The sequence below is a fragment of the Curtobacterium sp. MCPF17_047 genome (assembly GCF_003234045.1).
Classification (GTDB): domain Bacteria; phylum Actinomycetota; class Actinomycetes; order Actinomycetales; family Microbacteriaceae; genus Curtobacterium.
Genome location: NZ_QKSF01000007.1, coordinates 115,344 through 172,849, shown reverse-complemented (window position 1 = coordinate 172,849; position 57,506 = coordinate 115,344). Strand labels below are relative to the sequence as shown.

The following is a 57,506-nucleotide window of genomic DNA, read 5'->3' as shown; positions in this document are numbered from 1 at the left end:
AAGTCCGCCGACAAGGCGTCGGTCGGCGGACGGAAGGAGGCCGGCCGCCGTCTGCGGAACGGCATCGCGACGGCGGAGGTCGTCCTGACCTCCGGCTCCGTCGGCCCGGACGAGCGGGACTTGCTCGTCCCCGTCGTCACGCACGGCGAGGTCGATCCGGCGTTCCTCGGGTCCGCCGGGGTCGAGGCCGCTCGCGCGCACCACAAGCGTGCGAAGGCGGAGCTGCCGGCTGATGCCGAGCGGATCGGTCGAGGCGACCCGGCCATCCCGACGCTGCTCGTCTGAGCGGCGTCGGCGGGGGTCACTCGGACTTCATCTTCTCGTAGATCGCCTTGCAGTCCGGGCAGACCGGGAACTTCTCGGGGTCCCGGCCCGGGATCCACTTCTTGCCGCACAGGGCCTTGACGGCCTTGCCGGTCAGTGCGGACTCGAGGATCTTGTCCTTCTTGACGTAGTGCGAGAAGCGCTCGTGGTCGCCGGGCTCGATCGCCTCCTCTTCCAGGAGCTTCTCGAGTTCGCGGTCCATCACGTCGAGGCCGCCACCACCGGGTTCCGTCGTGCTCATGTCACCAGGGTACGTCGTCACCGCCGGGTCCGTCGGCCGATCGGTCACGCTGTGGGTGGAGCGGCTGCAGTGCGTAGGCGGGCCGGCTCCAGCGCGCGGGCAGAGCGGGTGCAGCGCGTGGGCGGAGCGGCTGCGGTGGGTCAGTTCCGCTGCGCCGCGGCCAGGAGGTCCGGGCCACGTCGGTCGAACACCGCGCCTCCGACGACGACGCCGAGCACCAGGACGACCACGCCGATCCCGATCCCGACACCGAGGACGAGCGTGAGCGACGGGTCCTCCGCCCCGATGAGCGCGCGCACGCCGAACCACCCGGCCGGCACCATGCAGAGCACCGTGCCGATGACCATCAGGGTCTGCGCGACGGTCGCCGTCGCCCCCGCGGCCTGCGGCTGGTGGAACGGGTGGTCACCCGGTCGGACGGTCGGGTACGGCAGTGCGACCGAGACGATGCTCGACAGGCCGAGACCGCCGAGCAACCCGCTCGCCGACACCGCCACGAGCAACGGGAACGCGGCCATGTCGCCGTACAGCCAGGCGGACACCGCAGCCCCGGCGACCAGCAGGGGGACGCCGACGACGATGAGCGGCACCAGACGACCGAGGCGGTCGGTCCAGCCCGGAGCGCCCGAGGCGACGTGCAACCACACCGCCGTGTTGTCGTAGGAGACGTCGTTGTGCGGCAGGAACCCGGCGATCAGGGCCATCAGCGGCAGCGGCACGAGGGCCGTCCACGCCCAGGGCACCCCGGCGACACCGAGCGGCAGCACCACGATCGGCACGAACGCCAGGATCAGGTACGAGCTGCGGTACCGCGGGTCGCGGGTCCAGTACGTCAGCGCCCGGGCCGCGACGGCGCCGAACGGGGTCGAGCCGAGCCGGTCGAACCAGCCCAGCGCGCGGTGTCGGCGCGCACGGAGCGGACGTGGGACCGTGACGAGCACGTGACCGACCAGTGCCCACCAGGCCAGGCCGAGCAGCCCGACGACGACGAGCGCCACGAGAAGCCGGGCGACCGCCGTCCCGACGTGACCGGTCGCGGCGTCGGCGGGCACGGCCCACGCTGCACCCCACGGCGTCCACCCGGCGATGTCGGCGAGTCCCTGCAGTGCGGGTCCGGCCGGGTCGAGCCGGTCGGTCCGGAGCAGGAGCGACACGGACGGGACGAGCAGCACGAGTCCGACGAGCACCACGGGCCAGTTGGCCTCGCGGACGCGGTGGCCGGCGAACGCCAGCGCGCCGAGCGTGCTGCCGACGCGGATGAGCAGGGCCGTGGTGGCGAGCACGAGCACGGCGGCGACGACGGCCAGGAGGGCCGGGCCGGCACCGCGACTCCAGGTGACGACCTGCGCGACGGCGAGCACGGCGACCGCGACGACCGGGATGCCCAGGAGCCCGGCGACACCGAGTCCGACGGCCAGGTCGCGCTGCCCGATCCCGAACGCGGCGAAGCGCCGTGGGTCGAACTGGTCGGCGACACCGACGGCGAACGGCACGACGGTGCAGCCGATGGCCACCGCCGTGCCGACCAGGACCACGATCGTCCGTGCGGCGACCGGGTCGGCGGTGCGGAGCCCGCCGAGGACGGTCGCCGCCCAGAGGACGACGACCAGGGCGACCAGGCTGCCCACGACCACGGCGGCCGGACGGCGTGCCCCACCGCGGACCTGGCCCGCGAGCAGGTCGACCCTCAGCCGGAGAAGCTGTGCAACCATTCCATGCTCTCTGCGACGGGACGACCGCCGGCGAGTTCGACGAACTTGTCCTCGAGGCTGCGACGACCGCGGACCTGCGCCATGGTGCCGGCGGCCAGGACCTTGCCGCCGACGATGATCGCCACGGAGTCGCACGTGCGCTGGACGAGTTCCATCGAGTGGCTGGAGAGCACGACGGTGCCGCCCCCCGCGGTGTAGCGCCGCAGGATGTCCGTGATGGTCGTCGCGCTGACCGGGTCGACGGACTCGAACGGTTCGTCGAGCACCAGCACGCGCGGCGAGTGGATGAGCGTGGCGGCGAGGGCGATCTTCTTCGCCATGCCCATCGAGTAGTCCGCGACCGGTCGACCGAGGGCGTCGCCGAGGCCGAACGCCTCGGCCAGGTCGGCGCTGCGGCTCCGGGCGGTCTTGCCGTCGAGTCCGCGCAGCGTCGCGGAGTAGAAGAGCATCTGCGCGCCGGTCAGGCGGTCGAACAGGCGGAGCCGGTCCGGCAGGACGCCCATCGCCCGCTTGGCGGCGGTCGGGTCGGCCCAGACGTCGTGGTCGAGCACGGTCACGGTGCCGGCGTCCGGGCGCAGGAGGCCCGTGAGGACCGAGAGCGTCGTCGTCTTGCCGGCGCCGTTCGGGCCGACGACCCCGAAGATCGAGCCCTTCCGGATCTCCAGGTCGACGTCGTCCACGGCGAGCGTCTGGCCGTACCGCTTGACGAGGCCGTCGGCGCGGAGCACGACGGGCTGCTGCGGCACGTTCGGCCGACCGGTCGGGCGCTTCGTCGTGGTCGAGCCGGGCGCGCCGCCCGTGCCGGCCGAGCCGCCCGAGCCGTTCCGGGATGCCGACGTGCCGGAGCCGCCCCGGGCCTCCCGGCCGTCCGGCTCGTCGCCCGTGCGGGCCGAGCCCTGCGGCCGGGTCGCCCGGCCGGAACGCTTGTCCCGCTTCTTCCCCTGGCGAGGCTGTGGCGTCGTGCTCGACGGCGACCCGGCGGGCAGGACGTCCGCCCCCGCCGTCGTCTCCGAGTCGGTCCTGTCGTCCGTCATGTCGTCACCCGCGGGCGCGCCGTACGCACCCGTGTCCCCCGTGTCGTCGTGGTCGTCGTCGCCCGTCCCCAGGGCGACGGTCGTGCCGTCGTCGTCCGCGTCGGCCGTCCACGTCGCGTCCGACGTGCTGTAGACGTCGTCGTTTCCCGTTGTTCCTGCCGACACGAGGCCAACCGTACCAACGGTTCCGACCACTCGCTGAGCCGTGTCGGACCGGGTCACGAATTGAACACGATGCTGCCCGACCCGTACCCCGGCACCGGGTGGTTCCGTATCATTCACCGAGACACGACGGAGTGTTCACCACTCGGAAACCTGCCCGCAGCGCTCCCGGAGCGGTTGCTGGACCGGGCGTTCGTCGCTCCGGATCACGCGACTCCCGGCCAACTCGAACGCGGTGCGAGCAGTATCCAGGAAAGCCGTATCGAAGTGCCCGTCAGGACACGCTCGACGTGTCCCCCAGTGCGGACCGGAACCTCCACCCTCACGGGCGGACCGGACGCAGGCGGACACCGGAAGGGACAAGCATGACCACGCAGATCGTCATCCTCGCAGCGGGGATGGGCAGCCGCCTCGGGCGCAGCCTGCCGAAGCCGCTCACCGAGCTCAGCGACGGCCGCACCATCATGCAGCAGCAGTTCGACAACATCCGTGCCGCCTTCGGGTCCAGCGCGCGGGTCACGATCGTCGTCGGCTACAAGTCGGAGTACATCGTCGAGGCCTTCCCCGAGGCGAACTTCGTCTACAACGAGTCCTACGACTCCACGAACACCTCGAAGAGCCTGCTCCGGGCACTCAAGGCGACCGGCAAGAGCGGCGTCCTCTGGATGAACGGCGACGTGGTCTTCGACCCGATGGCACTCGTCCGTGCCGCCGACATGATCGACGAGGGTAGGTCGTTCGTCAGCGTCAACACCGAGAAGGTCTCCGACGAAGAGGTCAAGTACACGATCGACGCCGAGGGCTTCATCGCGAAGCTCTCGAAGAAGGTCGTCGGCGGCCTGGGTGAAGCCGTGGGCATCAACTACGTCTCCGCAGCTGACAAGCAGGCGCTGATCCGCCAGCTCGGCCGGGTCGACGACCAGGAGTACTTCGAGGGCGGCATCGAGGCTGCCATCGCCGAGGACGGGCTACGCTGGACGCCGATCGACATCTCCGACCTGTACGCGGTCGAGATCGACTTCGCCGAGGACCTGCAGCGCGCGAACGACCTGTTCGCCTGAGCCCGGTCAGGATCCCCCGATCCGGCCCACCGGCCCGGGTGGCCCGCCCCTCGGCGCGGTCCCGGCCGGAGGGAACCCATGACTGACGCGCAGACGCAGACCACCGTCGTCGCCGCGACGCCGGTGGCTCCGCGTGGTTCCGGTCGTCGGTACCGCCAGGCCCTCTGGCTGCTGACGGTGCGCGACCTGCGTGTGCGGTACTCGACGTCGGCGCTCGGGTACTTCTGGTCGATCCTCGACCCGCTGGTGATGTCGGCCATCTACTGGTTCGTCTTCACCCAGGTGTTCCACCGCGGCAAGGTGGGTGAGGAGCCGTACATCGTCTTCCTGCTCACCGCGCTGCTGCCCTGGATGTGGTTCACCGGGGCCGTGTCGGACTCGACGCGGGCCTTCATCAAGGAAGCCAAGCTGATCCGCTCGACGACGATCCCGCGGAGCATCTGGGTCGCCCGGATCGACGCGTCGAAGGGCATCGAGTTCCTGCTGAGCATCCCGGTGCTCGCGGTCTTCGTCATCGCCACCGGAGCCCACCTGCACTGGCAGGTCGTGCTGTGGCCGCTGGCGATCGTTCTGCAGGTCGCGCTGGTCTACGGCCTCGGGCTCATCGTGGCACCGCTCGTGGTCTTCTTCCGCGACCTCGAGCGAGCGGTCAAGCTCGTCCTGCGCTTCCTGTTCTACGCATCCCCGATCATCTACGGCACGCAGGCGTTGCCGGAGGCCCTGCACGACCTCGCCGCGATCAACCCGCTGAGCGGCATCTTCGGCATCTACCGCTCGGCGTTCTTCCCCGGGCAGCTGGACTGGAAGGAGGTGCTCGCGTCGGTCGTCGTCACGGGCATCGTCCTCGTCATCGGGCTCGTCGTGTTCCGTCGGAGCGAGCACCGCGTCCTCAAGGAGCTGTGATGGCCACGACCGAACCCGTGACGACCGCTCGCGCCACCGCGCCGGTGATCTCCGTGACCGACGCCGGGATCCGCTTCAAACGGAACCGCCGTGCCAGCCGGAGCTTCAAGGACCTCTTCGGCCGGGGACAGCGCCGGCGGAAGGCGGACGAGTTCTGGGCGCTCCGGAACGTGTCGTTCGACGTCCGTCCCGGCGAGGCCATCGGCGTCGTCGGACGGAACGGACAGGGCAAGTCGACGCTCCTCAAGCTCGTCGCCCAGGTGATGCTGCCGGACGAGGGCCGTGTGCACGTCGGCGCCGGTGTCGCGCCGCTGATCGAGATCACCGGCGGGTTCGTCGGCGACCTCACGGTGCGGGACAACGTCTACCTGACCGCGGGGCTGCACGGCATGTCGCGGGCCGAGATCCGTGCCGCCTTCGACGAGGTCATCGCGTTCGCCGAGATCGCGGACTTCGTCGACACCCCCTACAAGCACCTGTCGAGCGGCATGAAGGTGCGGATCGCCTTCGCCGTCATCTCGCGGTTGGACGAGCCGGTGATCCTGGTCGACGAGGTCCTGGCCGTGGGCGACAAGAAGTTCCGCGAGAAGTGCTACAAGCGGATCGAGGAGCTCCTGGCGGGCGGCCGGACGCTGTTCTTCGTCTCGCACAACGACAAGGACCTGCGCCGGTTCTGCGACCGGGGCCTGTACCTCGACGGTGGCCGACTGCAGTTCGACGGACCCATCGACGAGGCCCTCGAGCGGTACAACGCGGACCACGGCGTCTGACGCCCACTCCTCCACAACCGAGCACCTCCGCAGCACGCTCCACAGCCCCGGTTCCCCGAGGGCCCTCCGGGGGTCCCGACGTCGGACCCCACCCCTAGCGTGCTCCCCATGCACCACCCCACCACCGCCTACCCGGTTCCCTTCTCCATCGACCGATCAGCCGCTCCACGCCGCTACGAACTGGTCAACACCAGTACCGAGACCCTCGACGGGATCTCCCTCACCCACCTCGGCACCGGCTACTCGCCGCCGCTCGTCGTCCGACGCCTCGAGCCGGGGCGCGGCCTGTCCCTGGCCGTCTTCGGCGCCGGCGCGGACGAGACCGGTGTCGTCATCGTCCGGTGGCGCCGACCGGACCGCACGGAGTTCCTGTGGCGGATGTCGCTCGCCGGACCCGGGTTCGCCCCGTGACCGGGCACCCGGCCCGGGGCATCCGGACGCCCGTGCGACGGCGCCGACACCGGCGGCGCCCACACGGGCGACGCCGGCGCACGCCGGAGGTCAGTCGGCCGATCGGGAGCGCGCGACCTCATGCCAGCGTGCGACGAGCCGGTCGATCGCGTCGTGGAAGCGCGCCGTGGCGACGCCCGGCGTGGTGTCCCCGAAGTACCGCTCCACCCAGTGGCGGAGTCGGGCCAGTTCGTCCGCGTCCGTGGCGGCGCGGTCCACCCGCGCCACGACGTCCTCGGCGTCCTCCGCCCGCAGCCAGTTCGCGTCACCCAGGTAGCCGCGCTCGTCGACGTCGGCCTCGGGCGACACCGGTCGGGTGACGATCAGGGGCTTGCCCACGGCCAGGCGGTCGTAGATCATCGCGCTGATGTCGGTGATCGCCACGTCGGCCCCGGCGAGCTGCCAGCCCAGCGTCGGCCCGTCGTCGTACACGTGGTGCGCCGACGGGTCGGCGGCGTTCGCGGCCGTGATGGCGGCGACGATCCGCTGGTGGGCCGACCGGTAGTCCGCGTCGAGCACCCCACTGCGAGGGTGCGGCCGGTACACCAGCCGGTGTCGTGCCGACGCCAGGACCTGCTCCGCGATCGTCGTGCCGTGGCTGGCGATCGACCCGTAGGCGGCCGCGGGACGGTCGCCCTCCCAGGTCGGCGCGTACAGCACGACGGTGCGGTCGTCCGCCGGGTACGGCGGCTCGCCGGCGAAGTGGTCCGCCTGGGGCCGACCGATCGCGATCGTGCGCGCGTCCAGGTCGTAGTCCCAGAGCGCGTCGGCGAGCCGGTCCCGGGCCGCGTCGCCGGCGATCAGCGCGGCGTCGTAGGCCTTGAACTGGTTCGTCGTCATGTACATCTTGTCGCTCTCGCCGTGGTTGACGAAGACGTGCCACATCCGCCCGTACCGCATCATCTGGAAGTTGCGGGCGTTCTGGTTGACGTAGAGCACCACCTTCGGCGCCTGCTCGGTGACGAAGCGCTCGAGGTCGACCACCTGCCGGGCGTAGACGACGGGGACGGGTGACTCGTCCGCCAACACCAGCATCGCTCCGGGGCTGCGGGACAGGATCGCCACCCCGCGGTGCCGGGCCAGTTCGGCGAGCGGGCCGTACCACTGGCGGATCTGGTACATGTTCACCGGACCGTCGGCGAAGTAGACGGCGATCTCGACGGTCCCCGGTGCCGGCATCGGCATCGAGGGCAACCGACGGGCCAGCTGCGACCGCGTCTGCCGCGACCGCCACAGCCGTTGCGCGAGCCGGATCGCGGTACGGGCGTCCTTGACGATGGCCATGCTGTGCTCCTGGGCGGTGGGTCGGACAGGTCGTTCGGTGCGGTGCAGGACGGACGGGAGGCGCGCCTCCCGTCCGTCCCGACCCTGTCAGACGACGGGTGGGCGGCCGGCCAGCGTCATCCGGCCGATCGTCAGCCAGCCCATCACGTGGACCGGCCCGCAGTCGGTGCGCCACCCCTCGGCGACACCACCGAACCAGGTCGCGAGCCGCCGCGGCGACCGCCACCAGCGCAACACCTGGATCGCGGCCCAGCTGCCGACGTACAGGGGCCGGAGCACGGCGGGCAGGTTGCGCCGCGCCAGCCACACCCGGTTCCGGGCGTTGAGGCGGACGTACTCGCGGTGGCGCGCCGGGTCGATCGCCGGGTGGTTCGCGACGAGCTCGCCCGCGTACCAGGTGCGTCGTCCGGCGCCCCAGACCCGCCACGCGAGCTCGATGCCCTCGTGCGCGTAGAAGTACTCGGCTCCCCAACCGCCGACCGCCCGCCAGACGTCCATCGGCAGGACGACGGCGCCCTCCCAGACGGAGAACACCGGTGAGCTCTGCTCCGGGTCGCCCTTCCGGATCCGTGGCACCCAGCGTCGGGGGTTCGCCGACCCGGTGGGGTCGACCACCCGTGGCTGCACCAGCCCGAGCGACGGGTCGTGCTCGAACAGGGCGATGGCGTCGCGGAGGAACGTCGGCGACGGGACCGAGGCGTCGTCGTCGAGGAAGAACACGTAGTCACCGTCGACCTCGGCGGCACCGGCGTTGCGGCCAGCGGGGATGCCGAGGTTCTCCGGCAGGGCGAGCGCGCGGACGCCGTCGGGCAGTCCGACCGGCTGCCAACCGTTGCCGACGCAGACCACGTCGAGCTCGACGCCCTGCTGCGCGAGCACGCTCTCGAGGCCCCGTCGCAGGTCCTCGGGTCGGGTGCCCTGTGACAGGCTCACCACGGCCACGCGCGGTCGGTCGCGGTGCGGCACCGCCTCCCGACGGAGCGTGCCGGGCCTCACGCGCGGACCCGCTTCGACGACATGATCGCCAGGAAGTGCCCGGCGGTGGCGAGGACGGCGAGCGGCAGGAGCGCCCCGACCAGGATCCGGTCGGCCAGCGGGTGCCCGATGACGAGCGCCAGCAGGGCGACGACGAACGTGATGATCGTCAGTTCGACGGAGTGGTAGAGCCGGTGGAACGGCAGGAAGCGGGCGACACGGCGGAGCGTCGCGAGCCGGGCACCCGACGGCGCGGTGACTCCGTCGCGCCGGTCGGCGAGCTTCTCCATGCCGCCGTGCGCACGCGCCACGTGCACCATGTCGTTGAGGGCCTTGTTGAGGACGATGACCAGGCCGAGGGCGCAGCCGATCGTCGTCCACATCCAGTCGACGCCGTGGATCGGCCACGTCGCCGCCCGGACGCCGAGTGCGATCGGGATGAGCCCCTCGGTCGTGTAGTGCCCGACCTTGTCGAGGAAGATGCCGGCCGGGGAACGGGTCCCGCGCCACCGGGCGACCTCGCCGTCGGAGCAGTCGACGAGCATCTGCAGTTGCCCGAGCACGAGCGCGAGCAGCGCACCCCAGATGCCCGGGATGAGCAGCGCGGCCGCGGTGGACCACCCGACCAGGATCATCAGACCGGTGACCTGGTTCGCACTGACCCGGGTGCGGAGCAGCACCGACGTCAGGTACGGCGAGACGTCCCGCAGGTAGAGCGAGGCCGTCCAGTGCTCGGCGTTGGCGCGCGCACGGACCTCGTCCGGCTGGGCGACCGCCCGCAGTTCGGCGATCGAGGTCGGGCGGGTGAACCCGCGGGCGTCCCGGGGGTCCGGCGCGCCGCCGTTCCCGAGGTCATCGTCGGCCATGTCGGTCACCGTCCCGTGTGCGTGGTCAGATCGGAGGTCCGCGTCAGGAACCCGATGATGAAGCCGACACCCCAGCCGACGTGGATGCACGGCAGCACGACGAGCAGCCACGCCCGCGTCGCCGGCACCGATCGCCGCGACACCGCGAGGGCACCGACGACGACGAAGAGCAGGTAGACCGCCGGGATCGCGAACCCGGTCATCGCCCACGCCGACGGCGAGCCGAGGACCGCCCCGACGACACCGACGAGTCCGGCGACCAGCCCGAGGGCGACGGCCACGACCATCAGCGGCGGGACGAAGTAGCGCAGCCCGTTGCCGGCCGGGAACCGCCGTGCCAGTTCGCCGCGCCAGAGACCGGTGGCCACGAACTGACGCACCAGACGTTTCAGGCTCGGGCGCGGACGGTAGGTGACGACGAGCTCCGGCGTGAACCAGACCGTGCCGCCCGTGGTCCGGAGGCGCCGGTTGAGCTCCCAGTCCTGCCCGCGCTTGATCCCCTCGTCGAAGAGACCGACCGCGAACAGGCGCTCACGTCGGAACACCCCGAGGTACGCCGTCTCAGCGGGGCCCGCCTGCCCACCGACGTGGTGCGGGGTCCCACCGAGGCCGACGCGGCTGCCGTAGGCGAGGGCAACGGCCTGCTCGAACGGCGTCCGCCCCTCGGCCCGCATGATGCCGCCGACGTTGTCGGCTCCGGACTCCTGCAGGGTCCGGACGGCGATGCGCGTGTAGTCGGGAGGAAGGACACTGTGCGCGTCGACCCGCACCACGATCGGGTGCTCGGAGGCACGGATCGCGACGTTGAGACCGGCGGGCGTCGACCCGACGGGGTTGTCGACCGCGCGGATCCGCGGGTCGGCGGCGCTCATCTCGGCGACGAGTTCGTTCGTGCCGTCGATCGACGGACCCAGTGCCAGGATGACCTCGAACGGCCCGGCGTAGTCCTGGTCGAGCAGGCTGCCGACCGCGGCGCGGACCTCGGTCACCTCGTTGAGGACGGGCATGACGTAGGAGACACCCGGCAGGGCCTGTCCGTCGTGCTGCATGTGATCCTCGGGGTCCGGCGGGCGCGACACGACCTGGTGGGGCCGCCCCGCAGAGCGGACCGAGCCTATCAAGCACCCGAGGCGGACACCTGGCCGCACCCTGGACCGGCGCGGGAGCAGATCCCGTCGAGCCGGTCCGGCGGTACTGGCCGGTCCCGCCCGTGCCCCGGACGGACGGGAGGCCCGCCACCGGACCGGTGGCGGGCCTCCCGTCAGGGGTCGGTCGGGTCACTTCGAGCTGTCGTAGGTCCCCAGCTGGACGTCGGCGGTCCGGGTCTCGCCGTTGCGGACGTAGGTGACCTTCGTCGTGGCACCACCGGCGAAGAAGCGGACCTGCGCGGTGAGGTCCGTCGCGTCGGCGATCGTGGCGTCGCCGAGCTTCGTGACGACGTCGCCCTTCTGCAGCCCGGCGTCGGCGGCCGCGCCACCGGAAACGACCGACTTGATGAGGGCGCCGACCTGCGAGGCGTTGGCGTCCTCTGTCGCGTCACCGACCGACGCACCGAGCAGGCCGTGCGTGGCCTTGCCGTTGTCGACGATCTCGGACGCGACGCGCTTCACCAGGTTCGACGGGATCGAGAACCCGACGCCGATGCTGCCCGACTGGGCGCTCGACGAGCTCGAGCTGCCGGCGCTGGCGATGGCGACGTTGATGCCGATCAGCCGGCCCTTGTCGTCGAGCAGCGCACCGCCCGAGTTGCCGGGGTTGATCGACGCGTCGGTCTGGATCACCGGCAGGGACACCGTGGTGCTCGCCGAGGAACTGCTGCCGTTGTCGCCGTTGCCCCAGAAGTCGAACGGGCCGTTGCCGTTGTTGCCCTGGCCCTCGTTCGAGTCGCCGCCCGCGTTCGGGTCGCTCGACGTCACCTGGATGCTGCGGTTCAGGGTCGAGACGATGCCGTCCGTGACGGTGTTCGACAGTCCCAGCGGAGCACCGATCGCCACGGCGGTGTCACCCACGTTGAGCTTCGACGAGTCGGCGAAGTCCATCGGGGTGAGGTCCGGCGCGTCGATCTTGATGACCGCGAGGTCCACCGTCGGATCGGTGCCGACGAGCTTGCCCTTGTAGACGCGGCCGTTCGAGGTCGTCACCGAGATGGTGCCGCTCGAGCTGTCGCCGTCGAGCGTCACCACGTGGGTGTTCGTGACGATGTAGCCGTCCTTGTTCAGGATGACGCCGGAACCGGTGCCGGCTTCGCTGCTCGCCGAGACGTTGATCGTGACGACGGAGGGAGTGGCCTTCGCGGCGACCGCGGTCACGACGGTGGCCGAGTCGTAGTCGTTGACGGTCAGGTTCCCGCCGCTCTGCGAGGTGCCGGAGCCACTCGAGGTGGCGTTGCCGTCGGTGGCCGAGTCGGCGGCCCAGACTATGCCGCCGCCGATGAGCCCGCCGACCAGGGCGATGGCCACGGCGGGCAGCAGGAGCCTGTTGCGGCCGGGACGCTCGCGGGTGGTGGTGCCGGTCGACGCGGGAGCGCCGGAGAAGTAGTGGCCGTTCGCACGCTGCTGGTCCGCGGCGTCACCGAACGAGCTCGTCGCGGAGGAGGGCGGCTGGTCGGACGACGGGGTCGGGGCTGCGGCGCCGGAGTACTCGCCGTAGCGTGGGCGGTCCTGGCCGTACTGGCTCTGCTGGCCGTACTGCGACGTCTGGCCGTACTGACCCTGCTGGCCGTACTGCGACGCCTGGCCGTACTGACCCTGCTGGCCGTACTGCGACGCGTCACCGTACTGACCCTGGCCGTACTGACCCTGCTGGCCGTACTGACCCTGGCCGTACTGCGCGTCCTGGCCGTACTGACTCTGGCCGTACTGGCTCTGACCGTATTGCGGGTCCTGGCCGTACTGACCCTGCTGGCCGTACTGACCCTGCTGCGAGTACTGGCCGTACTGCCCGTACGTCGCGTCCTGGGCGTCGTACCCGGTCCGGGCGTCGTTTCCGGTCCGGCCGTACTCAGCGGTCGCCGTGGCGTCGGCGTCCGAGGACGATCCGCCGCCGAAGGTCGGGTACGGGGTCGTGTACTGCTCGGTCGGGTGGTCGGAGGCCACCCTGTGCTCGCCCTCCGCTCCGGGAGTCGTCCCCGCCACGTCCGTGTCGTCGGCGTCGCGGTGCCCGTGCTGGCTGCCGTTCGCCTCGTCCGGACCGGTGGTCTCGTCGCGACGGTCGTCGTCGCCGTGCCCGTTGGGCGTGGTGTCGCTCATGCTGGACGTGCTCCTTTCAAGCCCCTGCAGTCTCCACCACCGACCTGGGCGGTCATGATGGCGCACCTGCGAGGTGGCCAAGCCGATCGTATGCGTCCGCTGTGTGCGCGGTCCGCGCAGGAGGCCCGCGGCTCCGGGGCCGGCACGGGGCGGACGCTAGGTTGGTGGCCAGCGTGCGCCGAGCCTCCCGGCCGGTGCCGCGACGTCGAGAGGGGTCGCTCATGCGGCAGACCGGTCCGTGGCTGCGAGCCGCCGAGGGCGCCATGCTCCTGGGAGCCGACGGGGCGCCCGCGCCGACCGTCTTCGCCGAGATGAGCGCGCTGGCGGCGGCGACCGGGGCGATCAACCTCGGGCAGGGCTTCCCGGACGAGGACGGTCCGGTCGAGGTGCTGGAGGCCGCGGTCCGCGCGATCCGCACCGGTGCGAACCAGTACCCACCGGGCCGTGGCACGCCGGACCTGCGCGCTGCCGTCGCGGAACACCAGGCACGGTGGTACGGCCTGGACGTCGATCCCGACCGGGAGGTACTGGTCACCGCCGGCGCGACCGAGGCCCTCGCCGCCACCCTGCTCGCCCTGGTCGAGCCCGGCGACGAGGTCATCACCTTCGAGCCGTTCTACGACGCCTACGGCGCCCTCATCCGCTTGGCCGGTGCGACGCACGTCACCGTCCCGCTCCGGGCCCCGGACTTCCTGCCGGACGAGGCGGACCTGCGTGCCGCGTTCTCCGACCGCACCCGCGTCGTCCTCGTGAACACCCCGCACAACCCCACCGGTCGGGTGCTGCCGGTCGAGGTCCTCCGCACCGTGGTCGAGCTCGCCGAGCGGTCCGACGCGGTCATCGTCACCGACGAGGTCTACGAGCACCTGGCGTTCGCCGGCACGCACGTCCCGCCGGTCACACTCCCCGGGGCACGCGAACGGACCGTGTCGATCTCCAGCGCCGGCAAGACCTTCAACACGACGGGGTGGAAGATCGGCTGGCTCACCGCTCCCCCGGCGCTGGTCCAGGCCATCACGACCGTCAAGCAGTACCTGACGTTCGTCAACGGGGCGCCGTTCCAACCGGCGATCGCCACCGGGCTGCGACTGCCGGACGCGGTGTTCGCCGGCATCGCGGCCGATCTCGGGGCGAAGCAGCAGATCCTGGCCGACGGCCTGGCCGCCGCCGGCTTCGACGTCCTCCGGCCGGACGCCGGCTACTTCGTCATCGCGGACGCGGCACCCCTCGGGTACGACGACGCCCGGGCCCTCTGCCTGGAGCTCCCGGGGATCGCCGGGGTCGTCGGTGTGCCGGTGTCCGCGTTCGTCCGGCCCGACCACGTCGACGGGTACCGGTCCCTCATCCGGTTCGCCTTCTGCAAGCGGCGGTCGGTGCTCGAGGAGGCCGTGGCCCGGCTGGCGGGGCTCGCCGCGGCTGTCTGAGCGCCTCCCGGCGACCCGTCGGCGTCGGTGGCCCGCCTGCGCTGTCGCCCTCAGCCCCGCGCGCGCACGTCGTACCGACGGAGTGACAGGGACGGGTTGACGGTCCGCACCCGCTCGGTGACCGCGGTGTCGACGGTCGTGACGAGCAGCCCGGGCTCGGCCCCGAGCGCGGCGACGGCGGTGCCGGTGGGGTCGAGTGCGACCGATCCCCCGATGCCGACGGGCGGCGCCTGCCCGACGCCGAGCACCCACACCGTGTTCTCGATCGCCCGCGCCGTGAGCAGCGTCCGCCAGTGGTGTTCCTTGCCCGGCCCGCGCACCCACTCCGCCGGGACGACCACCACGTCGGCAGCACCGTCCTCGGGGGCCGCCAGGCGGCGCGTGACCTCGGGGAAGCGCAGGTCGTAGCAGGTCTCCAGCCCGACCCGGACGCCGTCGAACGTGAACACGGGCAGCTGCTCCGGATCGCCGGGCTCGATGTGGTCCGACTCGCGGGAGCCGAAGGCGTCGTAGAGGTGCACCTTCCGGTACGTGCTGACGAGCGAACCGTCCGGAGCGATCGCCACGAGGGTGTTGCGGAAGCGGTCCGCCGTCTGCGCCGCCTCGGCGACGCCGACCACGAGCGCGATCCCGGTGCTGCGCGCGATCCGGCGGAGCCCCGTCACGAACGGACCGTCGAGCGGTTGGGCTGCGGCGACGAACCGGTCGTCGATCTCCGGGGAGAAGTACGACGTGTACTCGGGGGTGACCAGGAGCCGCGCGCCCCGGGCCACCGCGTCGACCGCGGCCGCCCGCACCGTCTCGAGGTTCGCCGCGGGGTCGTCCACGGGGGCGAACTGGGCTGCCGCGATCGTCAGGGTCGTCACGGTGTCAGGGTAACCGCACGTCCGCCCGACGGCCCCGGACCTCGGCCCGTCGGCTCCGGACGTCGGCCCGTCAGCCCCGGACGGCGAGGACGTCGAACGACCGCCGGAGGATCGCGACCACGTCGTCGTCGCCCGTCGCCCAGGTCGTGATCGACACGTCGAAGCACGCGAGCGCCGCCTGCACGATCGTCCGGGCACGCAGGTCGGTGTCCGTCCCGCGGAGACGATCGGCGACCAGGGGCGTGAGCGCCTCGGCCCACGCCTGGTGCTTCTCCAGGTTCCGGGCACGGAGCGACGGTGTGCTCGTCATCACCCGGACGGAACGACGCCCGGTCTCCGGGTCGTCGCCGCCGTGCACGAGCATCGTCGCGAAGGACTCGCGCAGGGCCGTCCAGACGGGCTCCTCGTCCGGCTGGTCCCGGAACGCCGCGGCGAGGGCGTCCCGGTGTCGTGCCGGATCGCCGATGACCGCGTCCTCCTTCGCCGGGAAGTACCGGTGGAAGCTCCGAGCCGAGATCCCTGCCTCGGCCGCCACCTGCTCGACGGTGACCCGGTCGAAGCCGTCCGCGTCGAAGCGGGCGATGGCCACCGCGGCGATGCGCGCCCGGACGGCGTCGCGCGTGATGTCGCGCAGGACGTTCCGCGTCGGCGTCGTCGTCTCGCTCATGGGGCGAGTCTACCGCGATGACAGGATGAGCCGTACTTGACAGTCTCTGCCAGCATCGGCGTAGTGTGCCAACAGACATCCACTCGAGAGGAGAACGACATGCAGCAACGCACACTCGGACGACAGGGCCTCGTCGTCAGCGCGATCGGCTACGGCGCGATGGGGACGACCTTCGCGTACGGGCCCGGCGACGACACCGAGTCGATCACCGCGATCCGGCACGCCCACGAACTCGGCGTGACCCACTTCGACACCGCGGAGCTCTACGGGTGGGGGACGGGCGAACGCCTGCTCGGCGCCGCCCTCGCACCGATCCGCGACGAGGTCACCATCGCGACGAAGTTCGGCTTCACGCCCGACACCTTCGCCCCGAACTCGCAGCTCGACCACATCCGGCAGGTCGTCGACGCGAGCCTGCGCAACCTCGGTACCGACTCGATCGACGTGCTCTACCAGCACGTGCACGACCCCCGGGTACCGATCGAGGACGTCGTCGGCGTCATGCAGGAGTTCGTGCAGGCCGGCAAGGTCCGCTACCTCGGGTTGTCGAACACGGACGCGGAGAACATCCGCCGCGCACACTCGGTCCATCCGATCTCCGTGCTGCAGACGGAGTACTCGGTCTTCGCCCGCGAGTCCGAGGAGCTGTTCCCCGTCGTGGACGAGCTCGGCATCGGCCTCGTCGCGTACTCACCCCTGGCGCGCGGCTTCCTCAGCGGAGCCGTGCAGCCGCGGAGCGCGTACGCGGCGGACGACATCCGGCAGTGGCTGGAGTGGTGGGCACCCGAGCACTGGGACGCAAACACCGCGGTCGTCGGCGGCCTGACCGAGCTCGCCGACGAGAAGGGCATCTCGCTCTCCCAGCTCGCGCTCGCGTGGATCCTCGCGCAGCGCGACGACATCGTGCCGATCCCGGGGTCGCGCAACCCGCGGCGCGTCGCGGAGAACGTCGCCGCCGCCGAGGTGGCCCTGTCCGCGGACGAGCTCGCGCGCATCGACGTCCTCGGACGCGGCGTCCGTGGCGCACGCGCCACGAGCTGAGGAACAGCGCGAGGCCACGACTCGGCCCGGTGACGGACGGGAGGCCCGGTGCCAGCTGGCACCGGGCCTCCCGTCCGTCACCACAGCCGCCTCGGCGCTGCCGGGGATCGCGCCGTACCGGACAGCGAACGCGGCCAACCAAGTCCGCGGTGAACGCGAAGAAGCCCCGGTCCGTGAGGACCGGGGCTTCTTGTGTCGCATTGGTTGCGGGGGCAGGATTTGAACCTACGACCTCTGGGTTATGAGCCCAGCGAGCTACCGAACTGCTCCACCCCGCGGCACATGGAAAACACTACACGGACCCGAGCGGGGTGCCAAATCGAGCACCCCGCTCGGCGTGTTCAGCCCTGCGGGGCGCTGCTGCCCTCCGCGGCGATGGCGGCCTCGATGGCCTCCTGCAGCTGCTTGTCGGCCTCGGCCGCCGCGACCAGGTCGTTGTCGGCGTACGCCTGCTCGCGAGCCCGGAGTGCCTTGTCGGCGTCGGAGAGGGCCTGCTGCACGTCGGGGTCCGTGCTGCCCGCGGACGAACCACCCGTCGCACCGCCGGTAGAGCTGCCACCGGTCGAGCTGCCACCGGTCGACGCGTCCGACCCGGTGTCCGCCGAGTCCGAACCGGATGCGGCACCGGAGTCACCCGCGGCCGCCCCGGAGTTGCCGCCGAAGAGCTCGTCGAGTGCCTGGTCGAGGGTGTCCTCGAACGCGATCTTGTCGCCGAAGGCCACCAGGACCTTCTGCAGCAGCGGGTACGAACCACTCGAGGTGGACTGCACGTACACCGGCTGGACGTACAGGAAGCCACCGCCCACCGGCAGGGTCAGCAGGTTGCCCTGCTTCACCGTGCTGTTCCCGCGCTTCAGGATGTTGAGCTCCTGCGACACGGTCGGGTCCGAGTTGAACAGGTTCTGCACCTGGGACGGCCCGGGGATGCTGTCGGTCTTCGGGATCGTCAGCAGCGTCAGCTTGCCGTAGCCCTTGCCCTTCTTGCCCTTGCCCGCCCCACTGGCGTCCGACCCGACGGCCAGGTAGCCGGTCAGGACGTTCCGGGCGTTCGACGACGAGTTCTGCTTCGGGATGTACGTGCTGTAGAGCGAGTACGCCGTGCCGGAGCCGGGGACCTTCATCGTCAGGTAGTACGGGTCCTGCTGATCCGGGTTCGTCGCGGTGGTCTGCGTCCCGAGCGCGTTCGTCGTGGTCGTGTTCGTCCCCGAGCCGGAGCCGGCCGAGTCGGAGTCACCCGCGCTCGTCGACGTCGAGGTCGGGTCGACCGGGGTCGTCCACGCGTCGTCGCCCGAGTAGAACGAGTTGGCGTTGGTGACGTGGTAGGTGCCGAGGATGCTGCGCTGGACCTTGAACAGGTCCGTGGGGTAGCGGACGTGCGACAGCAGGTCGGCGCTCATCGAGGAGACCGGCTGCAGCGACGTCGGGAAGATCTTCTGCCAGGTCTTCAGCACCGGATCAGTGGTGTCCCAGGCGTAGAGCGTGACCTTGCCCGTGTACGCGTCGACCGTGGCCTTGACCGAGTTCCGGATGTAGTTCACCTGGTCGGTGCGGAAGCTGCCGGTGTCGGTGCCGTTGATGCTGTCCGTCATGCTCTGGCTCTGCGAGTACGGGTACGCGTTGCTCGTGGTGTACCCGTCGACGACCCACTGGATGCGGTTGTCGACGATCGCCGGGTAGGCGTCCTTGTCGAGCTTCAGGTAGGGCGCGACCTTGCCGACGCGCTGCACCGGGTCACGGTCGTAGAGGATCTGCGAGTCCGCGTTCACGGCGTTCGAGAGCAGGATCTGCTCGGACTGGAACTTGGCTGCGTAGACCAGACGGTTGAAGAAGTTGCCGATCGTCGGACCACCGTCGGCCGCGTAGGTCGTGGTCGCGTTGCCGTCGTTGTCGTCCGATCCGGACGGGTAGTCCAGCTCGACGTCCTTGGTGCCCTTCGGCGCCCCGACGATCGAGTACGCGGGCGAGTTCTCACCGAAGTACACGCGCGGCTGGTACTTGCCGAGGTCGCCGCCGGCGGGGACGCCCGACTCGATGAAGACCGGCTTGCCGTCGCTGGCACGCTGGTTGCCGTACGCCGCGACGACGCCGTAGCCGTGGGTGTAGACGAACGTGCGGTTGTACTGCGTCGCCGACGAGCCGAGCCCGTCGAGGTCGATGTCACGAACGGCCAGGACGGTGTCCTCGGTCTTCCCGTCGACCTGGTAGCGGTCGACGTCCAGCTGGTCCGGGAACTGGTAGTACTGCCGGTACTGCTGCAGCTGGCTGTAGGTGTCCGCGACGATCTTCGGGTCGATGATGCGGATGTTCGCGGTGGTCTGAGCGTCTTCCGACAGCGCACCCGACGTCGCCGTGGTGGTCGCGTCGTAGTCGCGTTCCTTGACGCCCGCGACGTCGTAGGCGTCCCTGGTGGCGTCGATGTTCCGTTGGATGAACGCCGACTCGAACGACCGCTCACTCGGTGCGACCTGGAGGCGCTGGACGATCCACGGGTAGATGCCGCCGATGACGATCGCCGCGACCAGGAGCAGGCCCGTGCCGACGATCGAGATGCGCCAGCGGCCGATGACCGCCGTCACGATGAACAGGATCGCCACGATCGCGGCGATGCCGGCCATGATCTCGCGACCCGGGATGGTCGCGTTCACCTCGGTGTACTGCGCACCGGTGATCAGCGAGTTGTCCTTGGTCAACGCGGCGTACTGGTCGAGCCACAGGCTGGCTGCCTGCAGGGCGATGTAGACGCCTGCCGTGACCGCGAGTTGGACACGGGCGGCACGCGAGATCCGGACCTCGCGGCCACCGAAGCGGAGCGCCCCGTACAGGTACGTGGCGGCCAGGGCGGCGAGCCCGGCGATCAGGACGACCGCGGACGAGTACGCCACGACGGCACGCCAGAACGGCAGCTCGAAGACGTAGAAGCCGATGTCGAGACCGAACTGCGGGTCCGTCTTGCCGAAGGGCGTGCGGTTGAAGTACTCCAGCACCATGCTCCAGCGCGGGGCCGTCGCGAGACCGGCGAAGACGCCGAGCACCGCGGGGATGCCGAGCATAACGACGCGGCGCAGCGGTTCGATGACCTGCTGGTAGCGGTCGAGCTGCGAGTTGAGCTTCGCGTAGACCGGACGGAACCGGAAGGCGAGCGTGATGCTCAGCCACACCGGGACCGCCATGCCCAGGAACCCGGCGACGAACATCGCCGTCCCGGCGAGCCACCTGGTGGTCAGGACCCGCTCGAACCCGAGCTGCGTGAACCACGCGTAGTCGGTGTAGAGGCTGGCGAAGATGAAGAAGCCGATCACCAGTGCGGCCAGCACGATGATCGTGACCACGATCGGGACTCGCGGCGAGCGCCGTCCCGCGGTGGTCGAGGGGTTCGTCACTTGTTGTGCTCCAGACGTGTCGGACCGGCGGCGCCGGCAGGCCGAGCCGTCAGTGCTGACGATCCTATTCGCCCCGGCCGACAGTGAACCTGTGCCGCGTCTCAGGAAGTCGCCACGTTCCTCCCGTCCGGCCGGGAGGCCCGTCCCCCGTCCGACCGGACGTTCAGGTCGTGCAGCGCTCCAGACCGGCGGTGCTGCGGCCGGCGGCGATCGTCTGCAGGTCGGTGACCGCCTGGTCGAGGGTGGAGACGGCGTAGACGTCGAGGCCCGCCGGCACGTGTCCGACGACCTCGTCGCAGTTCGTCTTCGGCGCGAGGAACACGGTGGCGCCGGCCGCTTCGGCCCCGTAGAGCTTCTGGCGGATCCCGCCGATGGGCCCGACCTCGCCGTCGGCCGTGATCGTGCCGGTGCCCGCCACGTGTCGGCCGCCGTTGAGCTTGCCCGGCGTGATCTCGTCGATGATCCCGAGCGCGAACATCATGCCGGCCGAGGGGCCGCCGACATCCTGGAGCCTGATGTCGACGTCGAAGGGGAAGTCGTAGTGCTCGACGACCCCGACGCCGATCAGGGCCGTGCCCTGCTCGGAGCGGGGCGTCAGCGAGAGCTCGCGGGTCGCGCCGTCACGCTCGACCGTGACCGTCGCGGGCGACGAGGTGCCGTGCTCCGCGACGAGCTCGCGGAGCACCGTCGCGTCGGCGTTGGTGCGGAGGGACTTCCCGTCGAAGGCGGTCACGACGTCGCCGGTGCGGACCACGCCCTGGGCCGCGGAGCCGTCCTGGATGCTGCCGACCTCGAGCTCGGTCGGGATCCGGTACCCCTGGTGGATCAGGGCGGCGGCCACGGCGGACTGCTGGGAGTTCGTCATGTCGGCGGCGTCCTGCTTGTTGACCTGGTCGGTCGAGGTACCGGGCGGGTAGATCGCGCTGGCCGGCACGACCGCCTGCGACTTCGTGAACAGGGCCCGGACGACGCTGGTCCACGAGGGCCGCTCGGTCGCGGTGCCCTGCACGCTCACCGTGAGCATGTCGAGCGCGCCGGAGGTCGGGTACGTGCGGTGTCCGTCGACCTGGATCAGTTCGACGTCCTTCGCGTCCTTGCCGGTCCCCTGCCGCTGGGTGCCGATCGTGTTGAACACCGGGCCGGGCATCTCGATGACGTACGGGCTCGGCAGCACGCTCGCGACCAGACCCAGCACGACGGCTCCGGCGACGAAGACCCACCCGACCGTCCGCGATCGCGAACGACGACGGGGAGCGGGGGCGAAGAGGGTCACGCAGGGTCCTTCCGGAGGCTGTTCGCCCACGGCGCAGCCGTCCGGGCGGATGCCCGGGCCGGTCCCAGGTCCGGGCCCGCGGGCAGCGGTTAGCGTAGTCGGCATGCCTGATGAACCGCAGCCGGGGCCGGACGACGACTTCCAGGAGATGCTCCGCAAGCTCCTGTCCGGCGAGGGGCAGATCGACCCGTCGCAGCTCGCCGGTGCCGCCGGCCTGCCGAACGACCCCGCCGCCGTCGCCGAACTGATGAGCCAACTCCAGCGTGCCGCGCAGACCGGGTCGGACGGCATCGACTTCACGGTGACGGCCGACCGCGCCGCCGCCATCGCACGGGAGGGCGCCGAGCCGCTCGACCCCGCGACCGCCCAGGTGTCGGCTCAGGCGTTCCAGGTCGCCGCCCTCTGGCTCGACGAGGTCACCACGGTGGCGGAACTGACCGCCACACCGAGCGTCTACACCCGCGAGCAGTGGGCGAAGGCGACGGCCCCGGTGTGGTCGCAGATCGCCGAACCCGTCGCATCGAGCATCGCGACCGCCCTCACCGAGGCCATCGACCAGCGCGCGCCGGAGGAGCTCAAGGCGATGCTCGGCGACGTCTCGAAGGCGATGCGCGGTGTCGGTGGAGCCCTCTTCGCGATCCAGCTCGGCCAGGTGGTCGGACAGCTCGCGAAAGAGGTCGTGTCCGGCGGCGACGTCGGCGTGCCGCTGCTCGACGAACAGGTCGCCGCCCTGGTGCCGCAGAACGTCGCCGAGTTCGCCGACGGGCTCGACGTCCCGGTCGACGAGGTCCGCATCTACCTGGCGGTGCGCGAGCTCGCACACGCCCGGCTGTTCCGCTCGGCCCGCTGGCTCCGCCTGCACATCATCTCGTCGATCACCGAGTACGCGAAGGGCGTCCACATCCCGTTCGACCGGGTCGAGGAATCGCTCTCCGGCATCGACCCGACCGACCAGGAGCAGCTGCGTGACGCGCTGGCCTCCGGAGCGCTCATCCCGCCGCGGACGCCCGAGCAGGACGCCGCCCTCGCCCGGCTCGAGACGATGCTCGCCCTGGTCGAGGGCTGGGTCGACACCGTCACCGCCGCCGCCACCGCGCGTCTCCCCCGCGCCGGTGCGATCGCCGAGATGGTCCGGCGCCGCCGTGCCGCGGGTGGTCCCGCAGAGTCGGCGTTCGCCACGCTGGTCGGCCTGGAGCTCCGCCCCCGCCGACTGCGCGAGGCCGCCGCGATGTGGCAGCGCGTGACCGACGAGCTCGGCGCCGACCAGCGCGACGCGCTCTGGGCCGCGTTCGACCTGGTGCCCGGCTCGGACGACATCGACGCTCCGGAGTCGCTCGTCGCCCGACTGCGGGACCCGTCGCAGTCCGCCGAGGACGACGCGTTCGACCGTGCGCTCGAGGACCTGTTGAACGATGCGACGGACGACCGTCCACACGAGGACGAGGCGGGCGGGATCGACGAGACCGGCGAGGACGGCAGCGCCGGTGGCCCGGCTGACGGCCCGACCGGCGGCCCCATCGGCGGCCCGCAGCAGCAGTAGTCGTCCCGGACGGGAGGCGCATCCCGCCTCCCGTCCACACCCGGCGGTCCGCCGGGGGTTCTCCACAGATCCCGCTGCCCGCCGCCCGCCGGAGTCCGTGGTGCGCCAGCGTTGACGACATGGGCATCCGCATCGATCCGTCGCTCGAGTTCGTGTGGCGCGACCCGTGCACCGTGCAGCTCGGGGTCGACCCGCCACGCGCCGTGGTGCCGGTCCCGACCACGGCCGAGGAACGGTTCCTCTGCGCGCTGCGACGCGAGACCGCCCGTGACGTGATGGCGGGGCTCGCTCGGAGCGTCGGGTGCGCACCGGCCGCCGCCGCACGCGTCCTGGGTGACGCTGCCGCCGCGGTCGTCGACATGCTGCCGGAACCCCTCGCCCGGGTCGAGGTCGCCGGGGCCGGTCCCCTCGCGGACGAACTCGACCGGATGCTCACCGGGGACGGTGTGACCGTCGTCCGGACCCTCACACCGCGGGGCGGGCCGGTGCCCGAGCCCGACCCGCCTCCGGCGCTGGCGGTCCTCGTCGCCGACCACGTCACTGATCCGACGGTCCGCGCGGCCTGGACCCGGCGCTCGGTGCCGCACCTGCCGGTCGTGGTCGGGGACGGCCGGGTGCGCGTCGGGCCGTTCCTGGTGCCGGGAGCCGGCCCGTGCCTCCAGTGCGTGGAGCTCGAGCGCACCGATGCGGACCCCGCGTGGCCGGCGATCGCGGCGCAGGTGTGGGGGCGACCGGCGGCGGCGCTGTCACCGTGGCGCGCGGCGACCGTCGCGGCGACGGTGACCCGTTCGGTCCTCGACCGACTCCCCCTGGTGGTGCAGCGGCCGGACGCCGAGCAGCTGGTGTTCGACCGGACCGACCTGTCGGTCACGCGCCGGTGGGTCGCTCCGCATCCGCGGTGTGCGTGCCGATCGTTGCCAGGAACCGACTCGCCACCCGGGGTCCGCCCCGTGACGAGCCCTGCGCCGACCACGTCATGGTCAGGGAACGACGAGCACGGGTGATGCCGACGTAGAACAGCCGACGCTCTTCGTCGATGCCGTCGTCGGTGGTCGCGTACGAGATGGGCAGCAACCCCTCGGCGACGCCGGCGAGCACCACGTGCGGCCACTCCAGGCCCTTCGACGAGTGCAGCGTCGCGAGCGTGACGGCGTCGAGCTCCGGCTCGTGGTGGGTTGCCGCGCGGTCGACCAGGTCGGCGGTGAACTGCTGCATGGTCGTGCCGGCGGGCGCTGCCTCGGCGAGCTGCATGATCGCCTGCAGGGCCTCCCACTGCTCACGGACCGCTCCGGTGCCCTCGGGCGCGGTGCGGGTCCAGCCGCTGATCTGCAGGACGAGCTCCACACGTCGCAGCAGCTCGTCGTCGGTCTGCCGGACCGCCTCGCCGCGCATGTGGTGCACCGCGAGCTTGACCTCCGGCCGGTCGAAGAAGCGCTTGCCGCCCTGCACCCGGTACGGGATCCCGTTGCGGGCGAGCGCCGACTCGATCGCGGCGGACTGTGCGCCGACGCGGAACAGCACCGCACAGTCGCCGTACGCGGCACCGCCGGTCACCAGTTCGGCGATCCGGCGGGCGATGGTCGCGGCCTCGTCACCGTCGTGCACGCAGGGCAGCACGACCGGGTCGGGTCCGGGCGTGGTCTCCTGCGCGACGAGGTCCAGCGCTCCCGGCTGCCCGCGCATCAGGGCGTTCGCGGCGTGCACGACCTCCCGAGTGGACCGGTAGTTCCGCTCGAGCCGGAGGACGGACGCGCGCGGGAACTCCGACCCGAAACCGAGCAGGTAGCGGCTCGACGCTCCCGTGAACGAGTAGATCGTCTGGCTGGCGTCCCCGACGACGCACAGGTCGTCCCGACCGCCGAGCCAGGCCCGGAGCAGGTCGTGCTGCACGGGCGAGACGTCCTGGTACTCGTCCACCACGAAGAACCGGTACTGCTGCCGGACGTAGGACGCCACCCGGGGCTCGGACTCCACCATGCCGAGGGTCAGCAGGAGCACGTCCTCGAAGTCCATCTGTCGGCGGTCGTCCTTGAGCCGCTCGTAGGCGCGCATCAGGTCGACGACCCGCGACGGCGAGGTGTCCCGTGGCATGGTGCGCTCGGGTGCGGCCGCCTCGTACTCGTCGTAGGTGAGCCGCTGCACCTTCCGCCACTCGACCTCGCCGGCCAGGTCCCGCAGGGTCGGGGTGTCGACCCGCAGGCCGATCGTGTCGGCCGCGTGCGCGATCACCCGGCCCTTCGACTCCACCAGGCCGGGGGCGTGGCCGCCGACGGTGTCCGGCCAGAAGTACCCGAGCTGCGACATCGCCGCCGCGTGGAACGTCCGGGCCTGCACGGCTCCGGCGCCCAGGGCACGCAGCCGGGAGCGCAGCTCACCGGCCGCGCGGGTGGTGAAGGTCAGGGCCAGGACGTGGTTCGGCGAGTAGGTGCCGGTCGCGACGCCGTAGGCGATCCGGTGGGTGATCGCCCGGGTCTTGCCCGTGCCGGCGCCGGCCAGGACCGCGACCGGCCCGAGGAGCGTCCGGGCGACGGTGCGCTGCTCCGCGTCGAGCGCGGCGAGCAGGGCGTCCGGCGACGGGGTCGTCGGGTCGGCGGGACCGGCTGCGAGGGTCACGGCAGGTCGAGCGGCCCGCCGTACCACTCCTCGATGATCACGCGGGCGATGGAGGTCCGGCCGGGCAGCAGGACGGTCTTCCCGGCCTGGTCGCGGATCTCGTCCCGCGAGAACCAGCGGACGTCGATGATCTCCACCCCGTCGGGGCGGGCGGTGGACGGGTCGCCGTCGACCGCCCGGGCACGGAACCCGACCATCAGCGACGCGGGGAACGGCCACGGCTGCGAGCCGAGGTACTCGGGCTCCTCGATGGTGACGCCGGCCTCTTCGAAGACCTCGCGGCGGACGGCGTCCTCGAGGGACTCCCCCGGCTCGACGAACCCGGCGAGCAACGAGTACCGGTTCGCGTCCCAGGCGGCGTTCGAGCCGAGCAGGATCCGGTCCTGCCCGTCGGTGATCCCGACGATGATCGCGGCATCGGTGCGGGGGAAGTGCTGGTGGCCCTCGGGGTCGCGGCGGACCCAGCCGCCCACGGTGGACTCGGTCGGCGAACCGGTTCGCGGCGAGAACCCGTGCACGGCGTGCCAGTTCGCCATCGCGACGGCCTCGACCGCCAGGCCCTGGTCGCGGGCGGAGAGTTCGGTGCCGAACATGCGGAGGTTCTCCCACGCGTCGGTGTCCGGTTCGATCCGGGCGGCCGCCGCGTCGTCGACGAGCGCCGCGACGAAGCGGGTGCCCGCCGGGGCGTCCGGGGCGTCGCTGACCGCACGACCGAGGTAGAGCAGGGTGGCGTCGTCCGGCACCTGGTCGGCGTCGACGAACCGCAGCGTGCCGTCGGCGTTCCGCAGCATCGCGCCGCCGTGGACGGGCAGGAAGCGGGTGGTCGGGTCGGCGCGCAGCACCCGCTCGAGGTCGGGCGTGGAACGGTGCTCCGCGTCGCGGTCGAGCTCGTTGCGGGCGAGCGGCAGCCGGGCGGCGAACTCCACGGTCACACGGATCTCCTGGTGGTCGACACGTCCCGGGTCAGCGTGGCGCGCACCGATCGGATGCGCCGCGGACCTACCCTGTTGGGCATGGCGGGATCGCAGTTCACTCTAGCCGCGTTGGCGACCACGGCCGTGCCCGGACTGGTCCTGACCGGCACACGCACGCTCGGCTCGGTGGCCGGTGGCGACTACGAGTCGGCCGTCGTCCGCGACGTCGACGGACGGTCCTCGGCGATCCGCCGGCCCCGGAACCAGCGGGCGGAAGCGCGTCAGTCCGCCGACCTCGTCGCGATCCGCGCCCTGAGCGCCGGGATCCGCACGCGCCTCCCGTTCGCCGTCCCGGAGTACCGCGGCCAGGCACCCATCGGGTCGACCCGAGCCATCCTGACCTCCTACGTCGAGGGCGAGCACCCCGCGCTCCGTGACCTGACCGACCGGCCCGAGCTCGCCACCAGCGTCGGCCGGGCGATCGCCGCACTGCACGTCCTGCCGACGAGCTTCGTCACCGACGCCGGCCTGCCGTCCCTCACCCCCTTCGAGGTGCTGCGGTCCGCGGTGTCCGTGATGGACCGGGCCGTCGCGACGAAGCTGGTGCCGGACGCGCTCCGGGAACGCTGGGAGGGCGCCGCCCGCGACCAGCAGCTGTGGCAGTTCACGCCCACGGTCGTGCACGGGTCGCTCGGCCTCGACTCGATCCTGGTCCGCGGCGACGACGTCACCGGGGTCCTCGGCTGGGGCGAGCTGCGTCTCGGCGACCCGGCGAAGGACCTGGCGTGGGTGCTCGCCGGACGCCGTGAGGCGTTCGACACCGTCCTCAGCGCCTACACCGCCGGTGGCGGCGGCCGTGACCGGCAGCTCGGGCAGCGTGCACGCGTGCACCACGAACTCGAGACGGCGCAGTGGCTGCTGCACGGTGTGCAGGTCAAGAGCACCGAGGTCGTCGACGACGCCGTCGCGATGATGCACCGCCTCGCCGAGGCCGTGCACGCCCCGTCCGCCGCGCCGCTGCAGGCGGTGTCGCCGGAGACGATGGAGATCGGCGAGGTCGAGCAGCTGCTCTCGTCCACCGAGCGCCGCCACAGCTGACGCGGCGGGCACAGGCCCGGCCCGCGGGACGGCCGGGAGGCCCGACCAGCGTCAGCCGATCGCCTCGCGCCAGGCGCGCTCCAGTCCGGCACGATCGAGCAGCGACGACGGTCGGACCTCGAGGTCGTCGGCGACGAAGTAGAACACCGCGTCGACGTCCTCGATCGGCCGACCGGTGAACTCCGCGTACGCGACGCGGTACAGCGCGAGCTGCAACTGCCGGCGGTCCAGGTCGTCCGCACCGCTCGGGGCCTTGCCGGTCTTCCAGTCGACGACCTCGATGCGTCCGTCGATCTCGTAGACGGCGTCGAGCTTGCAGACGACGCTGTGCCCGAGGAACGGGATGTGGATCTCGCGCTCGACCTCGACCGGGGTCAGCCCCGCCCACCGTGAGCGGGCGAAGGTGTCCTGGAAGTCGGCCAGCCGTCGGGCGTCGTCGTCGCTCACCGGGACCTCACCAGCGGAGGCCGGACCGCCTGCGGTCGTCTCATCCGGATCGGCGTCGAGTTCGCCGTCCCACGCGTCGAACCCGCCGTCCCATCCGCCGAGCGCCGCCGGCGCCCCACCCCGTGCGCGCTGCTCGACCCACTGGTGGAACAGGGTGCCGAGGCGCGTCGCGCGGTACGGCCGCTCGGGCATCGGCCGACGCAGCCGCTCGGCCACCCGGTCCGGTTCGCCGAGGTAGTCCTTGAAGCCGGACGCCGGTACCCGGTGCGGGACGACGACCTGGTGCGCGGCCGACCGGGAGGCCCGGCGTTCCGCCAGCAGCAGCTCGATGTCCGCGGCGTAGCGACCGGCGGCACCGGGGTTCGCGTTCCGGACCCGGTCGGCGGCGGCGAGCACACGGGGCCCGCGGGAGCCGAAGGGCACGTGCGGCCACGTCTGCGACGCGCCCTGGTCCCCGAGCGGGTTCGTCTCGTGCGCGGTGCCGTCCGGGATGCGGCCCGCGTCGAGCACTCCGGCGTCGACCAGGTCGTGCAGGTACCGGCTCGGTGCGGTCGGCTTCACGCCGGTCGACCACGACGACCCGCTGACGAGCAGCTCGTGCTTCGCCCGGGTCAGCGCGACGTAGGTGAGGCGGCGTTCCTCGTCCTCGTTCCGGGCCTTGACCTCGTCCTTGAAGGCGTCGATCGCGTCGACCACGTCCTTCTGGGTCTCCTGCCCGCGCCAGTGCAGGCGGGGCAGTTCGTCGGCGTCGCCGCGGAACTCGTACGGCAGCCGACCGAAGCCGAGCCAGCCGGTCGAGCCCTCCTGTGGCCGGGCCGGCAGTCCGCCCTCGACCATGCGGGGCACGGCGACGGCGTCCCACTCGAGCCCCTTCGACCCGTGGATGGTGAGGATCTGGACGGTGCCGCCCTCGGGTTCCTCGGACCGCGGCCCCATGTCGTCGCGACGGGCGGCGGCGTCGATCCACCCGAGGAACGCCCCGAGGTCGGCCCGGTCGTCGGTCTGCACGAAGCCGCTGAGCTCGTCGACGAAGGCGTCGAGGTACGCCGAGCCGCCCTGCTCGTGCGCGGTGACCTCGATGTCCAGCCGCATCTCCTGCACGACGAGCGTGACGAAGTCGACCAGGTCGCCGCCGGCACGGGCTCGCAACGAGGACAGCTGCGCCCCGAGGGCCCGCATGCGCTCCCGTCCGGCCGGGCTGATGTCGGCGAGCGCGGAGTGGTCGTCCGGTGCGGTCGTGACGAAGTCGAGGGCGTCGACGACGGACCCGTGCTCCCCCGCCGCGACCGATGCCCGGAACGCCGCCGTGACCTCGTCGTCGAGCCGTCGGTGCGTGTGGTCGCGGCCGAACAGCCAGCGGGCCAGGCCGTGCAACGCGACGATGTCCGCTGCCCCGATCCGCCACCGGGCACCGGCGAGCAACCGGATGAGGTCGTTGCCCGCGGCCGGGTCGTGCAGCACGCGGAGGCACGCCACCAGGTCGACGATCTCCGGTCGCTGCAGCAGTCCGCCGGTCCCGAGCACGTGGTACGGCACGGCCCGGACCCCGAGCGCCGCCGTGAAGGCGGACAGGTCCTTCCGGGCACGGAGCAGCAGCGCCATCGACCCGCCGGGGTTCCGCGTCCGGTGGTCCGCGAACCAGGCGGCCACCGCGTCGGCCTCTTCGGGCAGGGTCTCCGGGAACACCGCGCTGACCGTGCCGCGATCGGCGCCGGGCCGCGGTGCGAGGCGTTCCACCTGGACCTCGGACGCGCTCGAGAGCGGCTCGACGACGGCGTTCGCGGCGGCGAGCACGTCGACCGGGTTCCGCCAGCTGGTCGACAGGGCGTAGGTGACGACCGGGTCGCCCGAGGCGTCCCCGAAGTCGGCGGGGAAGCGCGCGAGGTTCGCGGCACTCGCGCCGCGGAAGCCGTAGATGGACTGGTGCGGGTCCCCGACCGCCATCACCGGGTGGTCCCGGAACAGCCGTGCCAGGAACCGGGTCTGCACGACCGAGGTGTCCTGGTACTCGTCGAGCAGCACCACGGCGAACCGCGAGCGCAGGTCGGCGGCCACCCGCGGAGCAGCGTCGGCGGCGGCGAGCGCCAGGGCGATCTGGTCGGAGAACTCGACGAACCCGCGGTCGACCTTCTGGCGGCGGAACTCCTCGACCAGGTCGGCGAGCGGCTCCAGGGACCCGACCGCGGCGACGGCGTCCGTGACGGCCCGGTAGGGCGTGCCGCGGCTCGAGCCGGGCAGCTCGAGCAGCTCCCCGAAGTCGATCGAGAAGCGGCGGAGGTCGGCCGGGTCGACGAGGTGCTCGGACGCCGCCCCGGCGAGCGCGACGACCGCGGCGGTGATCGTGTCGACGTTGCGGTCGAGGCCCACCAGCCGGTCGTCACGCGCGCTGACGACGACCCGTCGGGCGAGCTGCCACGCGGAGGGTTCGGTGAGCACCTGGGATTCGCCGTCCCGCCCGACGAGCAGGGCGTTCTCACGGAAGACGGCGTTCGCGAAGGCGTTGTAGGTGGACACGGTCGGGGCGAGGAAGGCGTCCCCGGCCTCGATGAGCCCGGCGTCCTCGAGCGCACCGATCCGGTCGTTGATGCGGACGCCGAGCTCCCCGGCGGCCTTCCGGGTGAAGGTCAGCCCGAGCACCTGGTCAGGCTGCACGAACCCGTTCGCGAGCAGCCAGACGACGCGGGAGGCCATCGTCTCGGTCTTCCCACTGCCGGCACCCGCGACGACGAGGGCCGGGGCGAGCGGCGACTCGATCACGGCGCGCTGCTGCTCGGTCGGCCGGGGCTTGCCGAGGGCGTCGGCGATCTCGTCGGCCCCGTACCGGCGGCGGGCCGGGCGCGCATCCGGCACCGCGCCTCCGGTCGGTGCGGACGCGGGGGCCGCAGCCGAGGACGCTGCGACGGACGCAGCCGTCTCGTCCACCGTGGTCTCGTCGCTCACCAGGTGACCTCCCCCACCACGTGGATCCGGCACTCGGTGCCGGTGCGTGCCCGGTCGCAGTGGTCGTCGACGTTGGCCAGGAACGTCCGTCCCGCCATGCCGCGTGCCACGGTGTGCAGGCGTTCCCGGTAGGCCTCGCGTGACTCCGGGTCGAGGGCCCGCTGCGTCCGCTCGGAGTACGCGTGCGCGCCCTTCGGGTTCTGCACGAACACGAGCCGGGCGTCCGTGGTCTCCGCACCCTCCGGCACCCCCTCGACCGCCCCGTCCGCGACGGCGAGCTGGTAGGCAGCGAGCTGCGGGTGTCCGGGCATGTCGTTCTTCTCGCTCGGCATGGACCGTCCGGTCTTCAGGTCGACGATGCTGATCCGGCCGTCGGGGTCGACCTCGATGCGGTCGATGCTCCCACGGACCCGGGCCGGCCCGGTCACGAGCGCGAACGAGGCCTCGGCCCCGAGCACCCGTCGCCCCGCGCTGGCGAAGGTGCGCAGGTAGTCGCTGAGGCCCTCGATCATCCGTCGGGTGCGCGCGCGCTCGCGGTCCGCGACCCACGGCGACTCGAAGCTCAACTCGTCCCAGCGTTCCTCGACCCGGTGCCACAGCGACTCGACGTCCACGTCGGTGGCGTGCTCCATCGCCTCGTGCACGATCGTGCCGATGCCCATCGCCGGGCTCGGCGCACCGCCGCCGAACGTCTGCGCGAACCAGTGCACCGGGCACTCCTCGAAGGTGCCGATCCGGGAGGGCGACACCGCCACCGTCGGCGGGACCGGCTCGTCACCGTCCTCGGGCACCACCGGTTCGGCAGCCAGGTCGACGAGGGGCGCGTCCGTCGTCGGTTCGACGATGCCGTACCAGTCGTCGGGGGCCGCGCCGGGCACGTCCTCGGCCGCGAGCCGGGCCAACGCGGAGGCCGCCTCGTGGTCCCCGGTCGCCACCACCCGGCGGCGGAGTGACCCGGCGAGCCCGCGCAGCGACAGCGGGTGCGCCGACGGTTGCCGGTCCGGCGGCACAGGCACCAGCCGCACGAAGGGCGAGGGTGACTCGTCGTCGTTCGCGACCGTGGCGATGACGACCTGCGTCGTCGCGCGGGACACCGCCCGCACGAACAGGCGCAGTTCGTCACCGATCACCGCGGCGCGGTCGTCCGTCGGCGAGTGCGGGATCCCCGCCGCCGCCCGCACCAGCCCGTCGGGGTCGAGCAGGCTGCCGCGGACGCGGGTGTTCGGCCAGACGCCGTCCTGGAGGCCCGTCACCACCACGACGTCGCACTCCAGTCCGACGGTGGCCGAGGGGGTCAGCACGCGGACCCGTCCGGCGGTCCGGTCCGGCCCGATGGAGTCCTCCGGCAGGTCGGCACCGAGGAGGTCGTCGACGAACACCCGGGCGGGGGCGTCCGGCGTCCGTTCGACGAAGCGCTTGGCGGCGGTGAACAGCCCGACGACCGCGTCGAGGTGCCGGTCCGCCTCGGCCGCGCCGACCCCGCCGGCGACGGACTGCGACCGCCACACACCGGCCAGACCGCTGCGTTCCCAGAGGCCCCAGAGGATCTCCTCGATGCTCGCACCCGACTCGGCGTCCTGCCGTGCGGTCACGAAGCTCGTCGCGAGCCGCATCGCACGTCGGGCGAAGGCGGCGTCGATCGTGGCCAGGCGTTCCGGGGCGCCCAGCGCGTCGACGAGCAGTTCGTCGGCCGTGCGGGTCCCGCCACCGGCCAGCTCCTCTCGGCGGAGCGCCAGGCGGAGCCGACGGATCGCCAGGGTGTCGAGCCCTCCCAGCGGCCCGGTCGCGAAGGACGTCGCCAGGTCGGCGTCGAGCGGCACGACCCCGAGCGCGACGGCGGCGGCGTCGACCAGCGTCCGGGACGCCGTGTCGTCACGCGGACGGGTCGGCGCGGCGCCGGCCGTGGCGGGGACCTCCGCCACCGAGAGCGCCCGGACCAGTTCGGGGATCGCCGCACCGCTGCGGGTGACGACGACCATCCGGTGCCACGGGACGCCGTCGAGCAGCCGGTGTTCGCGGAGGCGTCTCGCCACCGCGGCCACCATCGCGGAACGGCTGGGTGCTTCGAGGTGCAGGACCGCGTCGGAGCGGCCACGGGCCTCCCGGGCGAGGGCTGCACGCTGGCGACCGGCGGCGGCCGTGCCGATGCGCCCGGTGATGCCGGTGACCAGCGCGCGGACCGGCGCGGCGTGCCGGTGCACGGTGCCGAGCACGATCTCCTGCACGTGCGCGACCCCGAGGCGCGGGCCGAGCCGGCCGAGCACGTCGGGCACACCGCCGCGGAACGCGGAGGCGGCGATGTCGGGGTCGCCGAACGCCACCACCTGCACACCGGAGCGGGCCAGGGCGCCGAGCAGCGCGATCTCGCCCTCGACCAGTTCCTGCACGTCGTCGACGACCACCAGGCGCAGTGCGGCGACGGCCGGTGGCAGTTCGCCGCGGAGCACGGCTGCCGTGGCGAAGGCGACGAGTTCGGCGGCGTCGAGGCTCGTCGACCGGAACGCCGTGACGGCCGCCCGGTACTCGTCCACGAAGTCGCCAGCGGCGCGCCACTCGGGGTGTCCGGTGTCGTCGCCGAGCTCCCGCATGTCGTCGGGTTCGATGCCGGCGGCGACCGCCCGCATCATGAGGTCGCGGAGCGCGGTCCGGAAACCCGCACGCTCGCGGACCACCTCGGTGATCGGTGCCGGCCAGTCCGGGCCCGTGCCGTCGAGTTCGTGACCGTCCAGGAGGTCCGCGATGATCCGGTCCTGTTCGCCGCCGGTCAGGAGGGTCGGTGCGTCCTGCCCCTGTGCGGCCGCCGCGTGCGCGACCACCTGGAAGGCGAGGGAGTTGACCGTGCGGGCCAGGGCGCCCGGCGTGACCCGGTCCACCGCGGCGGCCAGACGGTCACGGAGCGCGGTCGCGGCGACGCGCGCCGACGTGAGCGCGAGGACGGTCGCGTGCCCTGCCGGGTCGACGGCACCGGGGCGGGTGTACCGATCGGCCACCAGTCGGGTCAACGTGCTCGTCTTGCCGGTCCCCGGGGCGCCGATGACCGCCGCGTGCACCCCGTCGGGCAGGGTCAGCACGGCCTGCTGCGCCGGGTCGTCGACCAGTGCGCGCGCGACCGAGCCGAGGTCCGGCGCGGGCATCAGGGTGGTCGGTGGCACGCTCGTACGGTACCCACCGCGGCCGACATCGCGGCCCGCCCGCGCCGGGCTGTGGATGCCCTCGTCGGCCCGCGGCGAACGCCTCGTGCGCCCGCGGCGAACGCTCGGGGCCGGCCGGTGGCGCTCGACTAGGGTGAGGTCGTGGACATCAAGATCGGCATCATCAACAGCCCCCGCGAGATCGGTTTCGAGACGGCACAGACCGCCGACGAGATCGAGACCGCCGTGTCGGACGCCCTCGCAGCCAAGGCGACGCACATCTCCCTCAAGGACGACAAGGGCCGCCGTTTCATCGTGCCGGTCGCATCGCTCGCGTACGTCGAGGTGGGCTCGGAAGAGTCCCGCCGCATCGGCTTCTTCGCCTGACGCTCCCCGCATGGAGCTCCTCTTCGCCGTCCTCGGCGGGATCCTCCTGGGGGCGGTCGCCCACGTGGTCGTGCCCTGGCGCACGACCCGCGGGGTGCTGATCGGCCCCGTGGTCGGCGGCATCGTCGCGGCCGTCCTGTGGGAGGTCCTGACCTGGGCCGGTTGGTCGTACGGCGGGACGTGGATCTGGGTCGTCGCCCTGGTGGGCGCCGGCGTCGTCGCGCTCGTCGTCGAGGTCGTGTTCGGCCGTCGCCGCAGCGCGGCCGACGAGGCGCACTACGAGCGGATGGTCAAGCAGGGGGCCTGAGGTACTCCTGCGTCGACCTGTCGCGGCGCTGGCAGATCGCTGTGTCGACCTGTTGCGGCGCTGGCGGATCGCTGTGGTGGGGCCGGACTGTTGCCACCGGGCCGCTCAGGCCGTCAAGCCGAGCGCGTCCATCCGGCGCGTGTGCGCGGCGATGAGTTCGGTCCAGACCGGCTCGAGCCGCTCCTGGTCCTCCCGAGCATGGGACGCCAGCGCCGACCGGGCGACCAACAGCGTGTCACCCACGAGCCGCCGGCCCCACATCGCCAGACGGGACGCCACCACGGGGTCCTCGTCGATGCGGGCGGTGAGTTCCTCGACCACGGCGGGCTCTTCCCGGGTGTCGAACACCGTGCGCAGGCGCTGCCGGACGTCGATCGGCAGCGAGCGCAGCAGGTTCGCGAACAGGTCGTTGAGGATGCCGGCGGTGACGTACCCCGTGAGCATCGACTCGTACCAGTCCGCACCGCTCGTGCGCTCGAGGAAGCGGTCGATCGCGTCCCGGTGCGGGGCCATCAGATCGGCCGGCTCCTTGCCGCCACGCTCGATCTCGGCCACGATGGCACGGTGCCGCTCGAGAGCGGTCGTCGCGAGCACCCCGGTGACCAGACGGCCCGAGAGCGTCGGCGCACCGGCGCCGGCACGGCCCATGGTCTCGTACAGCGACAGCTGCAGGTAGGCGGCCTGGCCGAGGTAGACGTCCAGCTCCGGGCTGACGTCGTCCAGCTGCAGACGCTCGACGGTCCCGCTGCGCGGGTTCCGCGACGCGAGCCAGGCTGCAGCGAGCTGCCCAGCACGCTTCCGGTTCCACCACGACACCACCCGCCCAGCATACGGGTCGGGTGATCCCCCTCCGGCACGTCGGTAGACTGGCCCGGACTCCTCCCCACGAACAGGGTGAACTTCTTGACTTTCTCAGAACTCCAGATCGAGCAGGACATCGTCGATGCGCTCGCGAGCAAGGGCATCATCGAGCCCTTCCCGATCCAGCAGCAGACGATCCCGCTCGCCCTGACCGGCCAGGACATCATCGGTCAGGCCAAGACCGGCACCGGCAAGACCTTCGGGTTCGGCCTGCCGCTGATCCAGCGCATCGGCGCCGACCCCGCACCGGGTGTGAAGGCGCTCGTCGTCGTCCCGACCCGTGAGCTCGCAGTGCAGGTGAGCGAGGACCTCGAGTCCGCGATGGTCAACCGTCCGACGAAACTGGTCTCCATCTACGGCGGCAAGGCGTACGAGGGCCAGGTCGAGCAGCTCAAGGCCGGCGCGCAGATCGTCGTCGGCACGCCCGGGCGTCTCATCGACCTGCAGCGGCAGCGCCTGCTCGACCTCTCGCACGTGCAGGAGATCGTCCTCGACGAGGCAGACCGCATGCTCGACCTCGGGTTCCTGTCCGACATCGAGCGCATCTTCCAGGCGGTCCCCGAGGTCCGGCACACGATGCTCTTCTCGGCCACGATGCCGGCACCGATCGTCGCGCTCGCCCGCCGCTTCATGTCGCGTCCGGTGCACATCCGCGCGACGGACCCCGACGAGGGTCTGATGCAGGCGAACATCAAGCACGTCATCTACCGCGCCCACTCCCTGGACAAGGACGAGGTCATCGCCCGCATCCTGCAGGCCGAGGGTCGCGGCAAGACCGTCATCTTCACCCGCACGAAGCGCGCCGCCGCCCGCATCGTCGAGGAGCTGAAGGACCGCGGCTTCAACGCCGCCGCCGTCCACGGTGACCTCAACCAGGAGCAGCGCGAGCGCGCGATGGCCGCCTTCAAGGCCGGCAAGCGCGACGTCCTCATCGCGACGGACGTCGCCGCCCGCGGCATCGACGTGGACGACGTCACGCACGTCATCAACCACACGATCCCGGACGACCCGGACACGTACCTGCACCGCGCCGGCCGCACCGGTCGTGCGGGCAAGACCGGCATCGCGGTCACGTTCGTGGACTGGGACGACCTGCACAAGTGGACGCTGATCGACAAGGCACTCGAGTTCGGCATCCCCGAGCCCGTCGAGACCTACTCGTCGTCGCCGCACCTGTTCACCGACCTGGACATCCCGGCCGGCACCAAGGGCCGCCTGCCCGGCACCACGTCGCACGCGGCGACCGCCGGTACCGAGAAGTCGTCCGCCAGCTCGCGGTCGGGCTCCGGCTCCGGCTCGCGTTCCGGCAGCGCCGGTGAGTCCCGGTCGCGCAACCGCAGCCGGTCCGCCGGTTCCGAGCAGTCCGGCTCGCGTCGCACCTCGGGTGACCGTCCGGCGGCGGAGCGCACTGGTCCCGCCGAGGACGTCACCGTCCAGGCAGCCACGCAGGCCGCCACCACCCCGGGCGACGGTGCGCCGTCCTCCCCCGCCGGTGACGAGTCGGGCGACGGCACGCAGAAGCGTCGCCGCCGTCGTCGCCGTCGTGGCGGCAGCGGCTCGTCCGAGGCGACCGCCTCGAGCCCGCAGGGTTCCTCGGACGGCGAGTAGCGCCTCCAGACCGATCGGCCCCGTCACCCCGGTGACGGGGCCGTCGTCGTTCCCGGGCCCGCTGGCGGCTCGGCGGCGGTGTGGTGCGCGAAAGCGACAGATCCGCGCCGGTTTCCTCGCGCGATCTGTCGCTTCCGCGTCTCCGTCGCGCACCGCGCCGCCGGACGGGAGGCCCGGGGCCGGTCCCGCAGGACCGGGTCAGGCCACGCGCGTCAGGTCGGGCGCGTCAGGTCGGGCGCGTCAGAACAGGCGCGAGCCCGGGCCGACGACGGGCGCGCTGCCGGTCGCCTGCTCGACGATCGCGTCGAACGAACGACGTGCCGTGCGGTGCTCGCCGAGGCGGTTCGGCTTGCCCTCGCCGTGGTAGTCGCTCGACCCTGTGACGACGAGCCCGAACTGCGCGGTCCAGTCCAGGAGCGTCCGCTTGCCGTGCGCCTGGTTCTCGCGGTGGTCGACCTCGAGACCGGCGAGACCCGCGTCGACGAGCTCGCGGAGCATCGGCTCGTCGATCACGATCCCGCGCGAGGACGCCGCCGGGTGCGCGATCACGGGGACACCACCAGCTGCACGGATCAGCTCGACACCACGCAGCGGGGTCGGGGCCTCGTGCGGCTCGTAGTAGCCGGAGGACGGGTGCAGGATGCCACGGAACGCCGCACTGCGATCGGTCTCGAGGCCGAGTCGGACCAGGGCGTCGGCGATGTGCGGGCGACCGATCGTCGCCCCCTCGCTCGACTCGGCCAGGACGTCGTCCCAGGTGATCGGGTGGTCGCGGCCGATGGCGTCGACCATGCTGCGGGCGCGGGTCAGGCGGCCGTCGCGGATCGCGGTGGTCTCGGCGACCAGGCCCGGGTCCTGCGGGTCGACCAGGTAGCCGAGGACGTGCACGCTCCGCCAGCCGATCCGGGTGCTGAGCTCCAGCCCTGGCACCAGCGTCATCGGGAGCTGCCGGACCGCTTCGGTCGCCTCGTGCCACCCCGCGGTGGTGTCGTGGTCGGTCAGGGCGACGCCGTCGAGGCCGCTGGCCGCCGCAGCCCGGACGAGGTCCGCCGGGCGCTCGGTGCCGTCGGAGACGCTCGAGTGAGCGTGCAGGTCGATGAACGGATCAGGCACGCCGCAATGCTATCCACAGGTCACCAGCCGGTCGGACGCCGTTCACAGACGCGGGTCGGCCACGAGGGTCCGGCCGACATGAGCGCGGTCGACTCCGGCGGGGAGCGTGTGCGGACGGTGGCGCCGGAGCCTGATCGGTGGAGCGGTGGGATGATGGGACGCATGGCCGACACCACTCCCCGCGCGACGAGCAACCGCTCCACCACTCCCGGCTCGTCCGTCTTCAAGGACCACATCGCGTCGAACTGGGCGGAGCGCGAGCGTCCGCTCCCGGCGCCCCGTGAACAGTCCGCCTTCGCTGCCGCGCGTCGTGCGCGGCTCTCCGAGCTGCACACCGGCCGGACGCTCGTCATCCCCGCCGGGCAGGCGAAGGTCCGCTCGAACGACTGCGACTACCCGTTCCGCCCGCACTCCGCCTTCGCGCACCTGACCGGGTGGGGCACGGACACCGTCGTCGGTTCCGTGCTGGTCCTCACGCCGAACGGCAGCGGACACGACGCCACGCTCTACTTCCGTGCGACCGCCGGCCGCGACTCCGAGGAGTTCTACGCCAACCCCGAGATCGGCGAGTTCTGGGTCGGCCCGCGCCCCTCCCTGCCCGAGGTCGCCGCCGACCTCGGACTGGCGACGGCCGACCTCGGGGAACTCGACGGCGTCCTCGACGGGCTCGACGCCTCGGTGCTGGTCGTCCGCGACGCCGACACCGAGTTCACGCGCGCGCTCGACGAGCGTCTGGGTGCAACGGTCGGCGGCGCCGAGGAGCAGGCCGACGCCCCGGCGACGGCGGACGTGCTCTCCCGCGACCTGTCCGAACTCCGCCTGGTGAAGGACGCGTACGAGGTCAACGAGCTGCGCAAGGCCGTCGACGCCACGCAGCACGGCTTCGACGACGTGATCGCCGACTTCGACGCCGTCCTGGCGCACCCCCGCGGTGAGCGCATCGTCGAGGGCACCTTCAACCGCCGTGCCCGCGCCGACGGCAACACGGTCGGCTACGACACGATCGCGGCTGCCGGCCACCACGCGTGCATCCTGCACTGGACGCGGAACGACGGCGCCGTGCAGCCGGGCGACCTCATCCTCATCGACGCCGGGGTCGAGGTCGACTCGTTCTACACGGCCGACATCACCCGCACGCTGCCGGTCAGCGGCACGTTCTCCCCCGTGCAGCGGATGGTCTACGAGGCCGTCCTGGAGGCTGCCGACGCGGCGTTCGCGATCGTCAAGCCCGGCATCACCTTCCGTGAGGTCCACGCGACCGCCATGGAGGTCATCGCCCGGAAGACGGCCGAGTGGGGCTTCCTGCCGGTCTCCGCCGACGAGTCGCTGCTGCCGGAGAACCAGTTCCACCGCCGCTACATGGTGCACGGCACGAGCCACCACCTCGGTCTCGACGTGCACGACTGCGCCAAGGCCCGGCGTGAGATGTACCTCGACGGCATCGTGCAGCCCGGCATGGTCTTCACGATCGAGCCCGGGCTGTACTTCCAGCAGGACGACCTGACCGTGCCAGAGGAGTTCCGCGGCATCGGTGTCCGCATCGAGGACGACGTCCTGGTGACCGAGGACGGTGCCGAGAACCTCTCGGTGCACATCCCCCGGACCCCCTCGGAAGTGGAGGGGTGGATCGCCCGCACTCCGCGCTAGCCTGGGCCTCGTGAGCGCTGAAGCCCCCTCGAGCACCTTCCTGATCGACGTCGAGCACTTCGACTCGCCCGACGCACAGCGGTTGCGTGCAGCCCAGCGCATCGAGATCGACAGCACGTACGGCGCGGACACGGAGCCCGGCCCGAAGCCGACGGCGGAATCGATCGCGGTGTTCTTCGTCGCGCGTGACGGTGACGGCACCCCGGTGGGCTGCGGCGGTCTGCGGATCGTCGACGACGGCATCGCCGAGGTGAAGCGGATGTACGTGCGGACGGAGTCCCGCGGATCCGGTGTCGCGGCCGCCATGCTGCGTCGGCTGGAAGAGGCGGCGCTCGACCTCGGCTCGCCGGCGCTGGTCCTCGAGACCGGCAGCGAGCAGAAGCGAGCGATCGCGTTCTACGAGCGTGAGGGGTTCAGCCGCATCGCGGCATTCGGCCCCTACGTCGGCGCCGACCGCTCGGTCTGCTACTCGAAGATCCTCTGATCGGCGGGTGCCGACCAACAGGCACCGAGCAGTAGGCAACGAGCAGTAGGCAACGAGCAGTAGGCACTGGCTAGCAGGGGCCGGGCAGCGGGCCCTGGACTCGGTTCGCCCGGAACCGAGGAGGGGCTCCCGGACCATCTGGTCCGGGAGCCCCTCCTCGTCAGTGTGGGTGCTGGTCAGTCGCGGCGTTCGTCCTCGCGACGAGCCTGGTCCGTGTCGTCCGTCGCACGCTCACCGGTCTGCGCCTCGGACTCGGGAGCGGCGGTCCGCTCGCCGTAGCGGGGGCCGTCGTTCGTGCCGTACTGGGCCGAACCCTCGGGGCGCTGCGGCGGGTTCGCGCCGCGGTCACCGGAGGCATCGCGGGCGGCACCGTCGTTCGTGCCGTACCGCGGGCCTCCCGTCGATCCCCGGCGAGCGTCGTCGGCGGGAGCCCGGCGAGTGGAGTCGTCGTCCGTCCCGTAGCGGGGACCGTCGTTGGTGCCGTACCGGGGACGGCCGTCCGGCGTCGGTGCCGCCTGCTGGCCGGTGCCCGGCTGCTGGTGCGGCGTCGCGTGGCCGCCGTAGGGTGAGCCCTGCTGGCCCTGCTGGCCCTGCTGGCCGTACTCGCCGTACTGCGGAGCACGGCCCTGCGTCGGCGCGCCCTGGCCGGGACCGCCCTGCGGAGCACCACCCGGCCCGGCACCGGGACGCCACGGCTGCTGGCCGACCTGACCCTGCTGGCCGTACTGGCCCTGCTGGCCCTGCTGGCCGACCTGACCCTGCTGGCCGTACTGCCCCGGCTGCCCGCCCTGCTTGGGGTTCCCGGCACCCGGCTGGTCCCACGCCGTGTGCTGGATCGCGCCGGCCTGCCCGAGGATGCGCTGCGCCTCCCCGGAGAGCTGCGGCTCGACGACGATCTGGTAGTTCGTGGCGAGGACCTGGTGGACGCTCGTGAAGTCGCGCTGTCGCTTGGTGATGGCGAACGAGACGATGCCGTAGAGCATGCCGAAGCCCGCACCGATGACGGCCGCGGCGGCGAAGAGCCCGCCGGCCGACGGTGAGAAGAGGGTGAGGACGATGCCGAAGAAGAACCCGAGCCAGAGCCCGGAGAGCGCGCCAGCGAGGGCCGCGCGGCCGTAGGTCATCTTCCCGGTGACGCGTTCGACGGTCTTCAGGTCATTGCCGACGATGGCCAGCTTCGCGACCGGGAAGTCCGCTTCGGCGAGCTTCGCGACCACGCGCTGTGCTTCGGGGTAGCTGTCGTAGGTGCCGAGGACGTCACCGCGGGGCAGCGTGGGGAACGCCTGTGCCGTGCGGCCGCCGAAGGGGCTCTGAGTGCTCACACAGTCATCATCCACCGGGCTCCTTGCGATCACACGAGAACCACCAGGGAAGGGGCGGCGAGCGCGCCGGGGCGAGCGACTACGCTGGACGGGTGAGCGCCTCGAAGGTCTTCGTCGCCCGCTTGGCCGGGTGCTCCGTCTTCGACCCCGCGGGCGATCGGGTGGGCCGGGTCCGGGACGTCCTGGTCGTCTACCGCCGGGTCGACGCCCCGCAGGTCGTCGGGTTGATCGTCGAGGTCCCCGGCAAGCGCCGGATCTTCGTCAGCATCGGCCGGATCACCTCGATCGGCGCCGGGCAGGTCATCACGACGGGCCTGGTCAACATGCGCCGCTTCGAGCAGCGCGGTGGTGAGGTCCGGGTGATCGCGGAGATCCTCGGCCGCAAGGTGCTCATCAAGAAGGAGCAGATCCGCGCCACGATCGAGGACGTCGCAATCGAGGACCACGGGCAGGGCGACTGGTCGATCGCGCAGCTCTTCCTCCGCAAGCCGAAGACCACGCCGTCGCCGTTCGGCAAGGGTCCGACGACCTTCGCCGCCTGGAACGAGGTCACCGAGGACGAGCTGCCGGGTGAGTCGCAGTCGGCCGAACACGTGATCGCCGCCTACTCGGACCTGGTGCCCGCCGACCTGGCCTCGACCCTGCTCGACCTGCCGTCCGAGCGACGCTTCGAGGTCGCCGAGGAACTGCCGGACAACCGTCTGGCCGACGTCCTCGAGGAGATGCCTGACCAGGAGCGGATCGAGATCCTCTCGGCGCTCCGTGACTCCCGTGCCGCCGACGTCCTCGACCAGATGCAGCCCGACGACGCCGCCGACCTGCTGGCGCAGCTGCCGGCCGAGCGCAGCGAAGCCCTCCTCGAGCTCATGGAGCCGGAAGAGGCGCAAGACGTCCGGATGCTGCTCGAGTACGAGCCGGACACCGCGGGCGGTCTGATGACCACCGAGCCGGTGATCCTGTCCGCCGACTCGACCGTCGCCGAGGGTCTCGCCCTGATCCGGCGCCACGAGCTCGCCCCGGTGCTCGGGGCCGCGGTCTGCGTGACGCTGCCGCCGTACGAGCCGCCGACCGGTCGCTTCCTCGGACTGGTGCACTTCCAGCGGATGCTCCGGTACCCGCCGAACGAACGCCTCGGCACCCTGATCGACCAGCAGACCGAGCCGGTCAAGGTCGACGCGAGTGCCGCTGAGGTGACCCGCGTGATGGCGACCTACAACCTCCTGTCCGTCCCCGTGGTCGACGACGCCCACCGACTCGTCGGGGTGGTGACCATCGACGACGTCCTCGACCACGTCCTGCCGGACGACTGGCGGAGTCAGGACGAGGCCGACGCCAACCCGGGCGCGGTCTCGCGCCCCCGCTCACTGACACGCAGAGCACCGCTGGCCTCGGGAAGGAGGACGACTCGTGGCACGCACGGATGAGAACCGCAGGGAACGACCCGAGGAACGTCTCGACTCCCCGAAGGGCATGCGTACCCGCGTCCTGCCGACCCGGCGCCGTGGGCGCGGGGACGCCTTCGGTCGCGCCACCGAGGGAATCGCCCGCGCGATGGGCACCCCCTGGTTCCTCATCGGCCTGACGCTCTTCTGCGTGCTGTGGATGGGCTGGAACATCCTGACGCCGAAGTCGTGGCAGTTCGACTCCGCCGCGATCGGCTTCACCGCCCTCACCCTCGTGCTGTCACTGCAGGCCTCGTACGCGGCGCCGCTGATCCTGCTCGCGCAGAACCGCCAGGACGACCGAGACCGTGTGCAGTTCGAGCAGGACCGGCAGCGGGCCGAGCGGAACCTGGCCGACACCGAGTACCTCGCCCGCGAGGTCGTGGCACTCCGCCTGGCGATGCGCGACATGGCCTCGAAGGACTTCATCCGCGCCGAGCTGCGGTCACTGCTCGAGGAGCTCGACCGCCGGGACGGCGACCCCGAGGACCTCGACGACCTGGACGACCGAGACCGAGACCGCGCGCGGAGCCAGGGGCACGACCGTGGCCACGACCGTTCGGTGACACGTGGCTGACGTCTCCCGGCCGGAGGACCAGCTCGCCACGGCGGTCCTCGCTGCCCTCGGCCGCGTCATCGACCCCGAGATCCGCCGCCCGGTGACCGAGCTGGACATGATCCGCGGGGTCGACGTGCAGCCGGGAGGCTCGGTGCGCGTCGACCTGCAACTCACGATCGTGGGGTGTCCGGCTGCCGACACCATCGAGCGGGACGTCCGGGCCGCCGCCGGTTCCGTGGCGGGTGTCACGGCGGTCGACGTCGACGTGTCCGTGATGGACCCCGCCGTGCGTCGTGCCCTCACGGAGCGGCTGCGCGAGGGCCGTCCGCAGGGCGTCCAGTTCACCCCGGACTCGTTGACCCGCGTCATCGCGGTGACGAGCGGCAAGGGCGGCGTCGGCAAGTCCACGGTGACGGCGAACCTGGCCGTCGCCCTCGCCCGTCGTGGGCAGCGCGTCGGCATCGTCGACGTCGACGTGCACGGCTTCAGCATCCCGGGCCTGATGGGCCTCACCGACGAGCACGGCGTCGCGCCTCGCCCGACCCGCGTGGACAGCATGATCCTGCCGCCGGTCGCCCACGAGGTGAAGGTCGTCTCGATCGGCATGTTCGTCGACGACGTCTCCACCGCGGTGTCCTGGCGCGGGCCGATGCTGCACCGGACGGTCAACCAGTTCCTGTCCGACGTGTGGTTCGGTGACCTCGACGTGCTCCTGCTCGACATGCCGCCCGGCACCGGTGACGTGGCGATCTCCGTCGGCCAGCTCCTGCCGCACGCCGAGGTCCTCGTCGTGACCACGCCACAGGCTGCTGCGGCGGACGTCGCCGAACGCAGCGGGATCGTCGCCCGGCAGACGGGTCAGCGGGTGATCGGCGTCGTCGAGAACATGGCGGGACTCGTGCAACCCGACGGCAGCGTGCTGCACCTCTTCGGCGAGGGCGGCGGCGACGAGACCGCCCGACGGCTCTCCCGCGGGCAGGACTCCCCCGTGCCGGTGCTCGGCCGGGTGCCGCTCTCGGTGCCGCTGCGCGCCGGGGGTGATGTGGGCCTCCCGGTCGTGCTGGGTGACCCGACGGACGCCGCAGCCGTCGCGCTGGACGCGGTGGCGGAGCGGCTCACCGCGATGGGTCGCGGGTTGGCCGGGCGGAAGCTCGGCCTCTCGCTGTCGTGAGGCGGCTGCGTCAGGTCGCTTCGGCGTCGTACGGTGCCGGCTCGCCAGCGGCCAACGGCACGATCGGCGCGGGTGCGCGGACCTTCGCCGCAGTCACCGTCGCCGCGGCCGCAGCCGCCTCGGCACCGGCGGACGGGGAGTCGAGCAGGGCGTCGCGGATGATCCGACGCGGGTCGTACTGACGCGGGTCCAGCTTCTGCCAGTCCACGTCGTCGAAGTCGGGGCCCATCTCCTCGCGCATCCGGTCCTTCGCGGTGTCCGCGAACCGGCGGACGGCCTTGACGAAGTCGGCGAGCTTCTGGGCGTACACGGGCAACCGCTGCGGCCCGAGCAACAGCACGGCGATGATCCCGATGAGCAGGATCTTGTCGAGCTGGATGTTCACGGGAGCGAGCCTAACGCGTGGAGTCGGCGAGTCACCCGTAGAGTTGACCGACGAGGAGTGTGCGTGTCAGAGAAAGACTCGAACTGGAAGTTCGCGGAGGACATCGTCTCCGAACCCGACGGTGTCGCCCGTGCCCGTGAGCGCTCCCTCGAGCTCGGGGTCGAAGCCGTCTCACCCGCCATCGGCGCGCAGATGAGCGTGATCGCGGCCGCCTCGCGGGCGACGAGCATCATCGAGATCGGCACCGGGCTCGGCGTCTCCGGGCTGTACCTGCTCGCGGGTGCACCCGATGCGACCCTGACGACGATCGACATCGAGATCGACCACCAGCAGGACGCCCGGGACGCCTTCATCGCCGCCGGCACCGCGCCCGGACGGGTCCGACTGATCCCGGGCCGCGCCGCGCAGGTGCTGCCGCGGATGAACGACGCCTCGTACGACGTCGTGCTCATCGACGCCGACCCGGAGCACGTCATCGAGTACGTCGAGCACGGCCTGCGGCTGGCGAAGACCGGTGGCACCGTGCTCGTCCCGCACGCGCTGTGGCGCGGCAAGGTCGCGGACCCCGTCAAGCGGGACCGCGCGACGACCGACTTCCGGCTGCTCCTGACCGAGGTGTCGACCTCCGGTGCGGTCCGCAGCGCCCTGTCCCCCGCGGGCGACGGGCTGCTGCAGATGACGAAGCTCACCGACTGACCGAGGCCGCATGGCGTGCCGCCCGCGGTTCGCCGCGGTCGCACGGCGTGCTGCCGACCGCCCGGTTCGGCGGCCGTTCGTACGACGTCGGAGCGCGACCAGGGCCGGCCGGGAGGCACGACTCACGCCAGGTGCCGCAGGTACCGCTCCGGAGCCTCGAGGAACGCCCGCTGGTTCCGGACGAGATCCAGGTCTGCCCAGGCGCTCCGACGGATGCCCCACTCCCCCACCTCGAGGACGGTCGCGTCCGGGAACGCGGCGAGCACCGGCGAGTGCGTCGACAGGATCACCTGACCGACACCGTCCTCGACGATGGACTGCAGGAGCGCGATCAGCGACAGGCAGCCCGAGAACGACAGCGCCGACTCCGGTTCGTCGAGCAGCCACAGCCCGGGCCACCGCGCCCGGTCGATGACGAAGTCCAGGAACGACTCGCCGTGGCTACGCTCGTGGAACCGCGGCTCGGGGCGGCTCGGGTTCGGGTGCTGCTCCAGGTAGGTGAAGAAACCGTGCATGGTCTCGGCACGCAGGAAGAACCCACTGCGCGCTGCCCCGAAGTCGCGAACCAGACGGATGTGTTCCCACAGGTCGGACTCGGACGGTCGTGTCGAGTGCCCGGACCCGGTCGATCCGCCCTCCGGCGCCATGCCGAACGCCAGTGCGATCGCCTCGACCAGGGTCGACTTCCCGACGCCGTTCTCACCGACCAGCACCGTGACGGGACCGAGTTCGAGCCCCTCGTCGAGCAGCTGCCGGACCGGCGCCAGGGTCGCCGGCCAGTCGTCGCGCGGCATCGGGTCCGGGTCGAGGTACTCCTCGATGCGGCGGACCGGCAGGTTGCGGACGCGGTCCCGGGGCACGTGACCATCATGCCGGGCGGGACCGACAGCCTCCAGGCCGGGGCTCCGATCGGGCGTCCGCCGGCGGGTCATCCCCACCGGGTCTCCGCCGATGACGGACGCACGGAAGGCCCGGGACGTACGCGTCCCGGACCTTCCGTGGTGGTGCGTCGACGAACTAGGCCGAGACGACCTCTGCCAGTGCGTCGTGGAGTTCCTTGGCCTCGGCGTCGTTGACCGAGACCACCAGGCGGCCTCCACCCTCGAGCGGAACCCGCACGATGATGAGTCGACCCTCCTTGACAGCCTCCATCGGCCCGTCGCCGGTCCTCGGCTTCATTGCTGCCATCAGATTGTCCCCTTTCGTGCAGTACGAACAGGGGCCATTATCCCGTAGACAGGCACGACTGCGAAACCGCCCAGGTCGGGGGTGCTCCCTGAGCGCACCCTGAGCGTCACGGCGGCGTCCAGTCGTACCCGTCCACCCACCAGCAGAAGTACAGCCAGGTCCACTGCAGGACGACCGCCAGGACCACCATCGCGACCCGGTAGACCCGCGATCGGGGCAGCGCGACGACCCCGAGCAGCGGGGCGATCGGCAGCAGGATCCGCCACGTGCTGGACTGCGGGAAGAACACCGCCAGCAGGTACACCAGGTACGCGACACCCCACAGTCGGAGCTCCAGGCCGATGCGCCGAGCGGCTGGCTGGAACACCACGGCGACGAAGCCGACCAGCACCACGACCAGCAGGATCGTGCCCGCCGGCTGGTGGAACCACCACCCGAAGCCCTGCACCCACGGGGTGAAGGGCACGAGGTCCCCCCAGCCGATGTACGACGACCGCCAGGCGAGCTCGGTGTCGGTGTACGCGCGTGGCACACCCGTGGCTGCCCAGGCGATCGCGGGCCAGGCCAGACCGACCAGTCCGGACACCACGGCAACGATCGCCGGGGCGACGGCCGTCCGCACCGTCAGCCGCTCGGGCATCCGGAGCCAGGCCGGACGGAGCACACCGACGACCACGAACAGGCCCATCAGGAGGGCGAACGCCAGACCGGTCGGACGGGTGATCCCGAGGAGCAGGACCACGGGCAGCATCGCCCAGTACCGCCGCTGCACCAGGAGCAGCAACGCGACGAGCAGGAGCAGCAGCCCCATCGCCTCGGCGTAGGCGACCTGGAACACCACCGAGACCGGAGCGACGCAGAACAGGACCGTGGCGAAGGTCGCGCGGGCCGGGTCGAGGAAGCGCCCCATCAGACGCCGGAAGACCAGGGCCGCGCCCCAGCCGGCGAGGAGCGACACTCCGACGGCCACGAACTCGAACGATGCGCCGGTGACCGTCATGAGTGCCCGGACCATGAACGGGTACGCGGGCATGAACGCCCACGCGTTCTCGGTCACGTGCCCGGCGGCGTCGATCGGCAGCGTCGACGGGTAGCCGGACGCGGCGATCACCCGGTACCAGGCGCCGTCCCAGATCGAGGCGAACGACAGGTACGACGGGTGCTGCACCGTGAACGAGTTCGCGGTCTGGATCCGCGCGAAGCCGGACATCAGCGCCGTCGTCAGGACGCGCGAGAGTGTGTAGACGACGGTGATCCGCAGCCACCACGGCAGCAGTCGCCACCGGACGACCAGCCACGACCGCCCCGCTCGCGGCGACCGTGCGCGGGGCACGGCCGACGAGGCGGTGGTCACGCCGTCAGCCACCGCCGCAGCCCGTCCTCGACGGCCGTGATCTGAGCGACGGGGACCTGTTCGTCGTCGTGGTGCGCGAAGACCGGCTCGCCGGGGCCGTAGTTCACGGCCGGGACGCCGAGCGCGGAGAACCGGGCGACGTCGGTCCAGCCGTACTTCGGCCGCGGCGCCGGACCGCCGACGGCCGAGACGAACTGCTGCGCCAGCGGGGCATCGAGGCCGGGGCGGGCGCCGGCTGCCAGGTCCACGATCGTGACGTCGTAGCCGTCGAAGAGCTCACGGATGTGCGCGACGGCCTCTTCCGCCGAGCGCGACGGCGCGAAGCGGTAGTTCACGTGCACCATCGCCTCGTCGGGGATCACGTTGCCGGCGATGCCGCCCGAGATGCCCACGGCGTTCAGACCCTCGCGGTACTCGAGCCCGTCCACCGTCACCGTGCGGGGCTCGTACGCGGCGAGGGTGGCCAGGATCGGGGCCGTCTTGTGGATCGCGTTGTCGCCGATCCAGCTGCGCGCGCTGTGGGAGCGCTTGCCGGACGTGCGGACCTCGGCGCGCAGGTTGCCGTTGCAGCCGCCCTCGATCTGCGCCCCCGACGGCTCCCCCAGGATCGCGAAGTCGCCGGCGAGCAGCTCGGGCCGCGTGCGGGCCAGACGACCGAGGCCGTTCAGCGCGTCACTGACCTCTTCGTGGTCGTAGAAGACCCACGTCACGTCGACGTTCGGCGCGACGAGGTCGACCGCGAGCTTGAGCTGCACCGCGCAGCCGGCCTTCATGTCGACCGTCCCGCGCCCCCAGAGGATCTCCGTGCCGTCGTCGGCGGTGCGGAACTCCGTCGGCAGGTTGTCGTTGAGCGGCACGGTGTCGATGTGCCCGGCGATCACCACGCGACGCGCGCGACCGAGCTGCGTGCGGGCGACGATGGCGTCCCCGTCGCGGACCACGTCGAGGTGCTCGAGCGGGGCCAGGGCGGCTTCGATCGCGTCGGCGAGGGCACCTTCGTTGCCGGACACCGATTCGATGTCGCAGATCGCGCGGGTGATGTCGATGGACGAGGCGGAGAGGTCGAGCGGCTGCGGCATGCGGGCAGCCTACCGATCGTTCCCCGCAGGTCGGCAGTTCTCCACAGGAGTCCGGGTGGACGGTCTCCGGAGGTGGCTGCTCGGTACGCTCGGAGGGTGACCGAGACGACCCCGCAGCCCGACACCTCCGACACCTCCCGCGCCTCGCACGCGTGGGGCCACGGCCTCGCGACGATCGCGTCTGACGGCACCGTGCTCGACACCTGGTTCCCGACGACGCACCTCGGCCGGGTGCCCACCGACGCGACCGTCCCCGACGAGCTCGTCGCGGCCGCCGGTGACGACCCGCGCCGTGACGTCCGGATCGAGACCGTCACCGTCGAGATCGCCATCGACGACGCGCCCGCGAGCACCCCGGACGCCTACCTCCGCCTGCACCTGCTCAGCCACCTGCACGTGCGGCCGAACGAGATCTCCCTCGACGGCGTCTTCGGCCACCTGCCGATCGTCGCGTGGACGAACGCCGGCCCGGTGCTCCCCGAGACGCTCGCCCGGCTGCGGCCGACCCTGCAGCGCGCCGGGATCGCCGTGCACGCGATCGACAAGTTCCCGCGGCTGGTCGACTACGTCGTGCCCGACCGCGTCCGCATCGGCGACGCCAACCGGGTCCGACTCGGTGCCCACCTGGCACCGGGCACCACCGTCATGCACGAGGGCTTCGTCAACTTCAACGCCGGCACCCTCGGCGAGGCGATGATCGAGGGCCGCGTCTCGCAGGGCGTCGTCGTCGGCGACGGCACCGACATCGGCGGCGGCGCATCGATCATGGGCACGCTCTCCGGCGGTGGCACCCACCGCGTGCGGCTCGGAGCACGTGCCCTGCTCGGCGCGAACGCCGGGCTCGGGATCTCGCTCGGTGACGACTCCGTGGTCGAGTCCGGACTCTACGTCACCGCCGGCACGAAGGTCGTCCTGGTCGGCGCCGCACCGAACCCGGACGGCACACCCCGCACCGTGAAGGCCGTCGAGCTCTCGGACGCGCCGAACGTCCTGTTCCGCCGCAACTCCCTGACCGGGGCGGTCGAGGCGCTGCAGCGGAAGGGCGAGGGGATCCAGCTGAACACCGCGCTGCACGCCTGACACGCGCGATCCGGCGCGACCAGCCGGGAGGCCCGTCACCCGTCCGTCGGACGGGTGACGGGCCTCCCTTGCGCCGCGGGGAGCTGCAGGTCACCGCGGAGGCGGGACCGGGCCCGGGCTGGGGCTCCGCTCGCTCTGGTCCTCCGCTCCGGTCCGGTCCGCCGCCGAGTCCGGCCGGGTCCGGTCCGGTCCGCTCCGCCGCCCAGTCCGGTCCGCTCCGGTCCGCCGCCCCGGCGGCCATGCTCGCGATCAGCCCGACGAACGGCTGAGCGGGCGGAACACCAGGCCGCGGCGACGGACGGCCGCGGAGTTCCGCCCGCTCGCGACCGAGGCGCCGGGGGCCGGTGCCGGTCCACGAGCACCGCACCGGGCCTCCACCCCGTCGCCCGACCCACCCGCTGGACCCGCACGTCCGACGAGCGGGCGGAACACCAGGCTGCGGCGACGGACGGCCGCGGAGTTCCGCCCGCTCGCGACCGAGGCGCCGGGGGCCGGTGCCGGTCCACGAGCACCGCACCGGGCCTCCAGGCCGTCGCCCGACCCACCCGCGGGACCCGCACGTCCGACGAGCGGGCGGAAGACCAGGGTGCTCTCGCGGAGCGACCGCGCGTTTGCGCCCGCTCGCGTGCGCCCGAGTGGTCGAGCCCGCTCGAGGCGCGGCGAAGCGCACTCCGGGGCGGCCGAGCACGACGAGCCGAGCTCCGTTCGGGCGCGAACGGGCGGAAGGCCAGGGTGGGCCGCCGCGTGACCGCACCGTTCCGCTCGCTCGGCGGCGGCGGCGGGAGGACGGGACACGGACGGCGCGATCCACCCGGGCATGCCGCGGACACGCGCGTCGCCCGCGACACGCGGGACCCGCACGACGCGTGCGACCCGCCCGACCCGCTGGACCCGAAAGACCCGCACGCGGACGTGTGCGGAGGTGTGCGGCCATGCGTGGAGGTGTGCGGACATGCCTGGAGGCCCGGCGCCGGTCCACGAGACCGGCACCGGGCCTCCAGGCGGTCACGCCCACCCCTCCGGAGGCGAGCGGACCGACGAGCGGGTCAGCGCTGCGGCACGTGCCGCTCCGGGTACCCCACGTACAGCTGCTGCGGGCGCCCGATCTTGTTCAGCGGGTCGTTGTTCAGTTCACGCCACTGCGCGATCCAGCCGGGCAGCCGGCCGATGGCGAACAGCACCGTGAACATCCGCGGCGGGAAGCCCATCGCCTTGTAGATGATGCCGGTGTAGAAGTCGACGTTCGGGTAGAGCTTGCGGCTGACGAAGTACTCGTCCTCGAGTGCGATCTGCTCGAGTTCCTTCGCGATGTCGAGCAGGTCGTCCTGCACGCCGAGTGCCTCGAGGACCTCGTCCGCGGACTCCTTGACGAGCTTCGCGCGGGGGTCGTAGTTCTTGTAGACGCGGTGTCCGAAGCCCATGAGCTTCACCCCGCGCTCCTTGTTCTTCACCCGCTCGACGAAGCGCGTCACGGGCTCGCCCGAGTCCTTGATCTGCTGCAGCATCTCGAGGACGGCCTCGTTCGCGCCGCCGTGCAGCGGACCGTAGAGGGCGTTGATGCCGGCCGAGATCGACGCGAACATGTTCGCCTTGGTCGAGCCGACAAGGCGGACGGTCGAGGTGGAGGCGTTCTGCTCGTGGTCCTCGTGCAGGATGAGCAGTCGGTCCAGGGCCTTCGAGAGCACCGGGTTCGGCTCGTACGGCTCGGCCATCGTGCCGAAGTTCAGCCGCAGGAAGTTGTCGACGAAGGACAGGCTGTTGTCCGGGTAGAGGAACGCCTGACCGATCGCCTTCTTGTGCGCGTACGCGGCGATGACCGGCAGCTTGGCGAGGAGCCGGACGGTCTGCAGTTCGACCTTCTCGGGATCGTCGACGTCCATGTCGTCCTCGTAGTACGTCGACAGGGCGCTGACCGCACTGGACAGCACGGACATCGGGTGCGCCGAGTGCGGCAGCGCGTCGAACAGGCGCCGGAGGTCCTCGTGCAACAGGGTGTGGCGGCGGATCCGGCTGTCGAACGCCTCGAGCTCACTCGGGGTCGGCAGCTCGCCGTAGATGAGGAGCCAGGCGACCTCGAGGAACGTGCAGTTCGCTGCGACCTCGGCGATCGGGTAGCCGCGGTAGCGGAGGATCCCCTGGTCGCCGTCGATGTAGGTGATCGCGCTCTTGGTGGCCCCGGTGTTCACGAAGCCGTAGTCGAGCGTGTTCAGCCCGGTCTGCTTCTTGAGCGACGAGATGTCGATCGTGGAGGCGCCGTCGACGCTCTGCAGGATCGGGAACTCCGCCGTTCCCCCCGGGAACGTCAACGTGGCCGTCTCGGTCGCCTGTTCGGCACCGGGGCTCACGGGGACGGGCGTCGTGGGCGGTGTGGCCGTCTTCTGAGCGTCGTTGGCAGTGTCAGTCACGCTGGACAGCCTAATCGCGGCGACTGTCGCTCGGGTACATGCAGCGGCTCCGGAGTTGGTGTGGAACCACTGTTGCGCGGACGCGTCGCGGGTGGGCGGGTGTTCGTCCGGGAGGCCCGTCAGCCGTTCGCGACCCGGCCTGCGCTGGCGAGACGCTGGGCTGCGGCGGCGATCCGGTCGTCGGTCGCGGTCAGCGCGACGCGCACGTGTCGGGCGCCAGCCGCCCCGTAGAACGTGCCCGGGGCGACGAGGATGCCGTGCTCGGCGAGCCACGCCACGGTGTCGAGCGCGGGCTCGTCTCGGGTCGCCCAGAGGTACAGTCCGGCGCCGCTGGCGTCGATGCGGAAGCCGGCACGTTCGAATGCCGTCCGGAGCACGTTCCGCCGGTTGCGGTACCGGGTCTTCTGCTGTTGGACGTGTGTCTGGTCCTCGAGCGCGACGATCATCGCCTGTTGGACCGGCAGCGGCGGCATCATGCCGGTGTGCTTGCGGATCGCCAGGACGTCCGCGAGCAGGACCGGGTCGCCGGCGACGAAGGCTGCACGGTAGCCGGCGAGGTTCGACTGCTTCGACAGCGAGTAGACGCTGAGGACACCGTCGAAGGAGTCCCCCACCACACGCGGGTCCAGGATCGTCGGCGTCGGCGTGGTGTCGTACGGCGCGTCCCAGCCGAGTTCGGCGTAGCACTCGTCACCGACGATCACGGCACCGAGTTCGCGGGCCCGGTCGACGGCGGCGCGGAGCTGGTCGATCGAGAGCACCCGTCCGTCCGGGTTGCCCGGGGAGTTCAGCCACACGAGCTTCGTGCTGGACGGCCAGGTGGCGGGGTCGTCGGCGGCCAGGGCATCGGCGCGCACGAGGGCTGCGCCGAGCTCGTAGGTCGGGTACGCCGCTTCCGGGAACACGACGGTGTCACCGGGGCCGAGCCCCAGCCAGAGCGCCAGGCCCGCGATGAACTCCTTCGACCCGATGGTCGGCAGGACGTGGTCGGCGGTCAGCTGGACGCCCTGCCGCCGGCCGTACCAGGCGGCGATGGCCTCACGGAGCGCCGGGGTGCCGGCGACCTGCGGGTAGGCGTGCGCGTCGGTGGCGTCGGCCAGCGCGCGACGGACGACGTCAGGCGTCGGGTCGACCGGCGAACCGACACTGAGGTCGACGATCCCGCCGTCGTACGCCGTGGCACGCTGCTTGTACACCGCGAGCTGGTCCCAGGGGAAGTCGGGCAGGTCGAGCGGCACGGGTCAGGCCCGCGGCTGCGCCATGACGACCGGGTGGTCAGCGTGGATGACGCCGACCTTGGCCGCACCGCCGGGCGAACCGATCTCGGAGAAGAACTCGACGTTGGCCTTGTAGTAGTCGGCCCACTGCTCGGGGAGGTCGTCCTCGTAGTAGATGGCCTCGACCGGGCAGACCGGCTCGCAGGCACCGCAGTCGACGCACTCGTCCGGGTGGATGTACAGCGACCGGTCACCCTCGTAGATGCAGTCCACGGGGCATTCGTCGATGCACGCGCGGTCCTTGACGTCGACACAGGGCTGGGCGATCACGTAGGTCACGAGCGAGTGCTCCCTTCCGGGGGTTGAGCGACTGCCAGCCTACTCGTGCGGGGCTGCGACCACGGACCGCTCGCCGTCCGTCGGTCCCTGCGCACGGAGCCCGGTCAGGTCGGGCCAGGCGAGCACGAGCATGGCGACGACCGCCGGCCCGAACGTCCAGACGTAGCCCGCGGGGTTCGCCAGGACCAGCGGGGAGGTCGATCCGGCCACGGCGACGAGCACCTGGGTGGCCAGGATGATCCCGATGCCGGCCGCAGCGACGAGCAGTCGCGATCGGTACAGCAGGCGGACGCCGACGACGATGCCGATCACGATGAGAGTGGTCAGGACCATGCCGATCGGCGCGGTGCTCCACGAGCCGATCTCGACGGTCTGCTGGTGTGTGATGGTGCCGAGGGCGCCGACGAGGACGCCGACCACGGCGGCCACGACGACCGCGGTGGCCTTCCCCTGACCGGACATCTCGGCGTAGGTCTGCGGGGCGACGGGGACCGGGGGCGCGTCGTGGCGGAAGGCCTCGAGCGCGGGCACTTGGTGCCGGACGCCGTGCGGCATGACGTACGACAGCGACGAGGGGTCCTGCGGGTCGGCGGGGTCGACCGCGACCTGGCTGCGGTACTGCTCGAGTGCTGCCCGGACCCGGCCGCGCACCGGGCGCACGTCGACGGTGAGGTCCGCCAGCCCGGAGTCGGCGTCCACGATCATCGAGAACGGGACCTCCTCGGCCCTCGCCGCGTAGCGGGCGGCGGCGTGGATGCGGAGGTGGTCCGGGTGCCCGTAGCCGCCGTCGTCGCCGTAGCTGACCACCGCGTCGGCGCCGGTCGAGCGGATGGCGGCGCGGACGTCGTCGACGACCTCGCCCAGGTCCGCGCGGGTCAGCGAGTCCTCCGGAGCGTCACCGGCCGAGGTGGCCCGGCCGTCCGGACCCCACTGCATGCCCGAGTCCGTGTACCGCCGTACCGGGAGGTCCGTGGGACGGGCTCCTGGACCGCCGAGCCAGAGGTGCGCGGGTCCGCCAAGTGCTGCCAGCGCGGCGGCGATCTCGGTCTCACGGTGCGCGGCGACCCGGAGGCCGTCGCCGGCCATCGGGGCGAGCTCGCTCGTGAGCATCTCGCCGCGCTCACCCCGGGTCGCCGTCAGGACGGTCACGTGGGCGCCGAGTTCGAGCAGCGTCGCGATGGTGCCGCCGGACGCGAGCGTCTCGTCGTCGGGGTGCGCGTGGACGAAGAGGACGCGCTCAGGGCGTGTGACCGTGGACATCGCCTGCAAGCGTACGGGACGCCGTCGGGCCGCCGGGTGTCAGCGGGGTGTGACGATGTAGGTCGCGGTGGCCCCGCCGCCGCTGTCGGTCGAGAACGTCACGACGACGCGGTGGTCGTCGCTCCGGAACAGGCCGAAGGCACTCGAGGAGTCGGCCCGCTCGGCCGACTTCGTGAAGCCGGCGTCTGCCAGCTGCTGCGCTGCCCGGGCGAAGTCGTCGACCGAAGACGCGCGGACCTGCACGACCCACCCGGAGTCGGCGGGCCCCGCGCCACCGCCCAGCACGGTGCCGTCGACGAGCGGGACGGCCGAGGACGGGAAGCCCGCGGGCACCTGGCCGTCGCTCGTCACCTTCGTGCCCTTGAGCGCGGTGTCGAGCGCGCCGTCGATGCCACCCGCGACCTTCGCCATGCCCTGCTGGATCGCGGCACCGTCGATGCCGTGCACGGTCTCGGACACGGTCGACGCCACCGAGGAACCGAGGTCCGTCGCCTGCGTGAGGCTCTCGGACGAGCAGCCGCTCAGTCCGGCGAGGGCGACGCCGGCAGCGACGGCGGCGGTGAGGGAGGTGCGGATCGGGTGACGCATGCCGGTACCGTAACCGCCCCGATGCCGGACTGGTCGAGCATCGGCTGGGAGATCACCCGCACTGGGGGCACGCGCGCCAGGCACCCACGCCGGGCGAGCACGCCGGACAGGCGCACCGGGACGGGCACGCCGCGACAGGCGCGCTCGTCAGCCGAGCGACGCGCGGGCCGCGGCGACGAGGGCGTCGACCCCGACCGGGATCGCAGTGTCGGCCTGCGGGGCGTAGAACGGCGAGTGGTTGCTCGGGACGTCCTCACCGCGGCGGAACAGTTCCGGGTCGGTGATGCCCGTGAACCAGTACACGATCGGTGCTCCGGCGGCGGTGGCGAGCTGTCCGACGTCCTCCGAGGCCATCGCCAGTCCGGACTCCATGTCGACCGCGTGCGGCACGACGGCACGCACGGCCTCGAGGACGACCGCTGCCTGCTCGGCGTCGTTCACCAGGACGTCGGCACCCGGGGCGCGCTCGATCGTCGGGGCAGCCAGACCCCCGGCATCACTCTCGGCCCGGACGATCCGCTCGATCGAGGCGACGATCCGCGCCCGGGTCTCCTCGTTGCGCGCCCGTGTGGAGATCTCGATGACCGCGGTGTCCGGGATGATGTTCGGTCGCGTCCCGGCGTGGAAGGAGCCCACCGTGACGACGCCTG

Annotated in this window: 49 protein-coding genes, 1 tRNA gene and 1 pseudogene (2 of these 51 cut by a window edge); 20 read left to right on the top strand and 31 right to left on the bottom strand. The window is 72.0% G+C overall.

What is annotated here, in order from left to right; all coding sequences use genetic code 11:
* On the top strand, positions 1-285 hold the final stretch of the coding sequence (locus DEJ33_RS09270) for a nicotinate phosphoribosyltransferase (RefSeq protein ID WP_111078670.1). The gene continues 1,002 nt to the left of window position 1, outside the view; the window shows 285 of its 1,287 coding nt (coding positions 1,003-1,287); its start codon lies off the left edge, out of view; it ends in the stop codon at positions 283-285.
* 16 nt (positions 286-301) lie between these two features.
* Here the strand turns inward: DEJ33_RS09270 and DEJ33_RS09265 are convergent, their stop codons facing one another.
* The 3 genes from DEJ33_RS09265 to DEJ33_RS09255 all read right to left on the bottom strand — a co-directional run bounded on the left by DEJ33_RS09265 (position 302) and on the right by DEJ33_RS09255 (position 3,476).
* Positions 302-565, bottom strand: a complete 264-nt coding sequence (locus tag DEJ33_RS09265) for a DUF3039 domain-containing protein (protein ID WP_110823714.1) — start codon at positions 563-565, stop codon at positions 302-304.
* A 140-nt stretch (positions 566-705) separates the two neighbouring features.
* Positions 706-2,277: an ABC transporter permease gene (locus DEJ33_RS09260; RefSeq protein ID WP_146242577.1), complete on the bottom strand. Its 1,572-nt coding sequence runs from the start codon at positions 2,275-2,277 to the stop codon at positions 706-708.
* Positions 2,253-3,476 (bottom strand): ABC transporter ATP-binding protein, encoded by a 1,224-nt coding sequence (locus tag DEJ33_RS09255; protein WP_258374796.1) that lies wholly within the window; start codon positions 3,474-3,476, stop codon positions 2,253-2,255. The genes DEJ33_RS09260 and DEJ33_RS09255 overlap by 25 nt, the downstream gene beginning before the upstream one ends.
* A gap of 362 nt (positions 3,477-3,838) precedes the next feature.
* On the opposite strand from DEJ33_RS09255, the gene DEJ33_RS09250 reads away from it, so the two are divergent.
* The 4 genes from DEJ33_RS09250 to DEJ33_RS09235 all read left to right on the top strand — a co-directional run bounded on the left by DEJ33_RS09250 (position 3,839) and on the right by DEJ33_RS09235 (position 6,618).
* On the top strand, positions 3,839-4,534 hold the full coding sequence (locus DEJ33_RS09250) for an NTP transferase domain-containing protein (protein ID WP_111078668.1): 696 nt from the start codon (positions 3,839-3,841) through the stop codon (positions 4,532-4,534).
* A gap of 78 nt (positions 4,535-4,612) precedes the next feature.
* Complete coding sequence (locus DEJ33_RS09245; RefSeq protein ID WP_111078667.1) at positions 4,613-5,437, top strand: ABC transporter permease; 825 nt, start codon at positions 4,613-4,615, stop codon at positions 5,435-5,437.
* Positions 5,437-6,207, top strand: a complete 771-nt coding sequence (locus DEJ33_RS09240; RefSeq protein WP_111078666.1) for an ABC transporter ATP-binding protein — start codon at positions 5,437-5,439, stop codon at positions 6,205-6,207. Before DEJ33_RS09245 ends, DEJ33_RS09240 begins: the two co-directional genes overlap by 1 nt.
* 108 nt (positions 6,208-6,315) lie before the next feature.
* Positions 6,316-6,618 (top strand): hypothetical protein, encoded by a 303-nt coding sequence (locus tag DEJ33_RS09235; protein WP_111078665.1) that lies wholly within the window; start codon positions 6,316-6,318, stop codon positions 6,616-6,618.
* Positions 6,619-6,708: 90 nt separating this feature from the next.
* On the opposite strand, the gene DEJ33_RS09230 is transcribed toward DEJ33_RS09235, so the two are convergent.
* The 5 genes from DEJ33_RS09230 to DEJ33_RS17470 form a co-directional block, all read right to left on the bottom strand.
* A complete protein-coding gene (locus tag DEJ33_RS09230) occupies positions 6,709-7,941 on the bottom strand; it encodes a CDP-glycerol glycerophosphotransferase family protein (RefSeq protein WP_111078664.1) in 1,233 nt (410 codons plus the stop codon).
* 87 nt (positions 7,942-8,028) lie between these two features.
* On the bottom strand, positions 8,029-8,883 hold the full coding sequence (locus tag DEJ33_RS09225) for a glycosyltransferase family 2 protein (RefSeq protein WP_258374632.1): 855 nt from the start codon (positions 8,881-8,883) through the stop codon (positions 8,029-8,031).
* A 50-nt stretch (positions 8,884-8,933) separates the two neighbouring features.
* Entirely contained in the window at positions 8,934-9,782 is an 849-nt protein-coding gene (locus tag DEJ33_RS09220) for a CDP-alcohol phosphatidyltransferase family protein (protein ID WP_111078701.1), read from the bottom strand.
* A gap of 5 nt (positions 9,783-9,787) precedes the next feature.
* Positions 9,788-10,831: a glycosyltransferase family 2 protein gene (locus DEJ33_RS09215; RefSeq protein ID WP_111078663.1), complete on the bottom strand. Its 1,044-nt coding sequence runs from the start codon at positions 10,829-10,831 to the stop codon at positions 9,788-9,790.
* A 228-nt stretch (positions 10,832-11,059) separates the two neighbouring features.
* A complete protein-coding gene (locus DEJ33_RS17470; RefSeq protein WP_111194794.1) occupies positions 11,060-13,030 on the bottom strand; it encodes a S1C family serine protease in 1,971 nt (656 codons plus the stop codon).
* 221 nt (positions 13,031-13,251) lie between these two features.
* Between DEJ33_RS17470 and DEJ33_RS09205 the strand changes: the two genes are divergently transcribed.
* Positions 13,252-14,454, top strand: coding sequence for an aminotransferase class I/II-fold pyridoxal phosphate-dependent enzyme (locus DEJ33_RS09205; protein WP_111194793.1), 1,203 nt, complete (start codon positions 13,252-13,254; stop codon positions 14,452-14,454).
* A 50-nt stretch (positions 14,455-14,504) separates the two neighbouring features.
* On the opposite strand, the gene DEJ33_RS09200 is transcribed toward DEJ33_RS09205, so the two are convergent.
* The gene (locus DEJ33_RS09200) at positions 14,505-15,320 is read right to left on the bottom strand and encodes a carbon-nitrogen hydrolase family protein (protein ID WP_111194792.1); all 816 of its coding nucleotides are present in this window, start codon (positions 15,318-15,320) and stop codon (positions 14,505-14,507) included.
* A gap of 70 nt (positions 15,321-15,390) precedes the next feature.
* A complete protein-coding gene (locus tag DEJ33_RS09195; protein WP_111194791.1) occupies positions 15,391-15,987 on the bottom strand; it encodes a TetR family transcriptional regulator in 597 nt (198 codons plus the stop codon).
* 99 nt (positions 15,988-16,086) lie between these two features.
* Between DEJ33_RS09195 and DEJ33_RS09190 the strand changes: the two genes are divergently transcribed.
* Positions 16,087-17,028, top strand: a complete 942-nt coding sequence (locus DEJ33_RS09190) for an aldo/keto reductase (RefSeq protein WP_111078658.1) — start codon at positions 16,087-16,089, stop codon at positions 17,026-17,028.
* A gap of 201 nt (positions 17,029-17,229) precedes the next feature.
* Here the strand turns inward: DEJ33_RS09190 and DEJ33_RS09185 are convergent.
* From DEJ33_RS09185 to DEJ33_RS09175, 3 genes are all read right to left on the bottom strand, one after another.
* Positions 17,230-17,306: transfer RNA gene (locus tag DEJ33_RS09185), tRNA-Met, on the bottom strand.
* Between the two features lie 63 nt (positions 17,307-17,369).
* Complete coding sequence (locus tag DEJ33_RS09180) at positions 17,370-20,357, bottom strand: UPF0182 family protein (RefSeq protein ID WP_181437288.1); 2,988 nt, start codon at positions 20,355-20,357, stop codon at positions 17,370-17,372.
* A gap of 214 nt (positions 20,358-20,571) precedes the next feature.
* Positions 20,572-21,681 (bottom strand): PDZ domain-containing protein, encoded by a 1,110-nt coding sequence (locus DEJ33_RS09175; RefSeq protein WP_258374634.1) that lies wholly within the window; start codon positions 21,679-21,681, stop codon positions 20,572-20,574.
* Positions 21,682-21,784: 103 nt separating this feature from the next.
* On the opposite strand from DEJ33_RS09175, the gene DEJ33_RS09170 reads away from it, so the two are divergent.
* Both DEJ33_RS09170 and DEJ33_RS17680 read left to right on the top strand, forming a co-directional pair.
* A complete protein-coding gene (locus DEJ33_RS09170; protein ID WP_111078656.1) occupies positions 21,785-23,221 on the top strand; it encodes a zinc-dependent metalloprotease in 1,437 nt (478 codons plus the stop codon).
* Between the two features lie 119 nt (positions 23,222-23,340).
* Positions 23,341-24,138, top strand: a pseudogene (locus tag DEJ33_RS17680) (TOMM precursor leader peptide-binding protein); the annotation flags it as partial.
* Here the strand turns inward: DEJ33_RS17680 and DEJ33_RS09160 are convergent.
* Together DEJ33_RS09160 and nudC are read right to left on the bottom strand one after the other, a co-directional pair.
* Positions 24,089-25,834: an ATP-dependent helicase gene (locus DEJ33_RS09160; RefSeq protein WP_181432908.1), complete on the bottom strand. Its 1,746-nt coding sequence runs from the start codon at positions 25,832-25,834 to the stop codon at positions 24,089-24,091. The pseudogene DEJ33_RS17680 and the gene DEJ33_RS09160 sit on opposite strands and share 50 nt — an antisense overlap.
* Complete coding sequence (nudC, locus tag DEJ33_RS09155; protein ID WP_111078655.1) at positions 25,831-26,766, bottom strand: NAD(+) diphosphatase; 936 nt, start codon at positions 26,764-26,766, stop codon at positions 25,831-25,833. The genes DEJ33_RS09160 and nudC overlap by 4 nt, the downstream gene beginning before the upstream one ends.
* An 81-nt stretch (positions 26,767-26,847) precedes the next feature.
* On the opposite strand from nudC, the gene DEJ33_RS09150 reads away from it, so the two are divergent.
* Positions 26,848-27,846 (top strand): phosphotransferase, encoded by a 999-nt coding sequence (locus DEJ33_RS09150; RefSeq protein ID WP_110903384.1) that lies wholly within the window; start codon positions 26,848-26,850, stop codon positions 27,844-27,846.
* Between the two features lie 51 nt (positions 27,847-27,897).
* Here DEJ33_RS09150 and DEJ33_RS09145 read toward each other — a convergent pair whose 3' ends face one another.
* Both DEJ33_RS09145 and DEJ33_RS09140 read right to left on the bottom strand, forming a co-directional pair.
* Positions 27,898-31,233, bottom strand: a complete 3,336-nt coding sequence (locus tag DEJ33_RS09145) for an ATP-dependent DNA helicase (RefSeq protein WP_111078654.1) — start codon at positions 31,231-31,233, stop codon at positions 27,898-27,900.
* Positions 31,230-34,385 (bottom strand): UrvD/REP family ATP-dependent DNA helicase, encoded by a 3,156-nt coding sequence (locus DEJ33_RS09140; RefSeq protein WP_146242576.1) that lies wholly within the window; start codon positions 34,383-34,385, stop codon positions 31,230-31,232. The genes DEJ33_RS09145 and DEJ33_RS09140 overlap by 4 nt, the downstream gene beginning before the upstream one ends.
* Before the next feature lie 141 nt (positions 34,386-34,526).
* On the opposite strand from DEJ33_RS09140, the gene DEJ33_RS09135 reads away from it, so the two are divergent.
* Positions 34,527-34,751, top strand: a complete 225-nt coding sequence (locus DEJ33_RS09135; protein ID WP_110903262.1) for a DUF3107 domain-containing protein — start codon at positions 34,527-34,529, stop codon at positions 34,749-34,751.
* A gap of 10 nt (positions 34,752-34,761) precedes the next feature.
* Positions 34,762-35,058 carry a hypothetical protein gene (locus DEJ33_RS09130; protein WP_110903263.1) on the top strand — a complete coding sequence of 99 codons (297 nt, stop codon included), beginning with the start codon at positions 34,762-34,764 and terminating at the stop codon, positions 35,056-35,058.
* 105 nt (positions 35,059-35,163) lie between these two features.
* Here DEJ33_RS09130 and DEJ33_RS09125 read toward each other — a convergent pair whose 3' ends face one another.
* Positions 35,164-35,877 (bottom strand): ferritin-like domain-containing protein, encoded by a 714-nt coding sequence (locus tag DEJ33_RS09125; protein WP_258366129.1) that lies wholly within the window; start codon positions 35,875-35,877, stop codon positions 35,164-35,166.
* 84 nt (positions 35,878-35,961) lie between these two features.
* On the opposite strand from DEJ33_RS09125, the gene DEJ33_RS09120 reads away from it, so the two are divergent.
* On the top strand, positions 35,962-37,527 hold the full coding sequence (locus DEJ33_RS09120) for a DEAD/DEAH box helicase (RefSeq protein WP_111194814.1): 1,566 nt from the start codon (positions 35,962-35,964) through the stop codon (positions 37,525-37,527).
* Between the two features lie 240 nt (positions 37,528-37,767).
* On the opposite strand, the gene DEJ33_RS09115 is transcribed toward DEJ33_RS09120, so the two are convergent.
* Positions 37,768-38,640, bottom strand: coding sequence for a PHP domain-containing protein (locus DEJ33_RS09115; protein ID WP_111194789.1), 873 nt, complete (start codon positions 38,638-38,640; stop codon positions 37,768-37,770).
* A gap of 162 nt (positions 38,641-38,802) precedes the next feature.
* Here DEJ33_RS09115 and DEJ33_RS09110 point away from each other — a divergent pair, with 162 nt between their 5' ends.
* Together DEJ33_RS09110 and DEJ33_RS09105 are read left to right on the top strand one after the other, a co-directional pair.
* Positions 38,803-40,287, top strand: coding sequence for an aminopeptidase P family protein (locus DEJ33_RS09110; RefSeq protein ID WP_111194813.1), 1,485 nt, complete (start codon positions 38,803-38,805; stop codon positions 40,285-40,287).
* A gap of 10 nt (positions 40,288-40,297) precedes the next feature.
* Positions 40,298-40,771 (top strand): GNAT family N-acetyltransferase, encoded by a 474-nt coding sequence (locus tag DEJ33_RS09105; protein WP_220034470.1) that lies wholly within the window; start codon positions 40,298-40,300, stop codon positions 40,769-40,771.
* A 176-nt stretch (positions 40,772-40,947) separates the two neighbouring features.
* Here DEJ33_RS09105 and DEJ33_RS09100 read toward each other — a convergent pair whose 3' ends face one another.
* A complete protein-coding gene (locus tag DEJ33_RS09100; protein ID WP_111078651.1) occupies positions 40,948-42,093 on the bottom strand; it encodes a general stress protein in 1,146 nt (381 codons plus the stop codon).
* A 92-nt stretch (positions 42,094-42,185) separates the two neighbouring features.
* Between DEJ33_RS09100 and DEJ33_RS09095 the strand changes: the two genes are divergently transcribed.
* From DEJ33_RS09095 to DEJ33_RS09085, 3 genes are read left to right on the top strand one after another with little or no spacing between them, the layout of a single operon-like run.
* Positions 42,186-43,517 carry a magnesium transporter MgtE N-terminal domain-containing protein gene (locus DEJ33_RS09095; RefSeq protein WP_111078650.1) on the top strand — a complete coding sequence of 444 codons (1,332 nt, stop codon included), beginning with the start codon at positions 42,186-42,188 and terminating at the stop codon, positions 43,515-43,517.
* Positions 43,518-43,563: 46 nt separating this feature from the next.
* Positions 43,564-44,112: a DUF1003 domain-containing protein gene (locus DEJ33_RS09090; protein WP_111078695.1), complete on the top strand. Its 549-nt coding sequence runs from the start codon at positions 43,564-43,566 to the stop codon at positions 44,110-44,112.
* Complete coding sequence (locus tag DEJ33_RS09085) at positions 44,105-45,265, top strand: Mrp/NBP35 family ATP-binding protein (RefSeq protein ID WP_111078649.1); 1,161 nt, start codon at positions 44,105-44,107, stop codon at positions 45,263-45,265. Before DEJ33_RS09090 ends, DEJ33_RS09085 begins: the two co-directional genes overlap by 8 nt.
* 10 nt (positions 45,266-45,275) lie before the next feature.
* On the opposite strand, the gene DEJ33_RS09080 is transcribed toward DEJ33_RS09085, so the two are convergent.
* Positions 45,276-45,650, bottom strand: coding sequence for a twin-arginine translocase TatA/TatE family subunit (locus DEJ33_RS09080; RefSeq protein WP_111078648.1), 375 nt, complete (start codon positions 45,648-45,650; stop codon positions 45,276-45,278).
* A 63-nt stretch (positions 45,651-45,713) separates the two neighbouring features.
* Here DEJ33_RS09080 and DEJ33_RS09075 point away from each other — a divergent pair, with 63 nt between their 5' ends.
* The gene (locus DEJ33_RS09075; protein WP_111078647.1) at positions 45,714-46,346 is read left to right on the top strand and encodes an O-methyltransferase; all 633 of its coding nucleotides are present in this window, start codon (positions 45,714-45,716) and stop codon (positions 46,344-46,346) included.
* Between the two features lie 122 nt (positions 46,347-46,468).
* Here the strand turns inward: DEJ33_RS09075 and DEJ33_RS09070 are convergent, their stop codons facing one another.
* From DEJ33_RS09070 to dapE, 4 genes are all read right to left on the bottom strand, one after another.
* Positions 46,469-47,140: an AAA family ATPase gene (locus DEJ33_RS09070; RefSeq protein WP_111078694.1), complete on the bottom strand. Its 672-nt coding sequence runs from the start codon at positions 47,138-47,140 to the stop codon at positions 46,469-46,471.
* A 223-nt stretch (positions 47,141-47,363) separates the two neighbouring features.
* Entirely contained in the window at positions 47,364-47,534 is a 171-nt protein-coding gene (locus DEJ33_RS09065; protein ID WP_017887054.1) for a DUF3117 domain-containing protein, read from the bottom strand.
* A gap of 106 nt (positions 47,535-47,640) precedes the next feature.
* Complete coding sequence (locus tag DEJ33_RS09060; protein WP_258374635.1) at positions 47,641-48,888, bottom strand: mannosyltransferase family protein; 1,248 nt, start codon at positions 48,886-48,888, stop codon at positions 47,641-47,643.
* Positions 48,885-49,967: a succinyl-diaminopimelate desuccinylase gene (gene dapE, locus DEJ33_RS09055; RefSeq protein WP_111078645.1), complete on the bottom strand. Its 1,083-nt coding sequence runs from the start codon at positions 49,965-49,967 to the stop codon at positions 48,885-48,887. The genes DEJ33_RS09060 and dapE overlap by 4 nt, the downstream gene beginning before the upstream one ends.
* Before the next feature lie 96 nt (positions 49,968-50,063).
* Between dapE and dapD the strand changes: the two genes are divergently transcribed.
* A complete protein-coding gene (gene dapD / locus DEJ33_RS09050; protein WP_111078644.1) occupies positions 50,064-51,047 on the top strand; it encodes a 2,3,4,5-tetrahydropyridine-2,6-dicarboxylate N-succinyltransferase in 984 nt (327 codons plus the stop codon).
* Positions 51,048-52,093: 1,046 nt separating this feature from the next.
* On the opposite strand, the gene DEJ33_RS09045 is transcribed toward dapD, so the two are convergent.
* The 6 genes from DEJ33_RS09045 to DEJ33_RS09020 all read right to left on the bottom strand — a co-directional run.
* On the bottom strand, positions 52,094-53,392 hold the full coding sequence (locus tag DEJ33_RS09045; RefSeq protein WP_110903273.1) for a citrate synthase: 1,299 nt from the start codon (positions 53,390-53,392) through the stop codon (positions 52,094-52,096).
* Between the two features lie 179 nt (positions 53,393-53,571).
* A complete protein-coding gene (dapC, locus tag DEJ33_RS09040) occupies positions 53,572-54,690 on the bottom strand; it encodes a succinyldiaminopimelate transaminase (protein ID WP_111078643.1) in 1,119 nt (372 codons plus the stop codon).
* Between the two features lie 3 nt (positions 54,691-54,693).
* Positions 54,694-55,008, bottom strand: coding sequence for a ferredoxin (fdxA, locus tag DEJ33_RS09035; protein WP_110903275.1), 315 nt, complete (start codon positions 55,006-55,008; stop codon positions 54,694-54,696).
* Positions 55,009-55,047: 39 nt separating this feature from the next.
* Entirely contained in the window at positions 55,048-56,268 is a 1,221-nt protein-coding gene (locus tag DEJ33_RS09030) for a PIG-L family deacetylase (protein ID WP_111078642.1), read from the bottom strand.
* A 39-nt stretch (positions 56,269-56,307) separates the two neighbouring features.
* Positions 56,308-56,856 carry a hypothetical protein gene (locus DEJ33_RS09025; RefSeq protein ID WP_111078641.1) on the bottom strand — a complete coding sequence of 183 codons (549 nt, stop codon included), beginning with the start codon at positions 56,854-56,856 and terminating at the stop codon, positions 56,308-56,310.
* A gap of 147 nt (positions 56,857-57,003) precedes the next feature.
* A protein-coding gene (locus tag DEJ33_RS09020) for an amidohydrolase (protein ID WP_111078640.1) crosses the window boundary here: on the bottom strand, positions 57,004-57,506 show its end. Its footprint extends 691 nt past the window's final position; the window shows 503 of its 1,194 coding nt (coding positions 692-1,194); its start codon lies beyond the right edge, outside the window; it ends in the stop codon at positions 57,004-57,006.

Bases quoted from the DNA above. Each gene is read 5' to 3' on its own strand.
- dapE (WP_111078645.1), bottom strand. From the start codon at position 49,967: ATGCCGCAGCCGCTCGACCTCTCCGCCTCGTCCATCGACATCACCCGC.
- DEJ33_RS09240 (WP_111078666.1), top strand. From the start codon at position 5,437: ATGGCCACGACCGAACCCGTGACGACCGCTCGCGCCACCGCGCCGGTG.
- DEJ33_RS09220 (WP_111078701.1), bottom strand. From the start codon at position 9,782: ATGGCCGACGATGACCTCGGGAACGGCGGCGCGCCGGACCCCCGGGAC.
- DEJ33_RS09205 (WP_111194793.1), top strand. From the start codon at position 13,252: ATGCGGCAGACCGGTCCGTGGCTGCGAGCCGCCGAGGGCGCCATGCTC.
- DEJ33_RS09215 (WP_111078663.1), bottom strand. From the start codon at position 10,831: ATGCAGCACGACGGACAGGCCCTGCCGGGTGTCTCCTACGTCATGCCC.
- DEJ33_RS09150 (WP_110903384.1), top strand. From the start codon at position 26,848: ATGGCGGGATCGCAGTTCACTCTAGCCGCGTTGGCGACCACGGCCGTG.
- DEJ33_RS09025 (WP_111078641.1), bottom strand. From the start codon at position 56,856: ATGCGTCACCCGATCCGCACCTCCCTCACCGCCGCCGTCGCTGCCGGC.
- DEJ33_RS09250 (WP_111078668.1), top strand. From the start codon at position 3,839: ATGACCACGCAGATCGTCATCCTCGCAGCGGGGATGGGCAGCCGCCTC.
- DEJ33_RS09130 (WP_110903263.1), top strand. From the start codon at position 34,762: ATGGAGCTCCTCTTCGCCGTCCTCGGCGGGATCCTCCTGGGGGCGGTC.
- DEJ33_RS09170 (WP_111078656.1), top strand. From the start codon at position 21,785: ATGCCTGATGAACCGCAGCCGGGGCCGGACGACGACTTCCAGGAGATG.
- DEJ33_RS09110 (WP_111194813.1), top strand. From the start codon at position 38,803: ATGGCCGACACCACTCCCCGCGCGACGAGCAACCGCTCCACCACTCCC.
- DEJ33_RS09070 (WP_111078694.1), bottom strand. From the start codon at position 47,140: ATGCCGCGCGACGACTGGCCGGCGACCCTGGCGCCGGTCCGGCAGCTG.
- DEJ33_RS09260 (WP_146242577.1), bottom strand. From the start codon at position 2,277: ATGGTTGCACAGCTTCTCCGGCTGAGGGTCGACCTGCTCGCGGGCCAG.
- DEJ33_RS09065 (WP_017887054.1), bottom strand. From the start codon at position 47,534: ATGGCAGCAATGAAGCCGAGGACCGGCGACGGGCCGATGGAGGCTGTC.
- DEJ33_RS09190 (WP_111078658.1), top strand. From the start codon at position 16,087: ATGCAGCAACGCACACTCGGACGACAGGGCCTCGTCGTCAGCGCGATC.
- DEJ33_RS09265 (WP_110823714.1), bottom strand. From the start codon at position 565: ATGAGCACGACGGAACCCGGTGGTGGCGGCCTCGACGTGATGGACCGC.
- DEJ33_RS09245 (WP_111078667.1), top strand. From the start codon at position 4,613: ATGACTGACGCGCAGACGCAGACCACCGTCGTCGCCGCGACGCCGGTG.
- DEJ33_RS09090 (WP_111078695.1), top strand. From the start codon at position 43,564: ATGCGTACCCGCGTCCTGCCGACCCGGCGCCGTGGGCGCGGGGACGCC.
- DEJ33_RS09195 (WP_111194791.1), bottom strand. From the start codon at position 15,987: ATGAGCGAGACGACGACGCCGACGCGGAACGTCCTGCGCGACATCACG.
- DEJ33_RS17470 (WP_111194794.1), bottom strand. From the start codon at position 13,030: ATGAGCGACACCACGCCCAACGGGCACGGCGACGACGACCGTCGCGAC.
- DEJ33_RS09235 (WP_111078665.1), top strand. From the start codon at position 6,316: ATGCACCACCCCACCACCGCCTACCCGGTTCCCTTCTCCATCGACCGA.
- DEJ33_RS09230 (WP_111078664.1), bottom strand. From the start codon at position 7,941: ATGGCCATCGTCAAGGACGCCCGTACCGCGATCCGGCTCGCGCAACGG.
- DEJ33_RS09030 (WP_111078642.1), bottom strand. From the start codon at position 56,268: ATGTCCACGGTCACACGCCCTGAGCGCGTCCTCTTCGTCCACGCGCAC.